The organism is Nitratireductor alexandrii (assembly GCF_004000215.1).
In the GTDB taxonomy this organism is placed as follows: Bacteria; Pseudomonadota; Alphaproteobacteria; order Rhizobiales; family Rhizobiaceae; genus Mangrovimarina; species Mangrovimarina alexandrii.
Genome location: NZ_RBVY01000012.1, coordinates 1 through 56,533, shown reverse-complemented (window position 1 = coordinate 56,533; position 56,533 = coordinate 1). Strand labels below are relative to the sequence as shown.

58 protein-coding genes (1 of these 58 cut by a window edge) are annotated in these 56,533 nt (G+C 62.8%); 35 read left to right on the top strand and 23 right to left on the bottom strand.

From position 1 onward, the window contains the following. Positions 1–591: the 3' portion of an enoyl-CoA hydratase-related protein gene (locus tag EP380_RS21365; RefSeq protein WP_127600664.1), read on the top strand. The gene continues 201 nt to the left of window position 1, outside the view; 591 of the gene's 792 nt are visible here — the last part of the coding sequence; the start codon falls outside the window, past its left edge; the stop codon is at positions 589–591. 21 nt (positions 592–612) lie between these two features. Here the strand turns inward: EP380_RS21365 and EP380_RS21360 are convergent, their stop codons facing one another. Next, positions 613–1,584, bottom strand: a complete 972-nt coding sequence (locus tag EP380_RS21360; RefSeq protein ID WP_164749944.1) for an NADPH:quinone oxidoreductase family protein — start codon at positions 1,582–1,584, stop codon at positions 613–615. 185 nt (positions 1,585–1,769) lie between these two features. On the opposite strand from EP380_RS21360, the gene dctP reads away from it, so the two are divergent. Next, positions 1,770–2,888: a TRAP transporter substrate-binding protein DctP gene (dctP, locus tag EP380_RS21355; RefSeq protein ID WP_127600660.1), complete on the top strand. Its 1,119-nt coding sequence runs from the start codon at positions 1,770–1,772 to the stop codon at positions 2,886–2,888. Positions 2,889–3,178: 290 nt separating this feature from the next. Here dctP and EP380_RS21350 read toward each other — a convergent pair whose 3' ends face one another. Then, positions 3,179–4,396 (bottom strand): Bcr/CflA family efflux MFS transporter, encoded by a 1,218-nt coding sequence (locus EP380_RS21350; RefSeq protein ID WP_127600658.1) that lies wholly within the window; start codon positions 4,394–4,396, stop codon positions 3,179–3,181. Between the two features lie 415 nt (positions 4,397–4,811). Here EP380_RS21350 and EP380_RS21345 point away from each other — a divergent pair, with 415 nt between their 5' ends. The 5 genes from EP380_RS21345 (at position 4,812) to EP380_RS21325 (ending at position 9,640) form a co-directional block, all read left to right on the top strand. Continuing rightward, a complete protein-coding gene (locus tag EP380_RS21345) occupies positions 4,812–5,537 on the top strand; it encodes a FadR/GntR family transcriptional regulator (RefSeq protein ID WP_127600656.1) in 726 nt (241 codons plus the stop codon). Between the two features lie 334 nt (positions 5,538–5,871). Continuing rightward, positions 5,872–6,648 carry an HpcH/HpaI aldolase family protein gene (locus EP380_RS21340; protein ID WP_164749942.1) on the top strand — a complete coding sequence of 259 codons (777 nt, stop codon included), beginning with the start codon at positions 5,872–5,874 and terminating at the stop codon, positions 6,646–6,648. Between the two features lie 26 nt (positions 6,649–6,674). Then, entirely contained in the window at positions 6,675–7,862 is a 1,188-nt protein-coding gene (locus EP380_RS21335; protein ID WP_127600653.1) for an alpha-hydroxy acid oxidase, read from the top strand. A gap of 671 nt (positions 7,863–8,533) precedes the next feature. After that, positions 8,534–8,782 (top strand): hypothetical protein, encoded by a 249-nt coding sequence (locus EP380_RS21330; RefSeq protein WP_127600651.1) that lies wholly within the window; start codon positions 8,534–8,536, stop codon positions 8,780–8,782. A 111-nt stretch (positions 8,783–8,893) separates the two neighbouring features. Next, a complete protein-coding gene (locus tag EP380_RS21325) occupies positions 8,894–9,640 on the top strand; it encodes a hypothetical protein (RefSeq protein WP_238719978.1) in 747 nt (248 codons plus the stop codon). A 240-nt stretch (positions 9,641–9,880) separates the two neighbouring features. Here EP380_RS21325 and EP380_RS21320 read toward each other — a convergent pair whose 3' ends face one another. Both EP380_RS21320 and EP380_RS21315 read right to left on the bottom strand, forming a co-directional pair. Next, the gene (locus EP380_RS21320) at positions 9,881–10,138 is read right to left on the bottom strand and encodes a helix-turn-helix domain-containing protein (RefSeq protein WP_127600649.1); all 258 of its coding nucleotides are present in this window, start codon (positions 10,136–10,138) and stop codon (positions 9,881–9,883) included. A gap of 157 nt (positions 10,139–10,295) precedes the next feature. Beyond that, entirely contained in the window at positions 10,296–10,616 is a 321-nt protein-coding gene (locus tag EP380_RS21315; protein ID WP_238719977.1) for a hypothetical protein, read from the bottom strand. A gap of 123 nt (positions 10,617–10,739) precedes the next feature. Between EP380_RS21315 and EP380_RS21310 the strand changes: the two genes are divergently transcribed. The 17 genes from EP380_RS21310 (at position 10,740) to EP380_RS21235 (ending at position 23,530) form a co-directional block, all read left to right on the top strand. Continuing rightward, positions 10,740–11,117: a hypothetical protein gene (locus tag EP380_RS21310; protein WP_238719976.1), complete on the top strand. Its 378-nt coding sequence runs from the start codon at positions 10,740–10,742 to the stop codon at positions 11,115–11,117. Positions 11,118–11,172: 55 nt separating this feature from the next. Beyond that, the gene (locus tag EP380_RS21305) at positions 11,173–11,772 is read left to right on the top strand and encodes a lytic transglycosylase domain-containing protein (protein WP_238719975.1); all 600 of its coding nucleotides are present in this window, start codon (positions 11,173–11,175) and stop codon (positions 11,770–11,772) included. A 5-nt stretch (positions 11,773–11,777) separates the two neighbouring features. Further along, positions 11,778–12,077, top strand: coding sequence for a TrbC/VirB2 family type IV secretion system protein (locus EP380_RS21300; protein ID WP_127600645.1), 300 nt, complete (start codon positions 11,778–11,780; stop codon positions 12,075–12,077). Positions 12,078–12,089: 12 nt separating this feature from the next. Continuing rightward, positions 12,090–12,368, top strand: a complete 279-nt coding sequence (locus tag EP380_RS21295) for a VirB3 family type IV secretion system protein (RefSeq protein ID WP_127600643.1) — start codon at positions 12,090–12,092, stop codon at positions 12,366–12,368. Continuing rightward, positions 12,358–14,733: a VirB4 family type IV secretion/conjugal transfer ATPase gene (locus EP380_RS21290; protein ID WP_127600641.1), complete on the top strand. Its 2,376-nt coding sequence runs from the start codon at positions 12,358–12,360 to the stop codon at positions 14,731–14,733. The genes EP380_RS21295 and EP380_RS21290 overlap by 11 nt, the downstream gene beginning before the upstream one ends. Beyond that, positions 14,730–14,897, top strand: a complete 168-nt coding sequence (locus tag EP380_RS23655; RefSeq protein ID WP_164749941.1) for a hypothetical protein — start codon at positions 14,730–14,732, stop codon at positions 14,895–14,897. The genes EP380_RS21290 and EP380_RS23655 overlap by 4 nt, the downstream gene beginning before the upstream one ends. Positions 14,898–14,952: 55 nt before the next feature. After that, positions 14,953–16,041 carry a lytic transglycosylase domain-containing protein gene (locus tag EP380_RS21285; RefSeq protein ID WP_127600639.1) on the top strand — a complete coding sequence of 363 codons (1,089 nt, stop codon included), beginning with the start codon at positions 14,953–14,955 and terminating at the stop codon, positions 16,039–16,041. Further along, entirely contained in the window at positions 16,041–16,868 is an 828-nt protein-coding gene (locus EP380_RS21280) for a type IV secretion system protein (RefSeq protein ID WP_127600637.1), read from the top strand. The genes EP380_RS21285 and EP380_RS21280 overlap by 1 nt, the downstream gene beginning before the upstream one ends. A gap of 10 nt (positions 16,869–16,878) precedes the next feature. Next, a complete protein-coding gene (locus EP380_RS21275) occupies positions 16,879–17,535 on the top strand; it encodes a VirB8 family type IV secretion system protein (protein WP_127600635.1) in 657 nt (218 codons plus the stop codon). Further along, positions 17,536–18,327: a TrbG/VirB9 family P-type conjugative transfer protein gene (locus EP380_RS21270; protein ID WP_238719974.1), complete on the top strand. Its 792-nt coding sequence runs from the start codon at positions 17,536–17,538 to the stop codon at positions 18,325–18,327. It abuts the gene before it with no gap. Then, positions 18,324–19,706 carry a TraB/TrbI/VirB10 family type IV secretion system protein gene (locus EP380_RS21265; protein ID WP_127600633.1) on the top strand — a complete coding sequence of 461 codons (1,383 nt, stop codon included), beginning with the start codon at positions 18,324–18,326 and terminating at the stop codon, positions 19,704–19,706. The genes EP380_RS21270 and EP380_RS21265 overlap by 4 nt, the downstream gene beginning before the upstream one ends. A 1-nt stretch (position 19,707) precedes the next feature. Continuing rightward, complete coding sequence (locus EP380_RS21260) at positions 19,708–20,697, top strand: ATPase, T2SS/T4P/T4SS family (RefSeq protein WP_127600631.1); 990 nt, start codon at positions 19,708–19,710, stop codon at positions 20,695–20,697. Beyond that, positions 20,694–20,885, top strand: a complete 192-nt coding sequence (locus tag EP380_RS21255; RefSeq protein ID WP_127600629.1) for a hypothetical protein — start codon at positions 20,694–20,696, stop codon at positions 20,883–20,885. Before EP380_RS21260 ends, EP380_RS21255 begins: the two co-directional genes overlap by 4 nt. Then, complete coding sequence (locus tag EP380_RS21250; RefSeq protein WP_127600627.1) at positions 20,882–21,286, top strand: hypothetical protein; 405 nt, start codon at positions 20,882–20,884, stop codon at positions 21,284–21,286. Before EP380_RS21255 ends, EP380_RS21250 begins: the two co-directional genes overlap by 4 nt. Positions 21,287–21,292: 6 nt before the next feature. Further along, a complete protein-coding gene (locus EP380_RS21245; protein WP_127600625.1) occupies positions 21,293–22,372 on the top strand; it encodes a TrbL/VirB6 family protein in 1,080 nt (359 codons plus the stop codon). 332 nt (positions 22,373–22,704) lie between these two features. Then, positions 22,705–22,974, top strand: a complete 270-nt coding sequence (locus EP380_RS21240) for a hypothetical protein (RefSeq protein ID WP_127600623.1) — start codon at positions 22,705–22,707, stop codon at positions 22,972–22,974. Continuing rightward, entirely contained in the window at positions 22,967–23,530 is a 564-nt protein-coding gene (locus EP380_RS21235) for a hypothetical protein (RefSeq protein ID WP_127600621.1), read from the top strand. The genes EP380_RS21240 and EP380_RS21235 overlap by 8 nt, the downstream gene beginning before the upstream one ends. A 70-nt stretch (positions 23,531–23,600) precedes the next feature. On the opposite strand, the gene EP380_RS21230 is transcribed toward EP380_RS21235, so the two are convergent. The 5 genes from EP380_RS21230 to EP380_RS21210 form a co-directional block, all read right to left on the bottom strand. Next, positions 23,601–25,625, bottom strand: coding sequence for a type IV secretory system conjugative DNA transfer family protein (locus tag EP380_RS21230; protein WP_238719973.1), 2,025 nt, complete (start codon positions 25,623–25,625; stop codon positions 23,601–23,603). Continuing rightward, on the bottom strand, positions 25,625–27,952 hold the full coding sequence (locus tag EP380_RS21225; RefSeq protein WP_127600619.1) for a relaxase/mobilization nuclease domain-containing protein: 2,328 nt from the start codon (positions 27,950–27,952) through the stop codon (positions 25,625–25,627). The genes EP380_RS21230 and EP380_RS21225 overlap by 1 nt, the downstream gene beginning before the upstream one ends. After that, positions 27,939–28,568 carry a helix-turn-helix domain-containing protein gene (locus EP380_RS21220; protein ID WP_238719972.1) on the bottom strand — a complete coding sequence of 210 codons (630 nt, stop codon included), beginning with the start codon at positions 28,566–28,568 and terminating at the stop codon, positions 27,939–27,941. Before EP380_RS21220 ends, EP380_RS21225 begins: the two co-directional genes overlap by 14 nt. A 527-nt stretch (positions 28,569–29,095) precedes the next feature. Then, positions 29,096–29,302 (bottom strand): hypothetical protein, encoded by a 207-nt coding sequence (locus EP380_RS21215; RefSeq protein ID WP_127600617.1) that lies wholly within the window; start codon positions 29,300–29,302, stop codon positions 29,096–29,098. Between the two features lie 504 nt (positions 29,303–29,806). Then, positions 29,807–30,736, bottom strand: a complete 930-nt coding sequence (locus EP380_RS21210) for a DUF2493 domain-containing protein (protein ID WP_127600615.1) — start codon at positions 30,734–30,736, stop codon at positions 29,807–29,809. 631 nt (positions 30,737–31,367) lie between these two features. Here EP380_RS21210 and EP380_RS21205 point away from each other — a divergent pair. After that, positions 31,368–31,757, top strand: a complete 390-nt coding sequence (locus EP380_RS21205) for a thermonuclease family protein (RefSeq protein ID WP_238719971.1) — start codon at positions 31,368–31,370, stop codon at positions 31,755–31,757. 128 nt (positions 31,758–31,885) lie between these two features. Here EP380_RS21205 and EP380_RS21200 read toward each other — a convergent pair whose 3' ends face one another. After that, the gene (locus tag EP380_RS21200; RefSeq protein ID WP_238719970.1) at positions 31,886–32,299 is read right to left on the bottom strand and encodes a MerR family transcriptional regulator; all 414 of its coding nucleotides are present in this window, start codon (positions 32,297–32,299) and stop codon (positions 31,886–31,888) included. 77 nt (positions 32,300–32,376) lie between these two features. Here EP380_RS21200 and EP380_RS21195 point away from each other — a divergent pair, with 77 nt between their 5' ends. The 8 genes from EP380_RS21195 to EP380_RS21165 are packed head-to-tail and all read left to right on the top strand — an operon-like array spanning position 32,377 to position 37,081. After that, entirely contained in the window at positions 32,377–32,784 is a 408-nt protein-coding gene (locus tag EP380_RS21195) for a mercuric transporter MerT family protein (RefSeq protein ID WP_127600744.1), read from the top strand. 15 nt (positions 32,785–32,799) lie between these two features. Continuing rightward, complete coding sequence (locus tag EP380_RS21190) at positions 32,800–33,105, top strand: heavy-metal-associated domain-containing protein (RefSeq protein ID WP_127600609.1); 306 nt, start codon at positions 32,800–32,802, stop codon at positions 33,103–33,105. 16 nt (positions 33,106–33,121) lie between these two features. Beyond that, positions 33,122–33,373, top strand: coding sequence for a hypothetical protein (locus tag EP380_RS21185; protein WP_127600607.1), 252 nt, complete (start codon positions 33,122–33,124; stop codon positions 33,371–33,373). Continuing rightward, positions 33,370–33,756 (top strand): mercury resistance system transport protein MerF, encoded by a 387-nt coding sequence (gene merF, locus EP380_RS21180; protein ID WP_127600605.1) that lies wholly within the window; start codon positions 33,370–33,372, stop codon positions 33,754–33,756. Before EP380_RS21185 ends, merF begins: the two co-directional genes overlap by 4 nt. Then, a complete protein-coding gene (locus EP380_RS23650) occupies positions 33,753–33,890 on the top strand; it encodes a hypothetical protein (RefSeq protein ID WP_164749940.1) in 138 nt (45 codons plus the stop codon). The genes merF and EP380_RS23650 overlap by 4 nt, the downstream gene beginning before the upstream one ends. Position 33,891: 1 nt before the next feature. Then, entirely contained in the window at positions 33,892–35,322 is a 1,431-nt protein-coding gene (merA, locus tag EP380_RS21175; RefSeq protein ID WP_127600603.1) for a mercury(II) reductase, read from the top strand. A 23-nt stretch (positions 35,323–35,345) separates the two neighbouring features. Further along, complete coding sequence (locus EP380_RS21170) at positions 35,346–36,698, top strand: dihydrolipoyl dehydrogenase family protein (protein ID WP_127600601.1); 1,353 nt, start codon at positions 35,346–35,348, stop codon at positions 36,696–36,698. Between the two features lie 56 nt (positions 36,699–36,754). Continuing rightward, a complete protein-coding gene (locus tag EP380_RS21165; protein ID WP_127600599.1) occupies positions 36,755–37,081 on the top strand; it encodes a YnfA family protein in 327 nt (108 codons plus the stop codon). A 308-nt stretch (positions 37,082–37,389) separates the two neighbouring features. On the opposite strand, the gene EP380_RS21160 is transcribed toward EP380_RS21165, so the two are convergent. From EP380_RS21160 to EP380_RS21100, 13 genes are all read right to left on the bottom strand, one after another. Continuing rightward, positions 37,390–38,118 carry a DUF736 family protein gene (locus tag EP380_RS21160; RefSeq protein WP_127600597.1) on the bottom strand — a complete coding sequence of 243 codons (729 nt, stop codon included), beginning with the start codon at positions 38,116–38,118 and terminating at the stop codon, positions 37,390–37,392. 108 nt (positions 38,119–38,226) lie between these two features. After that, positions 38,227–38,511: a hypothetical protein gene (locus tag EP380_RS21155; protein WP_127600595.1), complete on the bottom strand. Its 285-nt coding sequence runs from the start codon at positions 38,509–38,511 to the stop codon at positions 38,227–38,229. Continuing rightward, positions 38,498–38,992: a DUF6915 family protein gene (locus tag EP380_RS23950; protein ID WP_338036313.1), complete on the bottom strand. Its 495-nt coding sequence runs from the start codon at positions 38,990–38,992 to the stop codon at positions 38,498–38,500. Before EP380_RS23950 ends, EP380_RS21155 begins: the two co-directional genes overlap by 14 nt. A 1-nt stretch (position 38,993) precedes the next feature. Next, complete coding sequence (locus EP380_RS21145; protein WP_127600593.1) at positions 38,994–39,380, bottom strand: DUF6878 family protein; 387 nt, start codon at positions 39,378–39,380, stop codon at positions 38,994–38,996. Between the two features lie 125 nt (positions 39,381–39,505). Then, the gene (locus EP380_RS21140; protein WP_127600591.1) at positions 39,506–43,756 is read right to left on the bottom strand and encodes a bifunctional class I SAM-dependent methyltransferase/DEAD/DEAH box helicase; all 4,251 of its coding nucleotides are present in this window, start codon (positions 43,754–43,756) and stop codon (positions 39,506–39,508) included. 108 nt (positions 43,757–43,864) lie between these two features. Then, positions 43,865–44,140 carry a type II toxin-antitoxin system RelE/ParE family toxin gene (locus tag EP380_RS21135; RefSeq protein WP_127600589.1) on the bottom strand — a complete coding sequence of 92 codons (276 nt, stop codon included), beginning with the start codon at positions 44,138–44,140 and terminating at the stop codon, positions 43,865–43,867. Next, complete coding sequence (gene relB / locus EP380_RS21130) at positions 44,127–44,426, bottom strand: type II toxin-antitoxin system RelB family antitoxin (protein ID WP_127600587.1); 300 nt, start codon at positions 44,424–44,426, stop codon at positions 44,127–44,129. Before relB ends, EP380_RS21135 begins: the two co-directional genes overlap by 14 nt. A gap of 50 nt (positions 44,427–44,476) precedes the next feature. After that, positions 44,477–45,133 carry a DUF6927 domain-containing protein gene (locus EP380_RS21125; protein WP_127600585.1) on the bottom strand — a complete coding sequence of 219 codons (657 nt, stop codon included), beginning with the start codon at positions 45,131–45,133 and terminating at the stop codon, positions 44,477–44,479. 99 nt (positions 45,134–45,232) lie between these two features. Beyond that, the gene (locus EP380_RS21120; protein ID WP_127600583.1) at positions 45,233–45,826 is read right to left on the bottom strand and encodes a regulator; all 594 of its coding nucleotides are present in this window, start codon (positions 45,824–45,826) and stop codon (positions 45,233–45,235) included. Between the two features lie 64 nt (positions 45,827–45,890). Further along, positions 45,891–47,864: a ParB/RepB/Spo0J family partition protein gene (locus EP380_RS21115; RefSeq protein ID WP_127600581.1), complete on the bottom strand. Its 1,974-nt coding sequence runs from the start codon at positions 47,862–47,864 to the stop codon at positions 45,891–45,893. 462 nt (positions 47,865–48,326) lie between these two features. Continuing rightward, positions 48,327–49,358 carry an IS110 family RNA-guided transposase gene (locus tag EP380_RS21110; protein WP_127600579.1) on the bottom strand — a complete coding sequence of 344 codons (1,032 nt, stop codon included), beginning with the start codon at positions 49,356–49,358 and terminating at the stop codon, positions 48,327–48,329. 206 nt (positions 49,359–49,564) lie between these two features. Beyond that, positions 49,565–49,954, bottom strand: a complete 390-nt coding sequence (locus EP380_RS21105) for a DUF3768 domain-containing protein (protein ID WP_127600577.1) — start codon at positions 49,952–49,954, stop codon at positions 49,565–49,567. 89 nt (positions 49,955–50,043) lie between these two features. After that, on the bottom strand, positions 50,044–50,964 hold the full coding sequence (locus tag EP380_RS21100; RefSeq protein WP_127600575.1) for an ArdC family protein: 921 nt from the start codon (positions 50,962–50,964) through the stop codon (positions 50,044–50,046). 341 nt (positions 50,965–51,305) lie between these two features. Here EP380_RS21100 and EP380_RS21095 point away from each other — a divergent pair, with 341 nt between their 5' ends. Both EP380_RS21095 and EP380_RS21090 read left to right on the top strand, forming a co-directional pair. Further along, entirely contained in the window at positions 51,306–52,739 is a 1,434-nt protein-coding gene (locus EP380_RS21095; protein WP_127600573.1) for a DUF2235 domain-containing protein, read from the top strand. 272 nt (positions 52,740–53,011) lie between these two features. After that, a complete protein-coding gene (locus EP380_RS21090; protein WP_127600572.1) occupies positions 53,012–56,509 on the top strand; it encodes a PIN domain-containing protein in 3,498 nt (1,165 codons plus the stop codon). The last annotated feature ends 24 nt before the right edge of the window (positions 56,510–56,533 follow it).

The following is a 56,533-nucleotide window of genomic DNA, read 5'->3' as shown; positions in this document are numbered from 1 at the left end:
GGCAATGACGTTAAGGCCCATGCGGCGAGCGGCACGCGCCGGGTTATGCCGCGCTCCGGCTTTGGCGGGTTCAGCACCCGGTTTGACATATCCAAGCCCGTGATTGCGGCGGTGAACGGCTTTGCCGTCGGCGGCGGGTTCGAACTTGCCTTGGCCTCCGACATCGTGATCGCCGACGAGGCGCGCGCCTGGTTCGCCTTTACCGAGCCGCGTTTCGGCCTCGCGCCGCTCGCGGGAGGCGCGCAGTACCTGCCGCGGTTCATCGGGATGCAGCGCGCCATGGGGATCCTGCTGACAGGGCGTCGCGTCCCGGCGCAGGAGGGCTACGACCTTGGTTTCGTCACCGCGGTCGCACCCGAAGGCAAAACCCTGGAAGTTGCCCGCGAATGGGCCGAGATGATGATGCAATCCGCCCCGGCCTCCCTGCGCGCGACGAAGCAGACGGTGCGCAGGACGATGTTCGACGGCGAGTTCGTCAAGTCCTTCCCAATCGACATGCCCGAAGTCGAGGCGATGCGAAACAGCCCGGACTATCTCGAAGGTGTCCTCGCCTTTGCCGAGAAGCGGCCGCCGGTCTGGAGCGGCGGCTGAGAGGCCACGGGCGGGCCCCGCCTAAAAGGCGAGCACCACCTTCCCGGTGGTCTCGCGCCCTGCGATGCGAGCCAGAGCTGCCGGAAGCTCGGTGACGGCAACGGGCGGTTCGATCAGCGGACTGAGCTGACCGGCGGCCTGCATCGCCAGAATGTCCTTGCGGATCGCCGCCGGAATGGCCGGGTCGCGCCGGGCGGCAACGCCATAAAGGACACCGACCGCCGAGGCATTCTTGATCAGAAAGCGGTTCGCAGGAAAATCCGGAATATCGCCCGAAGTGAAGCCGATCACCAGGTAACGGCCGTTCCAACCCAGCAACCGCAGCGCCGCCAAAGCGATCTCACCGCCCACCGGGTCGTAGATGATGTCGATCGCGTCGCTGCCGAAATCCTTCTTGACCTCATTGGCCCAGTTCGAGTCGGTATAATCATACACCGCGTCGGCCCCGAGCCTGCGGCAACTCTCAAGTTTCCCGGTCCCCCGTGCCACCGCGATGACCCGGGCGCCCTTTGCCTTTGCGATCTCGACCGCGGCGCTGCCCACACCCCCGGCAGCGGCCAGCACAAGGACAGTTTCTCCTGCGGAAAGTCCGCCCTTGTCCATCAGAGCATAATGCGAGGTCATGTAATTGCCCCGCAGCACCATCGCACTGGCCGGATCGGTTCCCTCGGGCACTTCGTAAACCGAACCGGCGTCGAACACGGCTTTCTCGGCAAATGCGCCCGTCGAGGCAAACCCAGCAATCCGGGCACCGACGGGCAGGGGCACGCCCTCGCCTACAGCAATGACGGTGCCTGCCGCCTCGGCGCCCAGAACGAAGGGTAGCTCGGGCCGCACCTGGTAGCGCCCCTGGATCATCAGCGTGTCGAAGAAGTTAAGTCCCGCAACCTCAGTCTGGATCAGGTACTGACCGGGACCAGGCGTGGGGTCGGGCACGTCCTCGTAGCACAAACCATCGAGACCGGAATATTCCTTCATAACCCAGGCTTTCATTCTTTGTCTCTCCTCCAGATTCGGCATCTCAACAATGGTCCTACATTTAGCATTTCAATGGTATTGACAATAGGTTTTCCCCTATTGCATGATCTCGGGGCCGGTTGGGAGTCGCGCGCGCCATGAGGTGTGTGCAACGTCGATGATCGCGTGCCGCCGGAGAAATTTAGGGAGGAAGAATCCAAATGAAGGTAACGTTCAGCATGCTTGCAACCGTCGCCGCCCTGTCGGGGCTGGCAATGGTCACAGGCCCGGCGTCCGCGCGCGAATATCTCTACGGGTCATTTGCCCCAGCAACCTCCAATCTGAACATCCAGTTCGTCGAACCGTTTCTGAAGGAAATCACCGAAAAGACCAACGGCGAGGTCGCCTTCGAATTCGTGCCCGGCGGCGGGGTTGTGGACACCAAGACCGCGGTGGCCGGCCTGCGGGACGGCGTGGTCGATGGCGCGACCTATTCGAACGTCAGCTTCGCGACCGAGCTTCCGATCATGTTCATGTTCTCTGAACTGGTTGGCATCGGCGGCGTGGCCCAGGCCCGGGGCGGCGCGTTTATGGATTATTATGTGAACAATTGCGAAGCCTGTAACGAAGAGATGGAAGAGCTGAACCAGATCGTGCTCGCCCCGTTCGCGCTTGGCAACTACAACCTCTTCTGCACCAAGGAAGTCTCGGCCCCCGAGGATTTCAACAACCTGCGTGTTCGGGCCATCGCACCTTGGTCGCGGATGTTTGGCGCGCTGGGCGATATGGTGCCGGTGAATGTCAGCCTCAGCGAAGCCTATGAGGCGCTGCAACGCGGCGCTGCCGAGTGCCACTCCGGCCCGCCCAACACCTACCTCGCCTATTCGTTCATCGACGTGGCTCCCTGGTTCGTCGAAACCAATCATGGTGCCGTGGTGAACGCCGCCGCGATCGCGCTGAGCCGCGATGTGTGGGACGATTTCTCGTCGGAAACCAAGGCGATTGCCGCGCGTGCCGCCGCCAATGCCATGGCCAACGGCGTGCTTGCCTATGAATCGCAGGATGCTGCGGCCCGTCAGAAAGCCATCGACGAAGGCAAGAACCTGGGCATCCTCAACGAAGCGTCCATGGCGGTCCTGGACGAATGGACCAAGAACAACGTGGCCCAAGTGGTTGCGCGTGGCCAGGAACGCGGGATCGAGAACGCGCAGGAAATCGTGGATAACTATCTGACCTACCTCGAAAAATGGCAAGCGATGGATGTCGATTTCAACGATCAGGACGCGCTCGCCGAGATCTACTGGACGGAGATCTTCTCGAAGATGAAAGGCGTGAACTAACGCCTCCCACTCAAGGGAAATTGCACCGCCCGTTGCCGCAAGCGACGGGCGGTTTTCGTTTGGGCGGGGTCAGACGCGTCCCGGCCCATTCCAACTTCGGACGTCAGGGAAGCCACAGTTGATCCAGTGCCACACTCCTGCCGTGCACCGTCTTTTCTGTGTCTGAGAACCTCGCCAAGGCCCCCGGGATGAGTGATGCGAAACCCCGCGTCAATCGAGGCACGGACTTCACCGGGTCGCGTTGGCATATGGTGCGGCGGTCGCCCCCGCACAGACAGTCAGTTCAACCGTCATTCGCTCCCGCGAGATAGGTGCAGGACGCCCAATCCCACCGCCACCATGATGCACAGCGGATAGACCGTCCCGGCGGCAAACCGGGCGTCCGCCAGCAGGCTTGCCGCCGCCGTCACGATGAAGCCGGTCGAGAGCTGAAGGAAGTTCAGAACCGAGCTTGCCATTCCCGGGGCTGTCGGCGCGCCATAGATGGATTGCGAGGTGAACATGGGGAAGAACAGCCCGTTCCCGAACGAGATCAGCGCAATCGGAACCATGACGTTCAGCACGGTCAGCGTGTCATGCACATGCAAAAGCGCTAGCCCGATGGCGCCCGCCGCATCCAGTGCGATCCCTATCAGCGCAATGCGTCCCACGGACATCCGGCCAATCAGCACACGACAGATGACGGTCGCCAGTATGTAGACGGCGGCCTGCGCCATCAGGATGAGCCCGAAGCTGGAGGTCGAGACCCCGATCTCGACGATGAGAAGCAGCGGCGTGATGGCGGCAAAGGCATACATGGTGCCGGTCGGAATGGCCGCGACCAGCGCGGGGCGGATGAAACTCCCCGTGCGCAGCAAGAGTATCAGCGCGCCTATGACGGTGCCGAACCGCAATGGCTGCCGCTCGCCCCGGTTGGATTCCGGCAGGCCGAACACGGTCAGCAGCACGACGAGCAGGGCGAGAAGGCCAAGCACGAGCAGCGTGGCGCGCCATCCGAAGGCCACGACCAGAAGCGCGCCTGCAAAAGGCGCAATCGCGGGCCCCACGGCAATCGCCCCCGACATAAGCGCGTAAATCCGTGTGGCCCGTTCCGGCGGAAACAGGTCCCGAACGATGGCGCGCGAGGTGATCAGACCGGCCGACGCGCCGATCCCCTGAAAGAACCGAGCGGCGATCAGGTGGTCGATATCCTGAGCGACCGAAGCCCAGAAACTAGCGGCGATGAAGATTGCGAAGAACGCGCTCAGAACCGACTTCCTTCCGAAGCGGTCCGACAGCGCGCCGCAAAGCAGTTGCGCAATCGCGAGCCCGCCCAGAAGCGCTGAAATCGCAAGCTGCGCCTTCGCCTCCGTCGTGTTGAGCTCACCCACGACCGAGGGTAGGGCAGGCGCGAAAAGCGAGCTGGAGACGGGCCCAAGCGTCAGCATCGCCGCCCCGATCAGCGCGACACGGGTCTCGCTCACCTTCATGGATTGGCGGGGTCTTGCGATCGGAAATCGCCAGGTCATGCAATGGGCCTGCGGTCAACTGTCCTGACGCCCATCCCGCCGGTCGACTGCGCCAGGTTTGCGTTTAAAAACGGCAACGCTCGTTGTCGGTGCAGGGATCTGTGCCCTTTCACCCGGCCGCGCCCCGGGGACAGGCTCGTCGGAAGGGGCCGACAGACACCGCACGCGCCGGCACCCGAACCTGTGCGATGAATCTTCACTGCGCGATTTGACATCCTTGCTCCGGTGTTCTTTTGGCACTACCATTCTATCATACCTCCTTTAGTGCTTTCAGCAAGTGCCGTATGGTTGATACATTCAACAAATGGAGTTACTTCGCCATTGCCCCTTCCATTGAACCCCGGCTAATCTGGATGGTATCAAGCGGTACCCGGCGCCGTAGAACGTCGGTGAAAACAGGAGCCCGTGTGAAACCATGTTCAAGCCGGTAACGACCGCCCGCACGTTCGAAGTGATCAGTGAACAGATTCGCGAACAGATTGAAGCGCGTAGGTTGCGGCCAGGCGACAAGCTTCCCCCGGAACGGGAACTGTCGCTGCAATTCGGCGTAAGCCGCAACGCGGTTCGGGAAGCGTTGAGAAACCTCGAGAGTGCCGGTCTCATCGGGCTCCAGAAGGGCGCGCATGGCGGGGCTTTCGTGCGGGAGGGCAGCTTCGACGGTGTCACCCAGTCGATCCGCGACATGCTGGCGCTTGGCCGCATCTCGCTCGACAACCTCACCGAGGCCCGGCAGGAGATCATGAAAGTGGTCCTGCGCATGGCGGCGCAGCGGGCGACCGAAGACGATTTCAAGAAGCTGGACGAGAATCTCGTTCTGTCGCGCCAGGCCATCGAAAACCGCGAACACGAACAACAGATGAAGCTGACGGCGGCCTTCTATTCGCTGCTCGCAAAATCGACCCAGAACATGGTGCTCATGCTGCTGACCGAACCGCTGGCGGAAGTGGTACGGCGCTTCGTTCGGGCCGCCGACATCCGGGCGACGATCTCGGTCGTCGAATCCCGCGAACAGGTCGTCCAATGCCTGCGAAATCATGATGCAGACGGCGCGATCACCATCATGAACGATCATCTCTCGAAAGTGCATGAAGCCATTCTGCGCCGATACCCCGAGGGGTCGATCATGGCTGTGGACCAGTAGCGACCCCGCATTTCGCCGCGGGTCTGCCCGGACGAAATCCGGTCCGGGCGAAATCTCATTTTCTAAAAGTGGCGCATGGTCCCGCATCGTTCCGGCCCAGGGCGGTACGTCGGGCTTTCCCTTTTTCCGGACCAGCCGTCTTTCCTCATATATGCCTGCATATGAAGATTTTTACCAATGGATCGAACCGTGGAGCAGGTAACGGACTTGCCCGCAGCACATCTCGACTTCGGTTCTCGGATTGACAAGTTGATACATCAACGATCATAGTGAAATCCCGAAATATGAATACCCAGACGCCCTGCACGCCGGGGTCGCCCATGGAGTAAGAGATGTGACGCCGCTCAAGGATTGGCAGGAAACGGGTGTGACCTTCGGTGCCTGGCTCAGCGTGCCAAGCCCGGCCACGGCCGAGCTGTTCGCCGCCTCCGCCTTTGCGTGGTGCTGTCTGGACATGCAGCATGGCGCGATCCATGAGGGCAATCTCGAAGGGCTGCTACACGCGATGGCCGCGGCACAGACTCCCGCGATCGTCCGTGTCGGCTGGAACGAACCAAGGCTGATCATGTGGGCGCTGGACATGGGCGCCTCCGGCGTCATCGTGCCCATGGTGAACACCGTCGAAGACGCCGAAAACATCGCCGACGCGCTCTATTATCCGCCGAAGGGCACCCGATCCTTCGGTACGATCCGCAACGGCTACGACGCCGATCCGGGCGAGGTGTTCGGCCTTGCGATGATCGAAACACAGGAAGGTCTGGACCAGGTCGAACGCATCGCAAGCGTTGATGGGCTGGCCGGGATTTTCATCGGCCCCGTCGATCTGGCGCTGTCGATCGGATTGACCCGGCAGGATGCGCTCGACGGCCATGAAAAGCTCGACGCCGCCTATGCGCGCATAGTCGCCGCCGGCCAGGCAAACGGGAAGATTATCGGCTCGATCTGCATCCACCCATCCCATGCCGAAACCTTCCTGGACCTCGGCATAGGCCTCGTCGCGCTCAACAGCGACCGGGCCTATGTCACCCGCGGCCTCGCTGCCGATGCCGCCCGCATTCCCGCCCTGCGCACCCGCGCCCGGGCCGTCGGCGGCACCGGTGACGCTGGCTGACAACGCGCGGGGAGGAGCAGTGCGCCATGTTCAAAGGGTTCACATTCAAGGCGAGAAAGCCGAACCAGTTGTTGAATGTTGAAGACTACCGACGTCGCATGCACCGCTGCGTCCCGGCCGTTGTGCGAGACTATGTCGAAGGTGGTGCCGACGATCAGAAAACGCTGGCGGCCAACCGGACCGATTTCGGGGCCTGGACACTCCGGCAAAGAACGCTGGCCGGGGTCAGCGCCGTCAACCTCGCGACCTCCGTGGCTGGCTCCGATCTCGCAATCCCCGTCATGACATCGCCCACCGGCATGTCCGCCCTGACGAACTGGGTCGGGGATGTCGGCGTCGCGCGGGCAGCCGAGGCCGCAGGCACCCTCAGCGTGCTCAGCACCGCGTCGTCCTACAGCATCGAGGAAGTGGGACAGGCCACCGCGCGGAGCCATTGGTTCCAACTCTATCCTTTCGGCGATACCGAATTCGTCCAGCATATGTTCGACCGCGCCCGCACCGCCGGGTTCTCGACCCTGGTCGTGACGACCGATGTCCCGGTGCGCGGCAACCGCGAGGGCGAAACCCGCAATGGAATGGCGATGCCGCCGACCATCTTCCCTTCGACCGTGTTCGATGCGGTCCGCTATCCGGTCTGGTGGTACAATCTTCTCAAACACCAGCGCCTGGGGGCCGCGAACTATGAGAAAGGCGTCAGCAGCCGCATCAACACCACGGTAGAAACCCACACCAGGCAGGCGCGTTTCATGCAGTCCGACCTGGTCTGGGACGATATCCGCTGGATGCGCGACCTCTGGAAAGGCCCGATGCTCATCAAGGGCGTGCTCGACGTCGAGGATGCGGTGTCGGCCGTGTCCACGGTCGGCGTCGACGGGATCATCATCTCCAACCATGGCGGGCGGCAGCTCGACTGTGCCAGCTCCACCGTTGCCGCCCTGGACCGGATCGGCGCCGAACTGGGCGGCAAGACCCAGATCATCCTGGACGGTGGCGTGCGCCGCGGCACGGACGTAATCAGGGCTTTGTGCCTCGGCGCCCGGGTTGTGCAGATCGGCAGGCCCTATCTCTACGGTCTCGCTGTTGGCGGGGAAACCGGTGTGCGCAACATCCTGGGCATTTTCGAAGAGGAAATGCGGCGCGCGCTGATCCTGATGGGCTGCAGATCCGTGCACGATCTCGACCGCACTTGGATCAACCGGGTATCGCCCGTCTGACCGGAGACTGGTCAAAGATAGTACATAAGACAAATTATGCGATTTTTGGCTTGCCCCAAATTTCGCTGTAGAATTCGTCCTCTACAACCTCCCTGTGGACGACCGACTGGCGGCACCGGTATTGCCGGTGCCGCCCTTTTCCTACCCGTGCTCGGTAATGATCGCCCTCGTGGCCTGAACCGCCGAAGCCAGGGCCGCCCGGTCTACGTGCGCGATCCTATATCCCTAACTATCGAGCGAAAGCGCACTTTGGACACTGCCATCCTCAGCAGCACGAACCGCGCGGGCACGTGCCTTCGACAAAGTTATAGTATCGTCTTCGATACGGCACCCGAAGATGTACCCTGCCGACCTGAACGGCGCTTAGGAGTTCGCGACGTTCTCATGCCAGCGACAATTCGCCGACACGGCATTACCAAATGGACTCTCCTCGGGGTAGAATGTGAATGTTGTGCAAGGGCTTACAGGATGCCGGAGATCAGACATATCAGATATTTGAGTTAAGAGCTTCAAGACTCTCGCAAGAGATCTTGGCGACAGCATGTGGTGAATCAAAGCGGCGATAAAGGACCGCTTGTGATCGACAATTGGCATTTTATTTCAGCTGCGCGACCGCGGGATTTTTTGGCCCGCCTCACGGCCGCCCAAAGCCTGATGGAAAGGCGCTACTCATGAACACCAGACGGGACGAAGGCACGGCGATTGCCCGATTGATTGATGGCACGGCGAACCTGACGGTCGGCTGGATTTATCTCTGGAACACGCTCGAGCTTGGCGTCCTGTGGCTGCGACGCGATCTGGCGCCGGAGCGCATCGAGCCGCCCTTGGACCCTGAGGTTCTTGCCATGGCCAAATCCGTGACCACAGACGAGATCACGGCGCTTCTTGATAGACTCGCGGCAGGTGGGACACCCAAGTAGATTGAATGGGAGACGTCCGACAGGCTCGACCCATCATTGATATATTTAACGTGACATTCCTATATTATTGCTGAATGATGCGAGAAGCCTTCCTCCTGTTGGACCCCGCCGATGCTTCGCTCAATCACCCGCATTATTCTTGCAGCCCTGATCAGCACTCTCCCGATCCTGGGCGGCGCGAACCGCGCAGCTGCACAATCCTACCCGATCGATTGCGCGATCCTGCTGTGTCTGTCTGGCGGATGGCCAGCATCCGTCCCCTGCGCTCGCGCCCGCGCCGAGTTCATTCGGCGGATAACACCCTGGCCCGTCGAACCGCCGCTCCAGATCTGGCGCTGCCCGATGGGTGCGTCGTACCACCCAAGCGGTGATGGTGGCCACGGCGGGCGCCTCTACGACATTCTCTTCGACAATGCCCCCCTGCCCCAAAGTCTACCCGAGAGTCGGCCATCGATTGGATCGGAGGCAACACCGGCGATACTAACTCTGGACGCCGATCGACGCCGTAATCTGCCAAACGGGCTCGCGCTGCATCTGGCACAGGACCGGGCGGACATCGATATCAGTGGCCCCGAGTTCAATTTCGTGCGCTCGATCCGTGTCTATGACGTGCGATATGCGCGACAGCATGAATCCGGCCGGGATGGAGACTGCAATCGATCCGCGACGGTCCGCCTTGGGACATACGGGGTTCAGGGCGATTTCGCCTGGGCTCCGACCTCACTGACGGCCCTGCCCGAAGCGCATGTGGGCCTTGAACGTTGGGGAGAGCATTGCCCGGGCATCTTTCACCGGTCAGTCTTCGTCGACTGGCGCGATTACGAGGGCAATTACGGCTACGAACAGGTGAACTACTGACCGGCACTTCGTGCCTGCACGTCGCGCGGGAAGGTGCGAAGCATCCGTCGACATGACCCGGGGCCCTCAAAACTGGCGCGTCGGTGTGCTTGCGCTGCCAGTCACTGCAAGAACCCGCGCAATACTATAGGGATGTCTTCCCCGCGTTCCGCGAGTTCGCCGCCCTGACCACTACCAGCCTGTGATGACCGTGTCGCAAACCCTGGGCCAGCGTCCCATCGACTGACGCCGACTTCCCTTTCAGATCCTGTGATCTGGCTCCGTCGCGCCCTCGGCAACCGACAACAGTTCACCAGCCTCTATCCCCAGGGCACGCGCCAGCACGATCAGCTCGATGACGTCGATCCTGCGCTCCCCGCTCTCGACCCGGGCGACGAAGGACTGGTGGCATCTGAGCCTCTCCGCGAGTTCGGCCTGCGTCAGCGCAGCACGCTTCCTCGCCGCGATCAATGCATCGCGGAGCGCCTCATGTCCCGAACTCCTGATCGTCTTAGCCACGCGTCACAAACCTCTTGTGAACGGGCTAATCCAGTTTGTAGATTATCTAAAAAGTGGATATTGTGAGCGTATTATGGACTGCGCGGTCAAACCTGTTCTTTCGTATGCCTTCGTGGTCGCTGCCGATAGATCCGCGACGGGTTCGCGCTTCCAGACGTCACCGATCGATCGTCTCCAGGAACCGTCCATATTCCTCGCTCACCTCGCGCGCTTCCTCAAAGGCGCGCGCGCGTTCCGCTTCCAGGCAGCGGAAATAGCTCTGGATATCGCGAATATAGAGATCGAAGTCGCGCCGGATGAGATCGGCATAATCCCGCGCTGCTCGGGCGTCGCTCGGCACATAGGGGCGAACCGGGGCAAGGCAGGATTCGGCCGTGGCATTCCCCGTGGATAGCACGAGCAGAAGTATTGCCTGCGATGCGCGGGCTCGCCACAACCGGAGGTTACCCAAACCCCTATATTTCTTGATCAATCGCATGCGCTCGGTCTATCCATTGCGTGAGCGAGAATCCGCTTGTCGCGCGGTCAATATATCTTGTGCGTCAAAGCTATATCATTGTATGTCTGGGCTTCAACATCTTTGGCCCGGTCATTCGCCTATATGGAGAACGTGATCCGGGTGATGGACCTAGAAAAAGAAGCTCCGAATGTGGTCACCGAACCCAGATTCCGCGATCTGGTCGCCAGCGGCTATCGCGTCGAAATTGTCTGCAAGGAGGACGCCTTCAAGAAAGGCCCCAATTGGCACGGGGTGTGGATTCTGCGCGCGGTCAGCGACGAAGGCGTCGAAAAACTCCTCGTTACCGCCCGGACCCGGACATCGCGCAACGATATCAAGATCCGCGAGATCAGGACCGTCACCGGAGTCATATCTTTCCTGCAGGGCATCGGCTTCTCCCATGCCGACATCCCGCTCGAGGAAGGCAAGCGGACAGTCCAGAAGCTCTCCGGCGAGGAGATCGCCGCCAGCCGGGGTTAGCGCCCTTCTTCTCGCCGTCCTGAGCTTTCCGGCGTCGGCCGAGATGGTGCTGGTGATGGGGAGCGATGGATCGCTCTCCCCGTCGCGGGCGCAATCCAGCTTTGCCCGCAATTACAATGACGGGATCGGGCAAGGATCGGCCTCGGAGGGGCTGCGTATCTTTGGCGAGGATGGCGACGCCGACGAGGACGCGGCGTTGCGGATCGCGGCGGCGGCACCTCGAGCGCCGGTGCCCGGCCCCGACATTCTGGCCGCCATCGAGCAGACCGGGTTTCGCTACGCGAGCCATGGCGGTCTTCGAACAGCCGGCCTGACCGTCACGGACTGGCTCAACCTCTATCGGGCCAATATCGAGATCGAGAGCGCCTACGATCCGCGCGCCCGCTCCCGTGCCGGAGCGATCGGGCTCGGGCAGCTCATGCCGGACACGGCCCGCGCGCTCGGTGTCGATCCCCATGACTGGCGGCAGAACCTCGACGGATCGGCCCGCTATCTCGCGCTGATGCTGTCCGAGTTCGGCGACGTGCGCCTCGCCCTTGCTGCCTACAATGCCGGTCCCGACGCCGTGCGAGACCACGGCGGCATTCCCCCGTTTCAGGAAACCCATTCCCACGTCCAGCGGGTGCTGGCCGTCTTCACCCGGTTGGAAGGATAGATGTTTTGAAAAGCCCCGTCGCAACCCTTGTCACGCTTGCCACATTCCTTGTGGTCCTCGCCGAACCGGCACTCGCACAAAGCATAGACCTCTCGCCGATTCAGAGCCTGTTGCAGGGGATCGTCGACGCGCTGACCGGCCCCTTGGGCGTAGTCATCGCCACCCTCGCCGTCCTTGGCGTCTTCCTGAGCTGGTTCTTCAACATCATCGACCTGCGCCAGGCACTCTGGGTGCTGGTTGGCATTGCAGGCGTCGCAGCAGCGCCGACCATTGTTGCCGCCGTCTTTGGTGGTGGTACGCCGTAAGGGGTCGACCACGTGGCACAGCGATCCCCCCTCTTCATGGGCCTTGTGCGCCCGCCAAAACTCCTCGGGCTGCCGATCATGTATGCGATGGTCTGGCTCTTCGGCTCGGTGCTGCTCTTCGTCTGGGTGCAGCACATGGTGCTGCTCGGGATAGCAGCGGTGCTTTATCCGATCCTCTGGAAGGCGGCGGACTGGGACCCGCGCTTCATCGACGTGATGATGACGTCGCTCCAGGAGACCCCGCCGACGCGGAACCGCACCGTCCACGGGGGCGACAGCTATGCCCCATAAAGAAGCTCTGGACGAAAGCTACGATGAGCGCACCCTGCTGCCGGACTGGTATGCGCGGGAAAAACGCCTCGCGCAAATGCTTCCTTACGTCAGCCTCGTCAATGACCACACCGTCCGGACCCGGGTCAACGAGCTCTTCCAGTGCATCCGCCTCGGCGGCGTGAATAGCTACACCACCGACGACGTCTATCTCGACAAGGTGACCGCGCTCTTCGCCCGGATCATCGCGCAGCTTGGCCCCGAGTTCAGCTACTACGTGCACAAGGTCTCGAAGTCGATCACCCCGGACCTCCTCCCTGTCCGGGGTGACGGCTTCGCTCACGCCGTGGATGAGGCCTGGCGTCTGAGGCTGGGATCGGCGGGTCTCCGGGACAAGACCCTGACGCTGACCATCATCCACCGCCCGCCGCCAAAGAGTTTCCTGGGTTTCGTGAACCGTTCTGCGCCGGAGCAGTTCAAGGAGGAAACCGCGAAACGGGTGCGGCGTCTCAGGGAGGCGGTCGGGGTCTTCACCTCGGGCCTCGCCGAGCTCAAACCCCGCCTCCTCTCGGCCGCCTCCGGCGAGTTGGTCGGTTTCCTCGGAGCGCTCAATACGGGCCGCGAACTGCCGCTCTACCCGGCAAACCGCTACGGGTTCCTCGCTTACAATGTCGCCAATACCCGCGTGACGTTTCTGGAGGATCACTTCGAGCTCTCGGGTGGCGTGGTCGGTCACCGGTTCGGCAAGAGCTTCACCATCGGCGAATACTCTGAGGCCACCACCTGCACCATGTTCGACATGCTGAACCTGCCGGTCGACATGATCGTCACCCATTCCTTCACGCCGATCAATTCGAACCTGATGGCGGGCCGGATCAAACGCCAGAAACGCCAGATGCAGGCCTCCCAGGATGCCGCGCTCTCGCTCCTCGAAGCGCTCGACATCGCCCATGACGATCTCGAGGCCAAGCGCCAGAGCTTCGGCGAGCACCACATGGTGGTGACGGTCTTTTGCGACAGTCTTGACGAGCTCCAGTCCCTCGGGGCCGAGATCGTCAACGCCGCCGCGGCCGAGGGCGTGAAGATGATCGGCGAGCGCATGGCGGCCAAATCGCATTATTTCAGCCAGCATCCGGGCAACCAGCCGAAACGCGTCCGCGCCAGTGCGGTCACCAACCGCAATTTCGCGGATTTCGCGGCGCTGCATCGCACGCAGCTCGGGAAGGAAAAACACCAACTGCCCTGGGGCCAGGAGATCACGCTCTTCCCGACGCCGGAACAGAGCGCCTATCGTTTCTCTTATCACGAGCAAGGCTCGCCCGAGAAGGAGCCCACCAGCGGGCATACTCTCATTCTCGGCCGACCCGGTTCCGGCAAATCCGTCCTCTCGGCCTTCCTGATGACACAAGCCCGGCGCGTCGGCGCGCGCATCTTCGTCTTTGATTATCGGCTCGGCATGGAAATGGCAGTCCGCGCCAATGGCGGGCGCTACGCGTCGATCAAGGCGGGACAGGCGACCGGTCTCAACCCGCTCTGGACCGAGATCGATGAGCGCGGCACGGCCTGGCTCTCGGACTGGCTCGCCTCGCTCCTCTATCGCGCCGACAAGCCCCTGACCCCGGCCCAGGCCAACCGCATCCAGGAGGTGGTCCGCCAGAACGCCACTGCCAGCAACCCCGCCTTGCGCAACTGGAGGGATTTCGCCTCGCTCTTTGTCTCGACCGATGACAATGGCGACCTTCACCAGCGGCTCTTAGAGTGGACCGAGGACGGCCGGTACGGCTGGATCTTCGGCCAGAGCCTCGAGGACACCTTCTCCCTCGATGGCGATGTTGTGGGCTTCGACCTGACCGGCATTCTCGACAGCGAGAGCGAAAAGGAACGCATGGCCGTGCTCTCCTATCTCTTCCGCCGGATCGAGCGGGAGATCGAGGACCGGCGACCCACCATCATCGCGATCGACGAGGCCTGGAAGGCGCTCGACAACGAATATTTCGCCGAACGCCTTTCGAACTGGCTGGTGACGGCGCGAAAGCAAAACACCGTCGCCGTGATGATGACGCAATATGCGAGCCAGTTAGAGCGCACGCGGACGGGCAAGACCATCATCGAGGCGGTGCCCACGCAGATCCTGCTTCCGAACATCCGGGCGCATGCGTCCGACTACGCGATGCTGAACCTCTTCGAGAAGGAGCTCGACGTGCTCCTGAACACTGGCAGCGACAGCCGCCTCGCCCTCATCCGCGACGACAGAGGCTCGGTCGTGGTCGACGCCGACCTCTCGGCGCTCGGCCCCTATCTCACCATCCTCGGCGGCATGGAGAAGGGCGAGGCCCTCGCCGGGGCCGACTACCGCAACCGTCCTGATTTCTGGAGGCTCTCATGATCCGACCCCTCATCCTCCTCGCCGCACTCGGTGTTCTCTCTTCCTGCGCCGAATATCGCGAGCCCCAGGCCAACTGCTTCGCCTTCCACGCCTCGCTAGATCAGGTCGAGCCGGATTGCATCTTCACACCCATCGGAAACCCGGAAGACGGCATTGAGGTCTAGGGTCGCACATATCCTCCTGGCGGCTCTCCTTCCGGCGGCCGCGCTCGCCCAGGGCGTGCCCACCAACGATTCCGGGCTGACGGCCCGCGATATCGTCGAGACGGGCGACCGGGACGCCGACCTCGCCGTCCAGCGTGAGAAACTCACCGTCGAAGAGTTGCTGACCGAGATCGAACGGGAACAGCTCGCCACGCTGCGCGCCATCCTCGACGCGCAGACGAGCTTCGGCGGCCAGGGACTGCCGGACATGGTCGCAGACCTCGAGGGAGGCGGCAGCGATCCGGACCGGTCCGCAGAGGCGGTCTATGGCTCCGGCGATGTCGATCCCAATCCGGGCGGCGCGGGTATGTTCGGGGATACGGCAGAAAACATCGAACAGCTGATCATCCGGGTCGCCCGGGAGACCTCGGGCCTCGCGGGTGTCGGCCGGGCCGGTCTTTCCGTCGTGCAATGGCGCGCGCTGCTGCAGGCGCTGATATGGCAGGAGAGCCGCTTCTCCATCGGCGCACGCTCGCCCGTGGGCGCCTTCGGCCTGACGCAGATCATGCCCGACACCGCCAGCGATCTCGGGATCAATCCGGAATATTACGACAGCCCCTATCTGCAGGTGGCGGGCGGGGCGCGCTACCTCGCGGAGCAGCTCGCCACCTTCGATGGCAATATCATCAACGCGCTCGCGGCCTATAACGCGGGCCCGGGCCGGGTGTTCGAATATGGCGGCGTGCCGCCCTTCAAGGAGACCCGGCATTACGTCACGGTCATCCCCGAACGCTACAACCTCTATCTCGCGCGGATCGGCGGGATCGAGGCACTCGGCACGATCGATCCCGCGCTCTTCGCCAACGCCCATCTCTCGCTCAGCGGGTTCGGGGCCGCCTTCTACGGCAGCAATTCGCCCGCCGCCATCCGGCAGGCCGCCCTGCGCGTCCAGGACATCGTCACCCGGATCGGCACGACCCGGGACGTCCAGGAGAGCATGGCGCTCAACACCTATGCCCGCGCCGAGCTCGTCCGGCTGATGGCGGCCCGCATTCGCCTCAAAGCCGCACGGACCCGGCCGCTGAGCGCCGCCCAACTGGCCCAGGCCGCCGCCCGTCTGGCCGAGAACGAATTCATGGAGTTCACATTGGAGGACCTGGATTGATGCCCCATAGATTTGTCACAGCCGCCCCGCTCCGCGCTCTGGCCCTTGCCAGCGCCCTGACGCTCATCGGGCCGGTTCTGACCGTCACCCCGGCAAACGCGCAGGGCGTGCCCGTCGTCGACACCCAGAACATCGCCCAGAACATCCAGCAGCTCCGGCAGATGATCGAAGACGAGATCCTGCAGAACGAGCAGCTCGTGCAACTCCGCGAACAGCTTGCCACGCTCACGGATCAGCTCGCGGAGTTGCAACGGACCTATGAGGCGCTGACCCGCCTCGCCGAACTCCCGGAAATCATCCGCACCCAGATGGAAGACGAGCTGAACGGCCTGCTCGACCAGGAGTTCGGCGACATCATCGCCACCATCGAGGCGATCAAGACAGGGGATTTCTCCGGGCTCACCGGGTCCGGTGCCAGCGAGATCGAAACCCAGATGGACAGGGTGCTGGCCGATCTCGGCTTTGACGAGGACACACTCGCCGAAATGGCCCGCAGCGGCAATCCCGGCGCGGGCCGCGTGGCGACCATGGCCACGACCGGCGCGCTGGTTTCTGCTGCGGCCCAGAACAGCTACGAGGATGCCGGACAATCCCTCGAACGCGTCGACCGGCTCGTCGGGCTCATCGACGAGATGGACGAGCTGAAGGAGAGCGTCGATCTCAACACCCGTGTGACGGCGGAACTGGCCATCGCGCTCGTGGCCATGTGGCAGCTCGAAGCGATCCAGACCGTGGGCGACGGCACCGGCGGCGTCATCGATGCCGCGACCATCGCCGAGGAACAGCGGTTCATGGAGTTCACCCTCCCGGAACTGAACGCGGAATGAGGCGAAGGCATTGGACGAAGAAACCGCCATCATCGAGGAGGAACTGGTCTACGGCGCGCTGAGACGGGAACGGCTCTGGCAGCGCCTGGGACTCTTCGGCCTTGGCTTTGGCATCCTGGGCTGCCTCAGCGCGGCCGCCGTGGCCATCCTCGATGTCGATCCACCGCCCGTTGTTGTGCCTTACGACCCCGAGACCGGCTTCGCCTTGCCTGAAGCCTCCGTCGGGGCCACCACTGTCACCGAAAACCGCGCCATTATCGAGGCGGAGGTTTTCCGCTACGTGACCGACCGCGAGGTTTACAACCAGCTCGACAATGACGTGCGCATCCGCAGCGTGTTGCGCCGTTCGGACCGTGCAGCAGGGGCTTCGCTGCGCCAGATCTGGAACTCGGCCAATGCCGACTATCCCCCGACCGTCTATGGACCCAACGCCCGCCTCGACGTCGAGATCCTCAGCATCAACCTGATCGGAAACAACCGGGGCACGGTGCGGCTTCGCAAGCGCCTGACCTCGATTCAGGGGGTTCAGGCGGGCCTCTTCACCGCGACGCTCCTCTTCGAGTTCCGCCCCGAAGAGAGCCGCTCCATCGACCAGGTCTGGACCAACCCGTTTGGCTTCACGGTCGTCGAATACGCGATCCGCTCGGACAGATTGGAGAACCAGTAAGTGTGTTTCACGAAAAAGAACTCAGCGAACGCCTTGCCAGCGTCCCAAAAGCGCGAGACGGGCCAGGCTCTTTGCAATGCGAAACTCACCGGACACGCCCGGGCGTTCCTCGCGGCCTTTTTGATGGTCTCGCTGTTTGCGCCCCACGCGTCAGCCGAGGCGATCCCGCGCGGGGGACCCAACGACCACCGCGTACGGGTCGCCTCCTATCAGGAAGGTCAGGTCTACAGGTTGAACGTCTCCCTGACCCATGTCACGACCATCGAGTTCGGCGAGGGCGAGAGCATCCGGTCTATCATCGCCGGCGACACGGAAGGATTTGAGATCGACGGCGTGCCCGGCGGGCGGGCCTTTGCCATCAAACCCGTTGCCCGCGGCGTCCACACCAATGTGACCGTCTACACCAACAGGCGGAGCTACTATTTCAACGTGAACGAGGTCTCGAGCCCGACCTTCTATGTCGTGCAGTTCCGCTACCCCGAAGACAATCGCCGCCCTTCCAACGCCATCGCGCGCGCCGCACCGAACACCAATTACGGGGCCAGCGCACGGACGGAGTTCACGCCGACCCGGGTCTGGGACGACGGCACCTTCACCTACTTCGCCTTCCCACGGAACGCGCCCGTCCCGGCGATCTTCCGTTACACGAACGGGCGCGAGCGCACGGTGAACACAGGCGCGGTCGAAGACGGTGTGATCCGTGTCTCGGGCGTGGGGCGCCAATGGGTGCTGCGTCTGGGCGAGAACGTAGTCTGTATCGAGGCGACGCCGCCCGCGGAGGCCGCCTCATGAGTGACAATAACACCGATCTCGAACAGCGCCTCGCCGCGCTCGAACGGGGCAACCCGCGCCACGGACCCGCCCCAAAACGCCGCTCGCCGCTCCTCGCCCTCCTCCTCGCAGGACTGATCCTGGCGGGCGGCTTGGTCCTTTTGCTGTTTTCGGGCCCGGGGGAAGAGGTCGCCCTGCCGACGGCCACCCCGGACGAGTTCCAAACCGAAGGTGACGGGTTCGGAGAGATCGAACCCTTCGTGCCGCCGCCCGCCCCGGAACCCGAGATCGTTCTCGTCGAACCAGAACCCAACGCCGAACTTCTGGCGCAGATCGCCGCACTCCAAGCGCAGATCGCGGAGCTGCGCAACGCGCCGGACACCGACGCCGGGGCGGACAGCGCGGCAGCCGAGGCGATCGAGGCGCTGACCGCACGGATCGCAGCACTGCAGGCGGCGTCCGAGAGCGCCCAGGCGCTGTTCCAGGAAGAACTCGCCGCCCGAGATCGCGAACTCCAGCAACTACGCATGGACCTGGACCTTGCGCTCCTGGAGGTCAACAAGCCGTCGCCCGCCCCGCTCGGACCCAGTGATGAGGAGCTCCGCGCCCGCGAAGAAGAGCGGCTCCGGCGCGAGGAAGAGGCACGGCGGCTGGCGGAGCATCAGCGCCGGGCCGAGGAGGAGCGCGCGTTCCAGGAACGGCGGATCGCTTCGCCCGTCATCGCTTTCGGCGGCACAGGCGGCGCCAATGCAGGTGAGACAGAACTCACCGAGCGCAGATTTGGCGAGGTGACAGAATTCGTGCTGAACGGCGCGCTGCCGGTCACGGTCACGCAGGCCGAGGTCATCGCCAACCCCTCGAACACCGTCATCCAGGGCACGATGATCCAGGCCGTGATGGAGACCGCGCTCGACAGCGCTCTCCCCGGCCAGACCCGCGCCATCATCTCCGAAGACGTCTTCAGCTATGACGGCTCACGGCTCCTGATCCCGCGCGGCTCACGCCTCATCGGACGCTATCGTTCCGGTATCGAGATCGCCCAGAAGCGCGTCACCATCGCCTGGGACCGGATCGTCCTGCCAAACGATCAAACCGTCCAGATAAGCTCCTTCGGGGGAGACGAGTTGGGGCGTTCGGGTGTCACCGGCTTCGTCGATGCCCGCTTTGACGAGCGGTTCGGCTCCGCCGCGCTGATCTCCATCATCTCAGCCGCCCCGAGTGTGGCCGCCGCGCAGGTCGAGGATGAGACCACCGCGGACGTACTTGAAGATGTGGGCGATGACCTGGCCGAGGCCACCGACAGTGTGATCGGCGAATATCTCTCCATCGGCCCAGTCATCTATGTCGACCAGGGCGCGCGCGTCACCGTCATGGTCGACCGGGATCTGGAGATTTTCTGAGATGACGCTCTCCTATCTCCAGACCTCACTCGACAAGCTCGCGGACGCCGGACGCGACGACGTCATCGAGATATGCATCAACCCGGATGGCTCTTGCTGGGGTGAGTTCCAGGGGGATCACTTCATGCGGGCACTGGATCAGCGACTGTCGGTCACGGAGGTGCGCGATCTTGGCAACCAGATCGCCTCCTCAGCCAACACGACTATGAGCAAGGACAAGCCCATCGTCTCGGTCTCGATCACCTATCGCGACCGCCCGATCCGCGCCCAGGTCGTGACCCCGCCCGCGGTGCTCGCGGGCATGTCGATCTCGCTCCGGTTCTTCTCGAGCCTACCGCTGGACCATATCGAGCTTCGTTTCCTCTATGGCGAAGAGCGCAAGCTCGAGGAACTGCGCCAGGAGAAAAACTGCGCGCTGCGCGAGGTCGTGGCTTCGGGCGACATCTACGCGGCCATCCGCTTCTGCGTCGAGAACAAGCTCAACATGATCGTTTCCGGCGGCACCTCGACCGGTAAGACCGTCGCGGCCCGGAAAATCCTCTCCTACGTTCCCGATGAGGAACGGATCGTCACCATCGAGGAAGCCGCAGAATTGCTCCCGGCCCAGCCGAATGCGGTGACCCTGATCGCCAACCGCGACGCCGAGTTTCAATCCGCCGACGTGCTCCTGACCGCAACGCTGCGCATGAGGCCCGACCGGATCATCCTCGGCGAGGTCCGCGGCAAGGAGGCGATGACCTTCCTCGAGGCGATCAACACCGGCCATGGCGGTTCGATGACAACCCTCCATGCCGAAACCCCGCAGCTCGCCGTCCAGCGTCTCGCCATCGCCGCGCTCAAGACCGAGATCCCGATGACCTACAAAGACATGGTCCAATACATCGAAAGCTCGATCGACGTGATCATCCAGGCGGGCCGCGAGGACGGCCAACGCGGCATCACAGAATTCTATCTCCCCGGAACCGGATTGCTGGAAAGGCACAAGGCATGAAGCGGTTTGAATACGACATCCTGTTCTGCAAGGTGAAGAAGCAGAAGGATTATGAAGAGATGCGGCGCACCCTGAACGAACGGGGCGCCGAAGGCTGGGAGGTGATCTCCGCCGAGGCGGGCGACTATGGCTATACCGCGTTCCTCAAACGCGAGGCCGTGGACCGGCCGGAGGAGGCGGTGACATGACACGCGCGACCGCTCTCGTCTGCTCATTACTTCTTTTGTCGGGAACCATCGCATCGGCCGAGCGCGACCTGGTCCCGACACTCGACAATCAACCCGATGTCTGCCCCGACCAGCCGCCCGAGCCGGAGTGGATGCGAAACACTGAGGTGCGTGACGCCTACAAGCGCGTCTTGGTCCAGCAAATCTACCGGTTCCAGAGCATGGAACGCATCGTCGACGCGCAAAGCTGCACCTGCGCCACCCGGTATCCGTCCTGGGAGGCCGCGGGGACGGTCTATTTCGATCGCTATTCCTCGGCAGACTATTGGGAGGTGGTCGAGGCAACGTCAGACTTTCGGCGGCAGGCGAACGATCTCCGGAAGCAGGCCATGCCGATCTGCGAAGCGGCGGGCAACTGGTAGCGCGTCATGAGCGTCGTCGCGTATTTCGTTGAAACGGCCGAAGGCTATCTGGACTCCGCGGCCGAAACCCAGTTCGGCGCCGTGGCCGCCACGGTCGGAACGATTCTGGTCCTCGGAACGACGCTCGTGGTCATCCTCGTCTGTCTAAACATGATCTACCAATACCGGTCCATGGACGGCCGGACCGCCTTCTGGCTCGCCGTGAAAATCGGCCTGATCGGGATATTCGCGACCAACTGGGTCCAGTTCAACGCCCTCGCATCCGCCATCCTGAACGGGATAGACAGCATCGCCGGATCACTGGTCGCGTCGGTCGGCGGCGGGACGCCAGGGCCGTCGGGGACCTTCGCCGAGGAGTTCGATCAGCTCATCGCGGCGCTCGGAGACTACCTGAACGCCGCGGGGTCCGAACTGAACTGGATGGCCGGCGCGCTTCTCGACACGCTCGGCGTTCTCCTGCTCTCGATCCTCGGAGGGCTGGCGGCCTTCATCGTCGTCGCCTCCAGGCTCATGATCACGCTTCTTATCGGGATCGCGCCGGTGATGATCTTCCTGACGCTCTTCGAGGTGACCAAGGACTATTTCGCGCGCTGGCTCTCGGCGCTGATCTCCTTCGCGATCTACCCCATCGTCATCGCCGGCGTCTTCGCGACGATCACCGGGGTCTCGCGGGCGTTGCTCGCCGAGCTTGGTGATCCGGAGGGGGCTTCGAACATCGGCGCTCTCCTGCCCTTCTTCATGTTGGTGCTCATGGCCAAGGGGTTCATCATCGCTACGCCCTTCATCGTCCGGTCGGTCTCCGGAAACATCATGATGCCCGCGCTTTCGGCGGGCTTTGGCGGGAGCTATGCCTTCGCCCGGGGCCTGGCAGGAAGCCAGCAAGTCTATAACCGATACGCCATCGGAGGCGCGACAGGCGCCGAGTATGCCGCGCTTCGGGCGCGGCAGTTTCTCGGCGTCCAGGCGCTCCCGACCCGCCCGAACGCCGCGGGCGGCGGGCCGGCCGCACCTACCGGCGACTCATCTGGCAGCGGTGCCCGCATGCTTGCGCAACTGGCACGGCTGAGCAGGTTGGGCAGGCGGTAGCGCTGCCCAGAGGTGGCGCGACTGGCGGGAACAGGCTGTTCGCGGGCCGAACCTTTGCTGTCGGCAGGGTTCATGACAAACAGCATGAATGGTTTTGCGCTGGTGGCGTCGTGCCGCGTTTGGGGACGGCACACTGCTACAGGATCAGGCGCAACGATATCGGCGCCGGTGTTGCTGTCTCGGACGTCCGTCCTGTATCCCCTTCTCAGATCAATGAGCCCGCCGACCAGCCTCCTTAGGGAATGTGCAGCTAGCGGGCAGCAGATTGCAGCGATGTTTTCGTTGAATTTTTAACTTGTCGCTTGACAATTTAAGAGAGTGGAGTATCTAAGGTGCCAAGGAAGAAGCACACGTCAAAGGAAATCGAGGCCGTCATCCAGGAGCTCGAAGAGCTGGGATGGGACCTTATTGAGGGCAAGGGGCACGCGTGGGGGATCCTCCGATGCCCGGCCAACGATAAGGATTGCCGCTGTGGCGAGTTTTGTCAGATGTCTGTCTGGTCGACCCCGAAGAATCCACAGCAGTTCGCGAAAAGGATCCGACAGAAGGCCCTGGCCTGCGTGAAGCTTCAGAAGAACGACGAAGGTAAAGCCGATGGCTGAAGAATTCGAATTCGAACTGGTCTTTGCGCTCCCCGACGGAGAGCACGATGCGTTCGCGCTCTCTGACGCCGTCTTCGAAGCGGGTTTTGAAGATGCCCTCGTGGGCACCGGTCATGCCGGTCTGCTGGGTGTAGAACTGGAACTTGAAGGGGATGAGGCCGAGAGCGCGATCCTTGAAGCGGCGCGGGCGCTGATCAAGGCGCTGCCGGCGGGCACAGTTCTGCGCGAGGTCCGTCCCGACCTGGTGTCTCTTGCGGATGTCGCAGAGAAGCTCGAGGTGAAGCGACAGGCGCTCCAGCAGCGCAAGATGCCCCTCCCCGTTGCCGGTGGCCTCTACCGCATCGATGAGATGATCGAGGTTCTGATGGAAGCCTCAAAGCCGGCGAAGGGGCAGCGTCGTCCACGCTTTAACCTGGCTTCCGCCGCGAAGTGGTTTCGTGCGGGCCCCGCGGCCCGCAGGGTGAACGCCCAGTTGACGATGCGTGAGATTGATCCTGCGACGATTGAGCGAGCCCCTCGACCAGAGCGCGACGACCCTGGCTTTCTTCACCCGTGACAATGGTCGGCTCAAGGGCGCGGCCACAAGACGCCATCGCGGCATTCTTTCGTGTCACCCGCATGTCGGCTTAGCCAAGCCCGAATTTCTCGCCCGTCTCGCTGACGTTTGTATCCGAACCGGACATCTCCGCCTCCAACCGCTCCAGATCACTCACGGCGTCCTGTACCCGGACGACATCGTCTTCTGTCGCAGCCTCCACCTCCAGATCTGCTTGCCGCCCGAAATCCATCTCAAACTGCCGCTGATCGTCCACGAGGACTGCGGCACGACCACGCCGAGGCGTTTGAGCCGGACCGGGCTCAATGGGTGCAATGCTTCCGGATTCTGTTAGCCCCATCCTGGCCTCGAAATCGCGTTCCGTGAGACCTGACCCACGCGGAGCTGGAGGCATCGCCCGGACACTCAGGGGCAACCCCCCCATCGGAGGAACTGGGCCTTTCGGGAAGGGCAGATCCCCCTCCTGCGCCGCGTGGATGCCTTTGAAAAACGGATCCTCGTAGTAAACAACCCGCTTCGCCCGGACCGGCATCTGCGCGTCCACGACCACCACGATCTCATCAAGCGGCAGGCGTCGCGCCTCGTCCTCGGGCAGGAGCGCAACCTCCTCCGTCCGCTCGGACTGGCTGCGCCCCTCAAAAGGGTTCTTGCCGACCGCACGGGAGCGCGTGACGACGGTCTTGGTGGTCTTCCCGACCGCCTTGCTCAACTCCTCGACGGTCTTCTCGTCCGAAGGAGTCAGATAGAGCTTGAGCCCGGCGTTCCCCTGCAAGGCGCGCCGGGTATTTTCACCGTAGATCTCGTCGATGGCCGGGATGGTCTGGGTGACCACCGCGAGATGCCCGCGATAGGCGCGCAGCACCTCGATGCTCTCGGCCACGATCGGCATCTTTCCGAGCCGGTTGAACTCGTCGAGCATGATCATGACCGGCCAGGGCTCGTCCGGCCCCGGCTCCTTGTCCTGAAGCGCCGACAGCAGGTCTGAGAAGAAGAGCCGGATCAGCGGTGCCAGCGGCTTCACCATGAGGGGCTGGACCACCAGATAGACGCTGAAAGGTTTCTTGCGGATCGTCCGGAAGTCAAAGTCTGAGGTCGCTGTCGCGTCATCGATCGCCGGGTTCTGCCACTGATCGAGACCCGAGGTCATCAGGAGCGAGACATAGGAGGTCAGCGTGTCGTTGTTGGTCGAGGCCAGCCGCGTGAATATCAGCCGCGCCGCGGCGTTTTGGACCTCATGGGCGCGCGCGAGGTATTCCTTCTGCTTCTGCCCGCCCGAGGCGGCGATGCGGTAGATCTCCCCGAGCGTCGGCCTGCGGCGCTGGAAGGCCAAAAGCCCGGCCGCGACGAAGAGATCGATCCCGCCTTTGAGGAGGCCCTGCACCCGGTCGTTATCGTTCTGCAGGAAGAGCGTGGCCAGCAGCTGCAGTTCCATCTGCTGGCGGGCCGGGTCTTTGAGCTCATAGATGCGCAGAAGTGGGTTGTAGCGATGCGTTCGTTTGTCTTCCCATTCGGTCGGCGCGAAGCGGAACACCGCGTCGCCCTGCGCCGCCCGGTGGCGGGCCGAGGCCTCGAAGCACTCGCCCTTCACGTCCAGCACGACCGCCGAGCCCTGCCAGGTCAGAAGGTTCGGAATGACGAAGCCGGTGGTCTTGCCGCGCCCGGTCGGCGCCACGATGAGCGCGTGCGGGAAGGTCCGGGAGCAGAGGAACGGTGCACGGGATCCGGGCTTGCCCAGTTTCCCGATGACAAAGCCGGTGCCCGGCGCGCCGAAGAAGCCGTTCCGCTTCATCTCCCTCCGGGTCTGCCAATGGGTGTAGCCGAAGCGGGTGAGCGCCGACCCCGACATCGCAAGGCTCATCATGAGGCCCGCCACCCCGGCCCCGCCCATGATCAGGTTGATCAGGCGGAAGTCCTCGGGGCGGACGACCCCGATGGCGCGGTAGTTCTGCGCGACGTAGAAGAAGTCGATCTCCGCCCGGAAACCCAGGTCCCGGAACGTCACGACAGCCGAGGCGATGACATAGCCGATCGCGATAGCGACCAGTGTGACCAGCGCGACGCCGAGGACGAGGCGGCCCTTCCCCACCCCTCCCATCAGTGCGTCTCCCCGCGCTCGGTCTCGCCATCGACAAGATCGGCGCGGTGGAGCTCGAACTCGCGGTCTGCGATCTCCTCGACCACGGCGCGGGTCGCCTCGCTGTTGGCGGTGGCCGCGTCCGACTGCAGGTAGGTCTTCGCGGCGTAGAGCCGGTCGAGGCGGTCTCCGATCTGGGTCTTCAGCACGTCGACATCCCCGTCCCGCAGCCGGTCGATCTGCGCCGCGTCGAGCTCGCGCTCGACGGCGTCGCGGTAGGCCAGTCGCTGACCGTCGTCCTGGAACGGCGACTGCAGATTGCCGGCCCGTTCATGATCGACGACCCGCCGGATGTCCGGATCGGCGATCGGTGCCCCCTCGACAGCGTCCCCCTCGCGCGCGTCCGACAGCCGCCCGTCGCGCAGGTCGAGCGCCACCTCCCGGAGCTCGTTTTCGCGGCGGACCCGGTCGATGGCCTCGGTGTCGCGCAGCTCGGTGACGGCGGCATAGGTCGCGCCAAGCCCGCGGGCGAGATGCGAGGGCATGTCCGGGTGGCGATCGCGGAAATCCTCCGAGACAGCATCCGCAACGGATGTCCGCGCGTCGCGCCCCTCCATGATCCGGTCAACCTCGCGCGCGATTTCGCGGGCACGGGCCTCGTCGGTGATCCGCTCCCTGTAGGGTTCGGACCGGTCGATCACGTCTCCCGGGCGCGCGAGCAGGTCCGGATGCGCATCGAGGTAGCTCCGCTGCTCTTCCTCGATACGCCGCTCCGCCCGGGAGGCGATCTCCCACTCCCGCGCCTCGATCTGGTCCTCGGTCAGGCCTTCCGCGCGCATGTCCTGGCGGATCGTGCGCTCCATGGCATCAGTGGCGTCCGGATGATAGTGGAACCGGTCGGTCACGGTGCGATCTTCCACGACACCGTCTTCGCGCAGGACCCCCGCCCGCTCCAGTGCGACGCCGAGCTGGACATGGGCCCGGTTGAGGGTCTCGCGCGCCGTCTCCAGATCCGCGCGACGCTCGAGGTTGAGCCCATCCCTCCCGGCCACCCTTGCCAGGTCGTCGGCGATCCACTGCCGCTCCAGCGCGGCGTTCTGCGCGCCCGTCTCCATCCGCGCGACCACCACAGACGAACTGATCCCGATCCCGCGCAGCGCGGTGTCGACCTGCGCCCGCACCTCGGGGTCTCGCAACCGGTCGAGCCGGGCCGCATCGATATTGGTCTCGGAATAGACCCCGCCCTCCGAGGGCTTTTCGGTCAGTGTCACGGATCTGAGCCCTAGCGGCTGCATATGCGCGAGCCGCGACTGGATCTCGTTGAGGCTGCGCTCGAGCCTTGGCCGCTCGGCCTCGGGCTTCTCGGCGATCATGCCCTGAACGCGCGCGACCTGATCGGCATAGCGGGTGCGCAGATCCTCGAACGATTGCTCCTCTGCCATGTAGACGCCTCCTTCCAAATTCAGCTTGCCGCCCCTCGCCAGGAGCTCTCCGGACCGGAAGAGCGCGTTGGCGATATCCTCGCGATTGTCTGCGGAAGCTTCAGCAGCAAGGGAGTGATAGATGATCCGGGTGTTTGCGATCTCTTCCAGAGCGCGATCCAAGTCTGCCCCGACCCGTGGCCGCGGCTCCGTGGCCCGCCCCTCGTCCTTCGCCGCATAGACCTCGCGGGTGCGCGGCGGGTAGTGCACAACCCCGCGATCCAGCCGCCGCGTCGCCTCCAGACGCACGCCGAACCGTTCGGCCTCTTCCACCATGGCGAGGCGGAAATCGTCGTAGTTGAAGCGATGATCGCGCCCCAGAAAGAAGAACTCGCCCTCCTGCGACCGGCGGTTCAAGACTATATGCGCGTGGGGATGACCCCGGTCCTCATGGACCGCGATGATGTAGTCGAAATGCCCCTCCTCGGTCTGGAAGAACCGCTCCGCCACATTGGCGGTGATATCGCGCACGTCCTCGCCCCGGGTGCCGATCGGATAGGACATGAGCATATGCGTCGTCTGCCCGAGCTTGGGTTTGAACCCGGCACCCCAGCGCTTGGAGAAGCGGTCGGTGAGGTCCTTGATCTCGCGCGCCTCGAGCCTGGTCTTGCCGTCCAGGAACCCGCTCGAGTCGACGATATGGGAGGACTTCGTGGTGAGGTAGTCGAGCTGGTTCATCAGCTGGGATTTCGTATGCGTGCCCCCGCCCCGGATCGCCTTGAAGACCGCCGCCCGATGGCCGGCCGCGGCCCGCACGAGCTGCCTCTGCCGGGACGCCTGCAGCCCCTGCATCGAGCCGCGGATCCGGCTCCAGCCGTCCCGGAAGATCTCTCCGGTGACGTCATGGACGGCATCATTCAGCCGCATGGGCGAACTCCCTCAGAGCGGCGGTCGCCGATAGCTGCATCCCGTCCCGGCGGCGACGCAAAAGCAGGTCGATCTCGTCAGCGCTGTCGAGGATGAACCGTGCCAGCCCGCGCATCTGCGCGAGGCGCAATTCGGACAGTTCGGCGCTGGCGCCAGCACCTTCCCCCTGCTCCGCGCGGTTGGCCTTCACCATCTGCTTCGCGATCTGCACGACGCCGTTGCCGACCTCGTGCAGCGAGGCCCGGTAACGCGCCATCTCAGCCGCCAGCTGCGCATCCGGAACGAAGGTTCCGCCCGCCGCCTGGATCAGCCGCCGGACCCCCTCCGTGCGGGTCTCGATCCCCGCCGCGGCCAGGACCTCATCCAGCGCCTCGAGCTCTTCCGGGGTCAGCTTCACCGTCACCGCGGCCGTTGCTACGGCCGCATCCCGCTGGCGATCCGCGTCCGCTTTCAGGGTGTAGCGCACCGCCCGCGCCGTGACGCCGAACCGTTCCGCCAGCTCCGACGTCGAGACCCCATCCGCGGCCTCACGGACGATCTCCGCTCTCTCGGTCTCGGTCAGTCTCTTGGTCCGGGTCATGCGGAAGAAAGCCCCCCTATTTCCTGCCACCTTCATTCAAGGTCGCCCTCATCATACGAAACTATATGTAACGGTCAATGCAATATTATCGTAGACTGCCTCCAGGCGACCTTGAATTCCGCTTCTGGCCGAGCACCGCAGGTGCGAGGCCCGACACACAGGGCCCAAGAAAACCGACCATCTCCAACCGCACACCGGCCGCCTTTTGTCATGCCCGCGCCCGAGGTTCAGGCCGAACACGCATGTGTTCGGACGGAAGCGAGGGGCGGCGCATCTCTGCACCGACGGGGCTGACGGACAGGGTCAAGGGCGGCCAGATTTGGCTCGGCCCAAATCTCTGCCGGAAAAACCGGCGGGCGCAGCCCGACTGTTATTCCGGATGGCCCCCTTGAGGCTGGCCGGCAGACCTGTTCCAGGCGATCTCTCATATCCCCCGTCAGGACCGCTCGCGGTCCTGACACCTTCCCGGGGACACCGGCCGAAGGCAGGGGTCCCCGGTCTTGGCGCAGCCTTCCCTGGAACAGGGAAAGGGCCGCCCGGGGGCGGCCCATCTTTGAGGCGGACTATTCCTGCGGTTCCTTCGCGCTCGGCGGGAACATCACCAGCTCCTGGACCGCGACCGGGAAGTCGAGCTTGAGGCTGAAGAACTCCGAGCCGTCGCCGTTGCGGGTGTTGCGGAACATCGCGCCGACGCGTTGGAAGCGGGTGCGCTCCTGGCCTTCGCCGTCGGTAAACTTGACGGGAACGGTGGCAACGTAGTGGTTGGTCATCTGGGTCTCTCCTTTTTTGCGATGGGGATCGTCCGGCACGGGGGAGAAGGACCGGCCGCAAGCGCAAATGCGGAGGGTCCGCGGCCAAGGGCCGTGGAAGCCGTATTTGTGCTTGCCGGAGCGACAGCGGAGGGAACGGTCGGGCCGACCCCGTGCGATCCCAATCGATGAGCAAGAAGGAGGGATCCGAATGGGCATCCTCCAATGCCAGCTGCCACCAGTCGTGTCCGGATCGTGTGGCATCGCATGTGCCTCACCGCTTCACGGTCTCGGCGCTATGGGTTGCCCTGACCCGCTCGATTATGCCTTGGAGTTCCGCCTTGGGCTGACGATCTGTCGTCGCGGTCCCCGATGGTGATTCCGCCGTTTCTCGAAGGTCGGATGATCGATCCGGGGTGGCTACCGTCGCGTGACGTGGGCGGAAGGGGCATGCGACGGGCACCGCGCAAACCACTGCCCATCGGACACGACGAAAGGGCCGCGCCATGCGCGACCCTCTCTCATTCATTCTCCAGCGGTCTTCTTCGCGGGGTCCGCGACCCGCATCACCGTCATCCCCTTCGCCTCGGCCTTCTGCCCGAGGTTCAGCGCCACCCCGTTGCCGCCGAAGAGCACGACCCCCGTCGCGGCGAACCGGTCGTCGAGCATCTCGTCGTTGCACTTGAAGGGGGCAGCCCGCCCGTGCGCCGACCAGCGGGGATCGAAGCGGGCCTGCGGAACGCCCCGCGCCCGCGCCCACCGGGCCGCGATCATCTCGGCGCCGTGCCGTCCGCCCTTGTGGCAGAGGAAGATCTCCTGGTTGCGGGTCTGCCTGATCCGCTCCCGGACCTTGTCCAGGGTGGTGAAAATCAGGTCGACATCGGTCCAGTCGGTCGCGCCCGAGACGATCAGGGGCACGCCCTCGACCGTCGACTTCGCCGCCGTTTCCCGGTCGTGCTGTTCGAGGAGCTGCTTCGCCTCGAAGACGGCGCCCGTCTCCTGGGCGCGGAGGCTCGCCCGCGATCCGGATGCCGGGATGAAGGCATGCCCCGTTTCCACCTCGTAGCACTCCGCCGCGGCCTCGCTCATCGTCTCGATGGCGCCTACGATCTCGCGGAGCTGGAGGAAGCGTCCCTGCGCCTCTTCGAGCGCGGTCTCGGCGATCTCCGATCCGTCGTGGCTCTTCGCCAGCGCGCCGATCTTGTCGGCGGTCCGGTCGAGCTCCTTTCCGATGGCGATCTTGCGGCGCTGCAGGATCGTTGCCAGCCCGTGCGCGAGCGGTTCGATCTCGGCCTCGAGACCGGTGTTCCGCAATTGCCCGAGGAGGGCCTCGAAGGTTTCCCGGACGATGTGGTCGGTCAGGATGTGGTCCTCCGGGATCGGGAGCGCCGCGCCCTTCTCCGTCAGGCCGTAAAGTTCGATGATCTCGTAGGCGTTCGCCTGGTCGTAAGCCATGGTGTCTCTCCAGATGTTCGGTGACCACCACGGGAGTGTGGTGGCATGGCCGGACGTCTGGTTTCCGAAGCTGACCGGGTCAGGGACGGCGGAGCCGCCGGCTGGCCGGGCGCAAAAGTTTTCAAGGCGCCTGACTAACCACAGACGCGGCGCCGCGCACGGGACCGACGCTCCCTCACCCACCGCCCTCACCGAAAAGTTTTGCGATCCTTGACGCGGGCGGATTCGGGAGCCATCCGGAGGATATGCTTCCGCACTCATGTGTGTGTGGTTTGACGCCAGGTTTGACCGACGCGAGCAGGCAAGCGGCGCGACCGGATGCAGAGCGCGACGGATGGAGCGGCGGGATCGTTTTGGCTCCCGGCCAAAACAGACCAGAGCGCAATCCGTCGCGGCGGCCGGGGAGTGCCGCGCTCGCGAGACGGGCAAACCGGGATGCCGGGTGCTTCGCCGCGGTGAGGCCGCATGGCCGAATGCGCGATCGGCCAGGGGCCGATATCTCGCCCGCGACTTGGCGAACGAGCGGGCGAGGCCGTCAGGCAATCGTGCGGGATGGGCCAACTCATGCCACAAAGGTCTGGCAGGGATAGGCAGGAAAGTGAAAGGAACTGGCCGAGGAATGACCCGGGGCTTGAGATACCTCATCGTGATCGCCCTGGCCCTGGTGACCTCGCCGGCCATGGCCCAGGTCAAGGTCCGGGATGCCGACACGATTGTCGTCTCCGGAACGCCCGTGCGGCTGAACGGGGTCGACGCGCCGGAGCTCGGTACCCGCGCCGGACGAGACGCGCGGCGCTGGATGGTCAATCATCTCGCTGGACGCCGGGTCGAGTGCGAGCTCAACGGAGAGCGGACCCATGACCGGTGGGTCGGTATCTGCTTCGTCGAGGGCGAGGATATCGGCGCGGCACTCATCGCCGCCGGTCACGCACTCGACTGCCGCCGGTATTCCGGGGGTCGGTATGCTCATCTCGAGACGCCGGCGGCGCGGTCGCGGCTCAGGCGGGCGAACTACTGCTAGACTATTCGCTCGGAACTAGCTGCAGCCGCACATTGGGCCGCTTGGAGCCCAAACTACTAAACTTCTGTGATGCAACGAACGGCTGCTTTTGCGCGGGTTTGCCGATCTGGGATGATCCTGTAGTGCAACTACGCCCCAAGAAGTGCGTCGATCACCGCACATTCGGGTGCGGCATCGCCTGTGCATCGGGCGACAGTTTCAGACAGGACTCGCTCAATACGCTCAAGATCAGCAATTTTTGCCTTCACATCTTCAAGGTGCGCTTCGGCGACAGTCTGGACCTGAGCGCACGTCTGGGTGCGGTCGTCCACCAATCCGAGCAGCCCCCGAATTTCTTCCAACGAGAACCCGAGATCGCGTGACCGCATCACGAACTTCAACCGTCTGACATGGGTGTCGTCATAGCTGCGATAGCCCTTCGGGGTGCGCGGCGGGTCCGGCATTATCCCCACTGTCTCGTAGTACCGGATGGTTTCCAGGTTGCAGCCCGTGGCCCGGGCGAGATCGACACGCCGAAGTGCATTCACGCCTATGTTATCCATTTTCCATGAAAACTCCCTTGAGCCTGTATCAACTACAGACATTAGGAAGATCAAAACAGCCGATCAAGGACGATTCGATGAACCAGAGCGTGAGCGCGGAGATTTCAGGCCAAGATGGCCCAGGAAGTAATGATACAGCCAAGGGCTGGGGTGCGACCGGGTTTGGCGTACTGGGCGCTTTGGCGATGACGTCCTGCTGCATCCTGCCGCTTGTGCTGGTGAGTTTCGGCGTGACGGGTGTCTTCATCGCGCAGCTCGGCGCGCTTTACGCCTACAAATGGTACACCTTCGCGCTGAGCGCGGCGTTCCTCGGCTACGGGTTCTACAAGGCCTACAAGCCGGTGCCTGTTGAGTCCTGCGCGGATGGCACCTGTTCCCATCCGATCAATCGCAAGGTCATGCGTGCGACCCTTTGGGGCGCAACGGCTGTCGTCGCCGTGGCGATGGCCTTTCCGTACATCACGCCCTTCATCTTGAAATTCTGAGCAAGGATCAAACCTATGAAACACATTTTGCTATCATCAGTGCTGGCAGTCGCCGCGCTTTCCTCACAGGCGTTCGCGGAAGAACAGACGGTTGAGATTGCGGTCAGCGAACTCACCTGTCCGTCCTGCTCGTTCATCGTTGCAAGTTCGATGCGCGGTGTTCCGTCTGTCGAGATCAACGACTTCGTGGAGGGTCCCGAATACGGTCATGGCGTTTACAACGTCACCTTTGACGATGCCGAGGCCAGCGTGGAACGGATCATCGAGGCGGTGATGGCGAATGGCTATCCGGCTGAAGTCCTGTCGGACCCTGCGTCCTGACGATCGGGGCATTTCTATGCGTGACAACCTGATGGGCGGCCTTATGGCCTTCGGTGTTGCGGCACCGATCATGATCGTCTGTTGCGGAGGCGGAACGGCTCTGCTCGCCGCAGTGTTCGGCGGCGTTGGAGCCTGGCTTTCGGGCTTGGGCGGCATTGCTATCGCCTTGGTGGCCGCGCTCGCATTTCTGGTCGTTCGCGAAGTCCGGCGCGCCAGCAGACGACCGGCAGAAACCAATCGCTCTCCAGACAGAAAGAACGCGCCTTGACCCAAACAACTGAAAACCCTGACCGCTTGCTGAAATGGGGGCTGGGCGGCGCGTTGTTCGCGGCCCTGTGCTGCTTCACGCCCCTGTTGGTCGTCGTCATCGCCGGAGTCGGCCTTTCGGCGTTCACCGGCTGGCTCGACTACGCGCTGTTTCCGCTCATGTTCTTCAGCCTCGCCGTGGTGGCACAGGCGCTCTGGTTGCGGGCTGGTCGTCCAGGGCCGAGCCCAAAACTCTGGGCGACGGCCCTCGCAGCCTTGCTGTCGATCCTGATCATCTGGTTCGAGTTCCGCTTTGCCCTCCGCATCACCATCGGTGCTTTTGCGGCTGTCGGCCTCTACGCCATTTTTCTCAAACGAACGAAATCCAAAGGAGTAGCACAATGATGATGGGAGCCTGCACGGGCCTCGGCATGTTCTTCGGAATGCTTGGTATGCTGACACCGCTGATCGCCATCGGCGCGATCCTCTATCTGGTCTTTGCAAAGCGGCAAGACACCGACCTGCGGGAAGCGCACTGACATGAAAGACTTGGGCAAGAATGACGACGGAAACGGCGGCTATGACCTGATCGTTATCGGGGCGGGATCGGCGGGGTTTTCCGCCGCGATCACCGCTGCTGACGCAGGCAAGCGGGTGGCCCTGGTCGGCCACGGCACCATCGGCGGCACCTGCGTGAACGTTGGTTGTGTGCCGTCCAAGGCGATGATCCGTGCAGCCGAGGCGATCCATGGTGCACATGCAGCCAAGCGGTTTCCCGGCCTGTCGGGTGACGCAAAAGTCGATGATTGGAAAACGCTGATCCAGTCGAAAGACGATCTGGTGGCAAACCTGCGACAGAAGAAGTACGCGGACCTGCTGCCGGAATATGCCGGGGTCGATTATATCGACGCCGGTCCAGCGCAACTGACTGAGGGGGGTATCATTGTTGGCGGTCGCACCCTGACCGCGCCCAAGGTGGTGATCGCCACCGGCGGGCATCCGGTTCTGCCGACCATTGACGGGATCGAGGAGATCGGCGCACTCGACAGCACCAGCCTGCTGGAGCTTGAAACCCTGCCGGAAAGCCTGATCTTCATCGGCGCGGGTTACATCGGGGCGGAACTGGCCCAGATGATGAGCCGAATGGGCGTGAAGGTTACTCTGGTCGCCCGGTCGCACCTCTTGCCGGGCGCGGAACCGGAGGTTTCGGAAGCACTTGCGGCGGCGTTCACGGCCGAGGGCATCACGCTTCTGACGGGTTTGAGTTATGACAGCGTGCGCCGCGATGAGACCGGCGTGACCCTGCGAGTCATCCGGGACGGTGAACCCGTTGAGGTTACGGCAGATCATCTGGTTTCCACCGCAGGACGGCGGGCCAATACGGATGGTATGGGCTTGTCAGAAATCGGCGTGGAGACCAACGCGGGCGGGTCCATCGTTATCGGCGACGACATGCAGACTACGGTGCCGGGCATCTATGCGGCAGGCGACGTGACCGACCGTGACCAGTTCGTTTACATGGCAGCCTATGGCGCGAAACTCGCCGTGAGAAACGCGGTTCTTGGCGAGAACCAGCGCTATGACAATGCTGTCATGCCTTGGGTCGTGTTCTCCGATCCGCAGGTGGCCGGGGTTGGACTGGGCGAGCAACAGGCGCGGGACGCCGGGTTCGACTTGAAAACCTCCATCGTGCCGCTCGACCAGGTGCCGCGCGCGCTGGCCGCCCGTGACACGCGCGGATTGATCAAGCTGGTGGCAGACAGGAAGACCGACAGGCTGCTGGGTGGCCAGATCATCGCGCCCGAGGGGTCCGATACGATCCAGACACTGGTTATGGCGCTGAAGTTCGGCATGACGACCAAGGCACTTGGGGAGACGATCTTTCCCTATCTGACTACCGTGGAAGGTCTGAAACTGGCGGCGCAGACCTTCGATATGGACGTGGCCAAGCTCAGCTGCTGCGCCGGATAAAAGATCGAACCAAGGACCGGAATATGAATGAGAAGTATGACCTGATCGTCATCGGGGCGGGCATGGCCGGGGTTGCGGCCGCAAATAAATGCGGCGCGGCCGGGTGGCGCGTCGCCATTGTCGATGCTCTGCCTTATGGCGGCACCTGCGCCCTGCGCGGTTGCGATCCCAAGAAGATCCTCCGGGGCGGCGCGGAAATCGTCGATGCGGCGCGGCTGCTGGACGGCAAGGGGATCGACCCGGCCGGGCTGGCGGTCAACTGGTCCGATCTGATGGCCCACAAGCGCGGCTTTACCGATCCAGTGCCGGGCAAGATGGAGAAAGGCCTGAAGGGCAACGGCGTTGAAACACTACATGGTGCCGCCAGGTTCACCGGCCCCGATACGCTCGAAGTTGACGGGAAGGCCTATGAGGCGCGTAGGTTTCTCATCGCCACCGGCGCGATCCCGAGACCCGTCAGCTTTGCCGGTGCCGATCTGATGATCGACAGCACGGATTTTCTCAATCTTGAGGCTTTGCCCAAGCGTATCCTGTTCGTCGGGGGCGGGTTCGTGTCTTTCGAATTTGCCCACATCGCGGCACGGGCCGGTGCCGCGCCGATCATCGTGGATCGCGGCGCGAGACCGCTAAAAGGCTTTGATCCCGATCTGGTCGAAATGCTGATCGCCCGCGGTGCTGATGTCGGTGTAGAGGTGCAGCGCAAAACCGAGATCGTCTCGATTGAAGCATCGGGTGCCGTCTTCTCAGTAGCAGTCAATTCAGGTGGCGAGACGAGGGTCATCGAGACCGATCTTGTCGTGCACGGAGCTGGCCGTGTTGCGGCGCTCGCCGATCTGGACCTCGATGCTGCTGGTGTCGCATTTGGCGACAAGGGCATCATCGTGGCCCCGCATCTGCAAAGTACGTCCAACAGCGTGGTCTTTGCTGCGGGAGATTCCGCCGATACCGAGGGGATGCCTCTGACACCCGTCGCCGTCATCGAGGGCAAGGTCGCAGCCTCCAACATGCTCAAGGACGCCGAGATCGCGCCGGATTACTCCGGTATCCCGACTGCGGTGTTCACGGTGCCGGAGCTGACCCGCGTCGGCATGTTGGAGACCGAGGCTCGCGAGGCCGGGCACGATGTAGACGTTCGCTTCACAGACACGGGCAACTGGTATTCCAACTACCGGATCGGCGAAAATTCTGCCGCCGCGAAGATTTTGATCAACAAGTCGGACGATAGGATTCTCGGGGCGCATCTTTTCGGCCCGGAGTACGGCGAGCTGATCAACTTCTTCGGGTTGGCGATCAAGCTGGGTCTGACCTCGAAACAGCTCAAGTCGATGACCGCAGCCTATCCAAGCGTCGGTTCGGATTTGGGGTCGCTTCTTTGAGTTCAGGTGATTTCCTCCGATAGACCTGATCATACTCGGTAGGTTAGCCTCATCGGATGAACACAGCTGTCATCTACGTCACCGCTGCGCTGGCTGAAATTGCCGGATGCTTCGCGTTCTGGGCATGGCTTCGGCTGGACAAGAGCGTGTACTGGCTGGCGCCGGGAATGCTCTGTCTTGCCGCGTTTGCCTGGCTGCTTGCGCTGAGCCCGGCCGATCACGCGGGTCGCGCCTATGCGGCCTACGGAGGCGTCTACATCCTATCGTCCCTTCTATGGCTCTGGGCAGTGGAGGGCCATCGCCCGGATCAATGGGATGTTATCGGAGCGGTTGCTTGTCTTGTCGGCGCGGGCATTATTCTCTGGGCGCCGAGGGGTGTTTGAGAGGCGGCTGCATATGTAGTGCAGCGCTAGCGCGTCGAATTGATTACATCGCCTTTTCGCTCTCACGCTCCGATATACCTGCTGCTCTTCTACAACTCGCCGTAATTGTAGAGCCGTTTCATTTATTGACCGTTCCTGCCAACCAACAAGTCTGAAAGCAATCCAATTGCAATCAAAGCCCACTTCGGCCCGCACAACCGACCTTAGGGTTCTGCTCTGATACGACCAACAAACACGAAAAGGAGCCACGTTCCCGTGGCTCCCTTCGGCGACCGGCGCTCTGACCAGTCATTCCGCTCGAAAGGTGATCACGCGACCAGCGACAGCCCGGCCCCGCCTTCCCGCTCCCGCTCGCCGCTGTCGACGAACGGGATGATCGAGAAGGTCTTGCCGCCCCGCTGCTCCTCGTTCTGCACGGCGTTCACCCGCAGATCGCCGTCGGGCGTGTTGATGAGGAGCGAGACGTACTCGTTGCCGGTCCGGGCGCTCTTGGCCATCCAGGCCGAGCCGACGCGGATCGGCTTGCCCTTGGGCGAGCTGACCTCGATCCGGTAGTCGGGGTGGGTCTGCTCCGTCTTGTAGTCGTTCTCGATCAGCATGAAGTCGAGGTCGAACATCATGTTGGCGATGTAACCGGCGAAGGCGTTGTCGGCATCCATGGCGGTCAGCTCGCCCGAGATCGAGCCGGACTTCATGGTGCCGGCCGACACGAGCGGGATGATCTCGAACGCGCCGGTTCCGGCCTCGCGGGCTTCCTTGGTCTGCACCGCGTTGACGCGGAACGGGCCGAGACCGACATCGATCTGCATCGAGATGTAGGGATTGCCGGTGGTGTTGCCGGTCTCGTTCCAGGCCGTGCCGATGCGCACCTTGCGTCCGGACTTGTTGACGGCTGTCACATCGTAGTCCGGGCTCTTCTCGGACATTTTTGTCCGTGCCTCGAGCGCGATCGCGATGTCGAACCGGCTGGAGTGGATCATCCCGGTGTACTCGGCGGCGGCGGTCTCAACGTTCTTCGTCAGGGTTCCTGCGAACATGGGTCTTCTCCTTCTGCTTGCCGGCCAGGCTCCAGGCCTGCGACCGGCGGGTTGCTCTCCGACCCCTCACGGGATCGCAAACCCCGAACGCCTTCTTTCCTTTCCCACCTACCTCCAACCTGACCTGGCGCCGGAAGGTGTGTCCGACGTTGCCTCTCGCACCTTCCTCCCCTTCTCTTCCGCGGCACCATGGTCCGGCTCCGATATGAAGAAGTCGGCCTTGGCCCCGTTCAGGTGTCGGCCGCTCCGGTCGGTCAGACCGATGGTGCTGCCGTTCCGGTCAAAGATGACGAGGTATTGGCCAAGGCCATCCCGGTGAACCCGGTAGCCTTCGTTCGCCCAGCGAACGGGTTTGCCCGCATCCACGGCGGCCCTTATCTCATCGATGGTCATGGGTGGCTCCACGCGGATTGGTTTCACGAGTGATGGAGGCCACCGCACCGCGGGCGGCCATCCAGTCCCTGAGGCCGAGGATCGTCTGTCCGGCAGCAACCGCGGCCAGCCACTCCGGTCGCGGATCACCGACCTGCTGATCCGCCAGCCCGACGATGTGCCCGTTGGCCATCCAGGGCGCGGGCTGAATCCTCGTGAACCAGTCGGCGATGCTCGGGATGCGTCCCCGGCAGTCTTCCCGGACATGCTGCTCGCCGATCCAGCGGATCGGAATCTCGCGCCCTGCCCCGTTGGTGAGAGAGTTCCCGAAGACCCGTTCGGCCTCGAAGATGCCTTGCGTGTGGTGGCGCAGGGCGCGGTGGGTGAAGAGCGCGAGATGCTCCTTCGAGGCGTCGAACCAGTCGTGCACCGCCTGGTAGTCGGACGGCACGCCGCCGAACTTCCTGGCGGAGCTCTCGGCGTGATGCAGGGGATGGGCCACGTCAGAGCCCCTCGTCGCAGGTGTGGGTGCACTCGACGTATCGGTCGGCATGATCGAGGGTGATGCTGTCGGCTGTGACATCCCAGGTCAGCGTGCCGTAACCGCCCTCGTTGTTCTCGAAGCCGGGATGATGGTGATAGGCGAAGGACCAGGCAAAATCCTCGAGCTTCATGCAGAGATCGCCGGGGAGCTCGATGCCCGTGGGTTGCACAGACACGTCCTCGACATTGCCGGAATCGCCGTAGCCTTCGTATTCGGCGATCACCTCCGTGATGCCGAGCGCACGCAACTGCGGGAGCAGTTCGCTGCGGGCGGCCCTGTTCGCGGCGTCGCGCTCGGCCTGCCATTTCGCCATTGTCTCGGCGAAGTTGATCTGGGGATCTGTCATTGGTCTGGTCCTTTTCTCTGGGATGGGGGACAGCGCCGACAGGTCCGGAGACCCGCAACGGCACCGGAACGCTGGCGTGCAAAACCGCGCCTGCGTTCTCCCCGACATGAAGCGGACTTTTCCTTTCAGGCGGCCTGCTCGGCCGCCGTCGGAGACCCGTCCCCCAAGATTCGTCCCAGGATGGCGGCGGTTTCGACGCCCTCCCCATGGGGCAAGAAAACCCGAAGCTGGAAGGCAATGATCTCGGTGAAACACCCCATGGCTTTCAGACCCTCGATGGCGCCCCTGTCCGCGCCGTCGATCTCGAGGCGCACCGCGCCCGCGACGCGGCGGCGGGTCAGGCGCAGCCCGCGGCCGAGATCGACCGGCGCGCTCGATCCGATGGCGGCGGTGAGCATCTCCTGCGGCGTCTTCGGTGTTCCCATCATGAACCGGGCGCGCAAGGCCGCGGCCCCGTCCTCGCTGACCGTTCGGCCGATCATGCTCGCCTGCCCGTCGGGCGTAACGCGGTAGATGCGTTCGTTTCCCGAGGGGATGTCCTTCCAGATTGGCAGCAGCAGGCCGGTCAGCAAATATAGCTTCGTCGTGCTGACTTTCGGCAGGCCGTCGGCCTCCTCGTCCCAGAGGCGGAGGAACTCGCGCGGCTTGATCTTCTCCCAGGCGGAGGCCTGGAATTTGTCTTCCTCGACATAGCTCGATCCGGTCGGCCGGGTCACCTTGCGCATGAGCGTGACGCTCTCCTCGTCATACATCTGCATCGGATGGGCGGAAATGAGCGCCGCGCGACCAGACGCGCGGTTGATCATCGGCAGTTTGTCAGGGTTCCGATCCAAAGCCTCCTCGGCCGAGAGGACATGGACAGGGTCTGTGACCTCGAGCCCGACGATCCGCGTCACTGCCCCGGAGCGTGGACAGGTCCAGAGATCCTCCGTCGAGACCTGTTCGATCCGCTCGCCGCGCAGCGTCTCAACCCCGAGATCGAGCGTGCCGGCAGCGCGGGCGCGTTCGGTCTGATCGGCGATCCGGGCCATGAACTCGGCGAAGAGCGCGTTCTGCATGGCGATCGGCAGCGCCAGGACCCGGTTCAGGAACCGCTGGATCGGCGGAAGCTCTTCGAGGAGCACGCCGTCTTGCTCGATCAGCCGCAGAGCGGTCCAGTCCGTGAAGCGCTCATAGGTCATCGCCGTGGCGCGTCCGGCGGCGAGATCGGCGTAGTAGCCCCGGAGCGCGGCCCGCGCGACTGGGCTCTCGAGATTGTCCTCGGGTCGGAACATCCCCTGCGAGCCGGTTTCGCGCTGGCCTTTGGTGAGGGCGCCGAGCTGGTCGAGCCGCCGGGCGATCGTCGAGGTGAACCGCTTCTCGCCGTGTACGTCCGAGGTGCAGACCCGGAAGAATGGCGCGGACACTTGGGCCGAGCGATGCGTGCGGCCGAGCCCCTGGATCGCGGCATCGGCGCGCCAACCGGGCTCCAGCAGATAGTGCCGCCGCCGTTTGCGGTTCCTCGCGGTCTCGGCGGCATGGTAGGACCGTCCCGTCCCGCCGGCATCGGAGAAGATGAGGATATCCTTCTCGCCATCCATGAAGGCGCGTGTTTCCGAAGAATTGCTGCCGGCGGACCGCTTCTCGATGAAGAGCGCACCATCGCCGGATTTCAGCGGCCGGATGGAGCGTCCCGTCACTTCGGCCACGGCATCGTCGCCGAAGGTCCAGAGGATCTGGTCGAGCGCAGATGGGATCGGCGCGAGCGTCATCAACTCCAACATCGCGGCATCGCGCAAGGCCAGCGCCTCGCGCGAGACGACCAGTTCGCCATTCGCGTCGCGCAAGGGCTCGGCCACGACGTTGCCCTCGATCTCCACGAGCTTCTGGGCATGGATCGGGAAGGCCTGTTCGAGGTAACTGAGAACGTAATCGCGAGGCGTCAGGGCACCCTCGACCAGCTCGTCTTCCGGGTCCATTGCCTCGAGCCGGCGCTTCAACAGGCGTTCCCCGGTCGAGACCACCTGGACGACGCAGGCGTAGCCATCCGCCACATCCTGCTCGATGGCGCGGATGACGGTCGGCGCCTTCATCCCCATCAGGAGGTGGTTGAAGAACCGCTGCTTGGTGCTCTCGAACCGGGATTTGGCCGAGACCTTGGCGGCCGAGGCGTTCGTCTGGCCGGAAGCGTCGTTGACGCCGGTCGCGGTGAGCGCCGCCTCGAGATTCTGGTGAATGGTGCGGAAGGCTCCGGCATAGGCGTCGTAGATCTCGATCTGTGCGAGCGTGAGCGCATGTTCGAGCACATCGTATTCGACGCCGTCGAAGCTGAGGGCGCGCGCGGTGTAGAAGCCGAGGGTCTTCAGATCCCGCGCCACCACCTCCATCGCCGCCACCCCGCCGGCCTCCATCGCCGAGACGAAACTCTCCCGGCTCGGAAAAGGATGCTCCGGACCCGGACCCCAGAGCCCGAGGCGGGAGGCGTAGGCGAGGTTCGAGACACTCGTCGCACCGGTCGCCGAGATGTAGAGGACGCGGGCGCGGGGTGCGGCAAGCTGCAGCCGCAGACCGGCGAGGCCCTGCTGGGAGGGTTTGATCCCCATGCCCTCGTCAGAGCCGGCGGCGTTCTGCATGGCATGGGCCTCGTCGAAGGCCAGCACGCCGTCGAACCCCTCGCCCATCCAGTCGAGTATCTGCGCGAGGCGTGTGCGTCCGCATTTGCCGGCAGACCGCAGCGTCGCATAGGTCACGAAGAGGATGCCGTCGCCCATCGGGATGTCCTGGTCGGGTTTCCATTTCGAGAGCGGCTGGATGTCGGCGGGCGAGCCCCCGAGGTCGGTCCAGTCGCGGATCGCGTCTTCGATGAGCGTGGCGGATTTGGAGATCCAGACCGCCTTGCGACGGCCGGCGAGCCAGTTCACCAGGATCAGACCGGCGCATTCCCGGCCCTTGCCGCAGCCGGTGCCGTCGCCGAGGAAATAACCGAGGCGATAGGCGCGCGCCTCCGGATCATCGTCCGCACGGGTCATGCGGGTCTGATCCTCGTCGATGGTGAATCTCCCCGGCAGGTCGCGCGCGTGGGCATCGTTCGCCATGAGGATGGTCTCGAGCTGGGCTTCCGAGAGATGGCCCTCCTCGATGAGGCGGGCGGGGAGGCGCAGGTCGCGGGCAGTGTCGACCGACGGCATCGGCGGGGCGACCGAGGCCATGGCGATGCTTTCGACCAGCGGCGTGGGGTGTTCCCGGGCACCCGCGATCTCGATCCGCTGCGGACGATAGCGGGCATAGATGTCGGACACGGGCACGTTCTCGCGCAGGGTCGCGAGGCTCGTGAACGCCAGCGGGATCGCGGCCTGGGACCTGGATTTGGCGGATGGGGCGGTCGCGACCGGGGACGTGCGCTCGGGGGATGCGGCGCGCCGCGGGCCAGGCTGTGCCGGCCGACCGGACCGGACGACGGTCGCCGCCGGTCGCGGTGCGGCGATCTCGTCGATGTAATGCCCCGCAACCTCCAGGTCGTCGACGGCCATACGGACGAATTCGACCTCATCCTTGACCTTGTCGAAGACCAGGAGTTGGGTGTCCACTGTGGTGCCGAGCCGGGCGTAGACATGTCCCGGAATCATGAGCGCCAGACGGGGCCTTGCGATCGCCGAGGCCCGCGCCCAATGCGCCGCGTCCCGGTCCGGGGTGAAGCCCGTCGGCATGATCGCGACGAGACGCCCGCCAGGCGCGAGGCGCTTCGCCGCCGAGATGAGGTGCTTGGCCGCGATGTGCCGGTCCCGGGACCGGTCGACCGAGGAGGCGAAGGGCGGATTCATCAGGACGACGCTTGGCCGATCGGTCGTTGGCAGCAGATCGTCGATATGTTCGGCGTCAAAGCCGGTGACGGCCGTCTCGAAGACGGCCTCGAGCAGCGACCGGCGGAAGGGGTCGATCTCGTTGAGAATGGGCCTGGCGCCTGCGTGAACGGCAAAGGCGGCGAGCGTGCCGGTGCCCGCCGACGGTTCCAGGACCGTGTCGCCCGGGCCAATGGCGGCCGCGCGGGCAACCAGCGCCGCATAGGGCAGCGGAGTCGAGAACTGTTGCAGCCGGATTTGTTGCTCGGAGCGTCGCGTCTCGGTCAGGAGCCGCGTGGCGAGGAGGCGCGCTTGCGAGGCCGCATCCTCTGCCCCCGCGCGCGCAACGCGCATCGCGGCGGCCGCCTGCGTCGTGTCGTAGGCCATCCGCCACGACCATGCCCCGGTCGCGTCACTGCCGCCGAAGCTCTCACGCATGATCCGGGCCAGGGAGGACGTCCGGAGCGCTCGATCGTCGATCTCTCGGCCGATCTGCGACAGCGCGTCTCGGAGGTGCGCGCGGGATGGAAGAGTGGGGTGGGGCTTCGGCGTGGCCATGTCGTCTGTCCTTTCAAGTCAGAGTGCGGGTCTGACAGGACAGGAAGCCCCCTTTTCGCTTTGAAAGCGCAAAAGGAGGCAGACGCCAAAGGGGCTACATCAACTCGCTCAGGGCCATTGCTGCGCTGCGTGCAAGACACGCAGGATCGCCACGAGGTCCGGGGTCTCGGCATAGACCACGATGTAGTTCGGGCGCACGACCATCTCGCGGGTGCCTTCGACGCGGCCCGCGCGGTACATCTGAGGATGCGCCGGAAGGCGGGCGACCTTGTCCTCGATTTCGTCCTTCAGGGCCTGCGCGGCGTCCGGGTTGTCGTCAGCGATATAGTCGATAATCGCAAGCAGGTCCGCAATGGCTGTGGCCTTCCATTCAAGACCCGGCACGTCGCTTCCCGTCGATCAGCGCCTGGGCGTCCTGCATGACCTGCGCATGGGGCGTTGCCGGGCGTGGATCGTCGAGGGCCTCCTGCACCTTGGCACGGAACCAGGCGTCATAGGCGTCGGGATCGGCGGTCAGACCCGCCGGCAATCCGCCTTCGGCGGCCACGCGCGTCAGCAGAATGCGCACGGCATCCGACAAGGTGAGACCGACGCCGGCGAGCGCATCGGAGGCCTGGGCCTTCAGCTGGTCGTCGACACGGACATGTAGCATGGATGTCTGGGCGGGCATGGTTCGGTCTCCTTTTGCAGATATATATGTATCTCAAATGAGATACGCTATCAAGACCCCCGCCCTTCGTAGAACTCGGCCAGCACGGGACTCGCCGCACCCTTCGCGGAGCCGAGCAATTCTGATCCGGCAAGCGATGCCTTCGAGAGTCGCACCAGTCCGCCCGTTTCCTCGATGCGGTAGCACCGGCGCTTTTGGCGTCCGCGCCGGTAGTGGGTGGCGGTCACGATCTGGCAGGTGCTGCCATCGGTCAGCGTGACGGACGCGGCCAGCTTGATCCTGTCGCCCTCGTCGTAGTCCGGGATCGCCGCCCAGTCCCGGCAGCGCTGGCGCCAGGCATGGGCATAGCTGCCCGGATCCTTCAGCTCAGAGAGGAGGTTGAGAAGACCGAGCGGCGCGCGCGATTCCACGGGCCCGGCGCTCTCCTCCATGTCCTTGTAGCCCCAGCAGCCCTCGTCGTAGCGCGTGAGGAAAACGGCCCCGAACGTGATCGACCCGTCGTCGTCGGTCACGTATGTCGCGTCTTCGACCGGCGAGCCGTCGAGGCTCGAGACCCTGGCAGCGGCGTACCAGGTCGACCCGACCTTGCAGGCCTTGAGCGGTACGGTCTTGCGGGTATCGCTCTGGAACGTGCAGAGCCGCGTGATCTCGGCCTTTTCATCGGCGTAAGTTTTGACGCGCCGGTCGGTGTAGAAGAGCCAACCCATCTCAGTGTCCTTTCTCTCAGAGGAAATGGTTTGTCGCCAATGTCCCGAGAGCGCGAAGCGCGGCAGGGTATTGGCGATGCGATCTTGAGAAAGGGCAGCTCAAGCTGCCCTCCGGTCGTCGAGTTCGATGAGCGCATCGAGCGGCACCCGGTAAGGCAGCATCTCGTCGAAATCCTCGCAGTTGCCTTGGTTCTGGACGATCGCCTCGGTGTCGGTGGCATCCTTGAGGATCACCCGGAAGGTCCCGCCGAGACCTGAGGGCACGTCGTAAACACCGCCGATCAGGTAGTCGGCGGCCCTGCGCGGGAAGACGCGGATGGTATGACCGTCCGTTGCCAGCCGGATGGTGTCGTGACCGCGGTCGATCAGCATCTGCACGTCGTCGAGAATGTCGGTGTAGAACTGACCGGTCAGATCGCGGAAGGCCGCCTGCCGGGCCGCCATCCAGTCCGGGTCACGGAACGGGTTGATGCCGTCGGCGAAGACGAAGGACGGATCGGCTTGCGCCGTCGTGACGATCCGTGTCGTCGTGCCGTCAATGCCGTTCGAGCGGAGATGAACGCCGGTGCCGACGATCAGGATCAGGGCGGGCTTGCCGACCGGTCCGTTCCAGTTCGGGAGGAAGGTCGAACAGCCGCGCGCATGCGCGATCTGGGCCGCGACGCGCGCGGCTGAAAAGGTGAGAAGGGACATGGGAGGATCCTCGTGTGGGGGGATGCGACCCGCACCGTCACTGCGGTGCGGGTCGGCTCAAGGGTCAGGCCGCGTTCGCGACCGCGGTTACGCCTTCGGGCGTCTCGGCCTCGGGCGCCTCGACCGGTTCGACGCCCGCCGTCTGCATCATCGGCGGACACCAGGACGCGACCGCCGTGCGTTGCGCCTCGGTGAGCGTGGCGAAGGGCTCGGCGAAGAGCTTGTCGCAGAAGGCGACGATCTCCTTCTTGCTCGACGAGGCGAGCGTCACGGCCTCCTGCGCGAGCCCGAGCTCCTCGCCGAGGATCTTCAGGAGCCAGGCCTTCTTGAAGCGGCCCCAGAGCGCCGCGTTCGGCGTCCAGTGCGCGCGGATGTCGGGCATCACCTCGATCTCGAAGGCATGCATGAGACTGTCGCTTCGCGGATCCCTGGCAAAGCACGACTGTGTCGTCGCCGCCGTCGCATAGGCGACCAGTTTCGCTTTCTCTCCTGCGTCGAGCTTGCGGAAGGCCGCGAACTGGTCGGCTGGCGACTTGGCCTCGTCCGCCCAGGAGAGATCGAGCGCGTCGTGGACTTCCGCCACCTGCTCGAGCGAGGTGCTGTCGATCTCGTCCATCTTGGCATGGCTGCGATATTCCTTCCGGGCATCGACCTTGATCGCGTGCGTCGCGCTCATGCCGTGACCCAGAACATCGGTGATGAGCTTGAAGAGCGTCAGGTCGAGCGTGGCCTCGGGATGCATCGCCATGGCGGCCCCGAGCGCCATCGCCCGTTCGATCTTGAGATCGTCGGTCAGGGAGGCCGGGTAGACGATCTCGTCGCAATCCTTCTCCTGTTTGTCGCCCGATGCGCCCGGCGCCTTGCCGGAAAGCTCAGATCTGTCCTCCGGACGCACGAGGCCGACATGCAGGGTCACCTGCCCGTTCGACCAGGACGCGATCACGCCGGAGCGCGCGAGATCCTCGGCGCTGTAGGCCTCCTGCAGGTCGCGGGCCTCGTCTTCGAGTTCGTCGACCCGCGCGTAGAGTGCCTCGTAGGCGTCTTCCTCGAGGCTCTCGTCCTCCATCTCGCGCTCGAGTTTTTCGAGCTCGCTTGTGATCTTGTCGAGGCGCTTCCGGCCCTTGGCATCCGGCTCGACCGGCCCCGGATAGACCCGGCCGTAGTCGGCCATTGCCGCGTAGTCGTAGCGGACCACCGCCTCGGCCCAGGCGAAGCCCGCCCTGGCCCGCTCGTCTTCGGCGGCGGCGGTCAGTTTCTCGAGCAGGATCGTCTCGACGAGGCCCGCGTCTTCCAGGACCGAATGCTCTTCCAGAAGATCGGCCGCGATCGTGCCACCGCGCGCCTTGTACTCTTCGCAGACGAAGGCGCCGATGTCGTCGCTGATCTGCACGCCGCGGGACTTCAGAGCCTGACGCACCGTATAGGCCTGCAGGTAAATGTCGTCCTTGGTGAGCGCCTCGAAAACCTCCTTCTGGACCGCCTGGCTCGGGTGATCGGCGAAGGCCTTCATCACATCGAGCGTGATCTGCTTTGCCCGCGCTGCAGCCCGGATGTCGGGATGGATGAGACCGTAGCGGAGACGGCCCTTTACGGCCGCCACGGTCGTGCCGAAGGTCCTGGCGATCGTCTCGGGCGTCTGCCCGTCAACTTCCATCATCCGGGCGAAGGCTTCGAACTCGTCGATCGCGCCCATGGGCTCCTGGGTGATGTTTTCGGCGAGCGAGAGCGCGGTGGTCACGTCGCAATCGTCCGGCACGAGCCGGCAGTCGATCTTCGTGCTCCTGGTGAACCCCTTGGCGCTCTTGTCGGAGACGAGTTCCTGAAGCGCCGCATGGCGCCGGCCGCCGGCGAGGACACCGAACCCGGTCGAGAGCTTCTGGACCAGGAGCGGCTGCAGGAGGCCGAGCACGGCGATGCTGGCCTTGAGATGGGCGATGTTCTCGGAGGCGTAGCTCTCCGGCGATTTCGCGCGCACGTTGGCCGGATGGGCCACGAGATCGCCGATGGCGACGGAAACGGGTTTGAGGGCTTGGGTCATGGTCTGTCCTTCTCTTGAGGGTCAGGTCTCCACGGGCGAGCCGCGGGACCGATCCCCGAGGTCGGGGACCAACCCGACAAAAGGCCCGCTTCCGTAATGGGGCGGGCCTCTGTCAAGGGTATCGGGCAAGTCAAGAACTCCGGCGAAGAACTCATTCTTCACCGGTTGTAAGACACAGATTCAAAAGCCTACTTTTTCTTTTTCACTGCAACCGCACGTCAGTACTTAAGGGTACCCCCTGTCCGGGCTTCGCTCTTCCGTCCGTAGTCAGCCATCGGCCGCCACTCTATGCCTGGTTCAATTCTGGTCCCTGGGTGCCCATCTTTCCCGCGTATTCAGCGCTAGCTGATAACCAGCGGGCCTGCGGCATCTCCAGGAACCTCGTCCCGGCAAGGGACCTCGACGTACCTGTAGTCAGGTGCAGCTCATACCTCCGTCTCGAAAAGCCTTGGAACGTCTCGCTCAGGCTATTGCGCCGGAGCTCTGCGTGTAGCGAAACGGCGTTCCGTCGATCCACATGCGGTGCAATACAACTCCAATTCGTCGAGCGAGAGCAATCAGGGCTCTCTTCGATCCGCGCCTGTGTGCGACTCTACGTCCCCAGGCCTGGAGCCAGTTCGGAGCGCCTCGATGCATCAGGATCATCGCCGCCTGATACAGAGCCGTGCGTAGGCCGCGATCGCCGGTTTTGGTGATCTGTCCTACGATATCCATTTCCCCCGATTGAGTGCGCCTCGGCGTCAAACCCGCCCACGGACCAACGTCTTTCGATCGCGCGAAGCGGGTCGGGTCATCGATCGCGGATCTTACGGTCAGAGCAACGATTGGGCCGACACCCGGCATCGTCGTCATCAGGCGGCATACATCGTCGTGCTTTGCCAACCCAGTGATCATCGTGTCCAACGCCGCCAGCTCGGCCCACAACTGCTCCCGGGCACGCAGAAGCGTCGACGCCGAGGCGGACAGGATTTTGTTCTCGGCAACCAGTTCTCTCACCCGGTCATCGTATCTGATGCGGGTGACGTGTCCGAGCTTCAGGCCAAAGTTCCTGAGAACACCTCTCATTGAGAGTTCGATGTTGATAATCGCCTGCTGAAGAGACTTTCGCGCCGTCAGCAAAGCGCGGATTTCCTGGGAGGACACGGATTTGCGGTGCACCGGCCGGTACCAACCCATTTGCAGCAGTCGCGCAATCCCCTGGGCATCGCGTCTGTCGGTCTTGATAGGCATTGCTTTCAAGGCGGCTTTTACCAAACGGGTTTCCATCAAGACGACGTCAAATCCGTCCTCTTCCATCCCCTTGCTCAGCCATTGGGATAGCGGTCCGGCTTCGAGCCCAATCGCCTCAATCTCATACGGCAGTGAGCCGATCGCGTGCACCAGGGCCTCAGGCTCGCTGGCCGCCTGCAATTCGTCGACAACCCTCCCCTGCGGCCCCAGCACACAAATCGCAGTGCTTGCCAGTGAAACGTCCAATCCGATAAATACATTCATGTCGTTGCCCTTCTATTCTCAGGAATTGAGGCGCATGGAGACATACGACCTCGTAGACGCGCTGCAGGCGCATCAAGGGCAACGGCACTTCAAGTCATCCTGACAGACAAGCGAAACGTGTTCGATTCGCCGACAGCCCCATTACGGCATCTTTCCCTCTTCCAGGGTCAGCGGGCCTCTCACTGCTCGGCAGGCGTCTCCTGCCCTTACCAGTCGTGCGCCATCATGATCGTCAGCACGCGGATGGTGGTCTCGGGATTGTCGGGTGCTTCCGCCCCGTAGCGGAAATCGGAGTCCGTTTCGTACAAGTCGATTTTCCAGAACACGGTCTCGCTCCGGATCGTCACCGCCCCGAAATCGTGCCAGCCCGCGGGATCGTTCTCGGGCGCGAAGGTGTCGAAGTCGCCCGTGGCCTTTACTGCCTCGGCCATGAAACCGTCACCGGCCTCCATGAGCGATCGGGTGACATGGAGGCGGCCCTGGATCGGCTGATCTGGCGCAATGCCGAGGCAGGCAAACCTGCGGAACGCGTCGTTCTGGGCGGCGATGACGCCGGCGTCGGGCGTGGGAGGCTCTGCGGGATCGGTGTGGTGCATGTGTCTGTCCTTTCCGGATGTGGGGAAACCACCCGACCCAGGGCCCTCTTTCTCTTTCGGCGCCGGGTCCGCCGAAACGGCTCACCGCTTCACGCGGCCCGCTCCCCCTGCCCCGCCTCCGAGGCAGCGACGAGGTAGTCGCAGGCGCGCTGCGCGTCCGCCGCATGCTTGAAGATCGCCCGCTTGTCGGAGCGGAGCACGTGGAGCCAGCTGTCGAGATAGGCCGCGCTCAGTTCCAGCGTATACGCGGAGAACCCGAGCTTCTGCCCGAGAAACACCGTGCAGAGCTCGGCCACGATCTCCTCGCGGGCATAGGCGGTGTTGCCGAACCGCGCGTCGCCGTAACTCCGGTTCAGACGATGCCGGGGTTTCGTCCAATGACCAAGTTCATGGCCCCAGACCGCGTAGAAGTTCCGCGGATCCTCGAAAAGTTCGATCGGCGGCATGTAGATCTTGTCGAGGGCCGGGACATAGCAAGCCTCGCGCCCCGAGAAACTGACCACGGCACCGATGGCCTCGAAGAAGGTCTGCATGTGCGGGATCGCCGCGCGTTCGGGATACACTTGTGCTTCTGGCGGGTCGGGATGGAATTTCGCATCGAGGCCCTCGATCTGGTCCGCGTTGAAGACCCGGTAGGATTTCATGAAGGGGATGGATTTGGCATCGTCGGCGTCCGCCTCGTCGTCGTGGGCATTGTTGTCACGCCCGCGCTCGGCGGTGCCGTAGTAGACGACGACGGAGGATTTCGAGCCCTTGATGACCTTGGCCTCCAAGGCATTCGCCTGCCTGAGCGTCATCCAGTAGGGCGAGGTGTACCCCGCCATCTGCGTGCGCATGGTCAGGAGAAAATTGTTGATACCCTGGTAGGGCTCACCGGTCTGCCGGAGCGGCACCGAACTGCCGCCGACGGTCCAGGGCTTGCGCCAGGGCAGCACGCCCCGGTCGATAATGCGGACGAGTTCGTCGGTGATCGATGCCGCGGCATCGAACCTGAATTTGGACTTGGCCATGAGTGGTCTCCAATGTCTGAGGGAGCGCGCGGGTCCCCGCGCGCAGATCGGAGAACGTTCACGTGAGGCCATACCTAAGCGGACAGCAGGCTCCGGCCGGAACCCCGCCCGACCCTTTCCCGCCTTCCCCGGATCCGACAGGACCGAGGGCCAGCTTTCACTTTCATCGACCGACGCCAATTTCTCGGTCGAATTGCTGATATTCCGGCTCATGGAGAGCGATGAACCCTCTTGCCTGAATCCATGAACGCACGGTGCAGAACAGGTTTTGGGCGGAAGCGTTGACGCATTGGACCGACTCTACGATACTAGAACAAATAATGAACAACAGGCCCGCGAGCATGCCCAAAAACATCCTCATCTTTTCCGACGGAACCGGCCAGGTCGGAGGGTTGCGACCCGACCAGCGACTCTCGAACGTCTACAAGATATACCGCGCGATGCGTCCCGGACCTTCCTCACCGATCGACCCGAAGGAACAGGTCTGCTTCTACGACGCCGGTCTTGGTGCGGGAGAGGTGGGCGGTTTCACGCTCCGGCGGATCAGGAACATCCTGTCGGCCGCTGTCGGGACCGGGATCGACGAAAATGTCATCGATTGCTACGAAAAGATCATCTCCTACTACGAGCCAGGTGACCGTATCCTGCTCTTCGGGTTTTCGAGAGGCGCCTACACTGTTCGTGCCGTTGCCAACGTGATGAACCTCTGCGGTGTCCCCACAAAGATGCCGGACGGATCGCCAGTTCCGCGCTTCGGTCCGAGACTCAGGAAGATCGCGAGTGACGCCGTAAACTTCGTCTACAATCATGGCAACGGTTACCCCCGTGGCCGGAAGCCCTACTATGAACGTCGCGAGGAACTGGGCCGCCGCTTCCGGCAAAAGTACGGAAGCTTCGTGCCGGGTGCGGACGAGGACGTTCAAGGCAATGTACAGCCTACGTTCATTGGCGTCTTCGACACGGTCGCCGCACTCGGGAACGCACAGGTAAGTCTTCTGGCCGGTGTCGTCGTGTTCGCGCTTTGCGCAGCCTTCGGCGCGGCACTCTGGTTCTCCTGGCCCTGGTATGTCTGGTTGCCGCTCCTCGGCCTTCTAGGTCTCATCGGATTCTGGTACGCGAAGCTGAAGTGGTCGCAGTGGAAGTACTTCTCACCAGACGAGATGAAGCCCCTCAAGCTGTCCCGTCTCTCCGATTGGCCCTCGATCTGGAAATACGGTCACTACGCCAAGTGGAACCTGGAGAACTATGATCAGTGGCTCGATTCCGATGTCGGCCACGCTCGTCATGCCCTCGCAATAGACGAGCAGCGCAAGAACTTTCCCCGTGTGAAATGGGCGATGGCGGCAGAAGCGAAGAAGACTGAAGGCCGCAACCCGCCGTGGTTGAAACAGGTCTGGTTCGCCGGTTGCCACAGCGACGTTGGCGGCAGCTACCCGGAACCGGAGTCCCGTCTCAGCGACATCGCGCTAGGATGGATGCTTGAAGAACTGAAGGAATGCGTGCCTGACGTCCAGATTAACGACAACAAGCTCTATGTCATGTCGGATCCGACAGGCATGCAGCACGAGGAGACATTCATGTTCGCGTATGGTCCAATCCGGCGCCGGTGGCCGGTTGCGCCGCGCGAAGTGAGCGCCGCTTTCCCTCTCCATCCATCAGTCATCGAGCGCCTCGAAGCTGCGCTGGTTTCGCATGTCGGAGAAATGAGGCCTTACAGGCCCGATCAACTCCGTGACCATCCATCCGCGAAGTCTTACTTCGATGATGGAGAGTGAGCAGAATCTCGGTGTGATCGGTGTTGATAGGGTGGGCCATTATCGTTACTGCTTGGGCAGCACACCCCGCCGGTTCGTGCTAGAGACGGCGCAAGCTCGAGCGCGCCGATGTTCCTGATGTGCTATTGCACTGACACTCCGCGGCAGCCATCAGTCAGCTGATCAATGTGTGTCATTCACCAATATCTGGAATTCACGCCGTGGTTGTGTAGTTGCTATGAGACTTCGCGCACCATATATTGTGGCCTCTAAAGCAAAACACCGCATGATACGTGAGAAACATCGGTTTTGAGGCTACCGTGACTTTATCTAATCGTTCGCTTCCAAAACCAGAGACATGGCAAGAATTCGAGCATCACGCATGGCTCCTGTTCCGCTCCGAACTCAAAGACCCAGCGACCGAGAAAAACGGTCGGCAAGGACAGTCACAGCATGGCGTCGATGTGTATGGGCAACGAGACGGGGAGCATTGGGTGGGGGTCCAGTGCAAACAGAAGATGGACGAAGGGGTTTCCGAAACTGAACTTCGAGAGGAGGTTGAGAAAGCGAAGTCGTTCGAACCAAAAATTTCTGAGTACATACTGGTCACTACCGCGAGACGCGACGCGAACATCCAGAAAGTCGCAAGAACGATAACAGACGAACTCAAAAAAACTGACCACGCATTTTCGGTATCGGTCTGGGGATGGGACCAATTTCAAGAGCACGCTTCGCAGCACTCAGATGTTTGGGAAAAGATCGACCCAACATGGGACCCCTACACCAAGACCGAACTTGAAAAAATCAGAGTTTCCATCGAAGAACTCCGACAAGAAAGAGCTTCTGCATCTCTACCTGACCCGCGAAGTGAGGTTCGGGCGCCCGCCTTTGATGCTCGGTTGGAAAACGAAAGCTCCCCTCTGCACACGAAAATCACCATCTTTGTTGAGATGGTTGAAAGTGGAGAAGTGGACGCTGGTCGGAATCGATTGGCCAATCTGCGAGAAAGTGAATGGGAAACCGCGTCTCCTTCCGAGAAGTACAGAATTCTCATCGGGCTCGCGTCGTCGGCGCTCAAGGTCGGTGATGATACTGAAGCGTTTTCTCTAATCGACCACGCCTTTGATATTTGTCCTGACCACAAATCGGCCAAACGTAATCTCGCAACTTCGAAGCTTCTGAGAGGTGATTACGGGAGAGCTGCTGAACTGGCGCAAGAAGCATTTGACACTGATACAACTGATGAGGTTGCGGCTACCGTCTTGATCCAAGCTCGCAGCTTCGACCCGAGCGCAGAACTCTTGGCCGGACTGCCTGACGACCTTTTGGCGCGCCCTTCTGTCAAAGCTGCGCACTGTCAGGCCATGCGGAATCGTGACGACCCGACGTGGACTAAGCTAGCAATCGAGGCGTACGATCTCGACCCGTCAGACGAACAGACTCGATTGAACTGGGCAGACGCGGTGCTAGAACTTGAGATCCGTGGCAATGCGGCCAGTGCGCAGGGCGGAAACACCGACTTTCCCAAGTTCGCAGATCTAAATTTGGCGGCGGACTATCTCGCGCAGGCCTGCATATCGAGACGCTCCAGATTTTCGATGGCAACCATACACAATGCAGGGGTCGCATCGAGACTTGTCGACAAGATTGACCAGGCAAAACAGGTTCTGGAAATTGGGCTTGAGAAGCATCCGCAGGATAGCGCACTTGGGTTGCAGTTGGCCATCATTGCTCATGAAGAACGAGATTTTGGTCGGATCTTAGAACTTCTCGATCCGGCGAGTGACCAGCCGGAAATAATTTCGCTGCGGATCGAGGCCTGCGCTCGAACCACTGGGCCAGAAGAAGCCTTGGAAAAGGTTGAAGCAGTAGATTCTTCGAAATGGAGTGAAGAGCACAGGTTAATGCTCTTATCCGCCGAGCTGTCCGCACTCTCTATTTCCGGAGATTGGGCAACGGCCGTCCAAAGATGCGAGCGCGCGGCAGAAGAGTTTCCCAACTCAATACGCGTTAAGATATTGCAGGCGCGGGTTCTGCGGATCAGTGGAAATGAGGAGCTGGCAAAGGCCAAGGTCACAGAAATTATTGGCGACCTTCCATCTGCTGTGACGATGGCGGAGCGAATAGAGCTGGCGACCGAATGCAGATTCCTTGAGTGCTTCGATCAAATCTCAGAGCTTCTTGACGGTTACGTTTCTTCGCAGCACGACAGCGAGGCACTTCGCTTGCTTTTATCCGCGCTGGTGACAAGTCAAAGGCATAGAAAAGCAGTAACTCTGATGGAGGAGTTTCCTCCGGAACTCTCGGAGAATGTTTGGTTTCTGAGGGCTCGTGCTATTCTTGCGGTCAACTCCGGCGCGTCTGACGTCGAGAAGCACCTTGATGCGTATTTGCGTGCAGAATCCGACGATCTGGAGATGCAGATAACCAGAATGGGACTGTGGCAACTCCAAAACCGCTTGAAGGAGATTCGAAACAAACTCCGTGCTTTCGAGAAAAAGATCCCCGATGGGAACAGTCTCGAGCGCATGCGACTTTGTCATTTGGCGGTACAGTACGGAAACAAGAAGTGGGGAGTAGAAACTGGTTATCAGGAGCTTATCGCAAACTGGGACGATCCAGCGGTACATCTTGCCTACCAAGGGTTGATATTGATGTACGATGGCCTTGAAGATGCCATCCCCGAAACAGAGACGATCCAAGAGAACTGCGTTTTCGAAACCAAGTCGCACGACGGTCTGCGTCGCGCACGAATTGAAGAGAAGAACGCCCACAATTTCGAGGCTGAACGGCACTCACCTTCAAGCGACTTTGCCAAGGCATGCCTTGGTAAATCTGTCGGCGAAAAGTTCACGGTCACAACTCAGTACGAGAGCATCGAATTCGAAGTTCTTTGGATCAAACCAAGGGCGGTCGATTTGTTGCATCGCTCAATGGAGGAGTTCAACAAGCGGTTCCCGATGAACTCGGGCATGCAGCGTGTCTCAATTGATTTCGAAAGTGACCGTCCTCTTGAAGGAATGGAACGCATCGCAAAGGCAGCACATGATCGCGACCAATCCATCCTTGATAAGTACGCGAAGAACGCGCTTCCGTTCTGCTTCATTGCGGAAGCACTAGGTAAAGACCCCATTGATGGCTGGGCTGGCCTTCCAGGCGTTGGGATACAGCCCCGGGTGTGCATTGGCAGCCTTGAGGAACGAAACTCGGCAATCACCCAGATTCAGTCCAAGTCGTTGAAAGGGTGCGTGCTCGATCCGATAACTGCCTCGCTAGCATCAGACTTCCATCTGTGGACGGTTCTTGCGGAGATTTGCGGGCCAGTTCATGTTACCCAATCAACGTTGGAATTACTGGCAAAGCGGGAGATAGAGGCCCAAAACAACATTGACCGACAAACGGGGATGTCAACCTGGCAAGGCGGGCGTTTGGCGATTATCGAGATAACCCCCGAGCAAAACAGGGCTGCATATGAGGACAAGAAGCGACAACGCGAAGACATACTAGCCAACTGTAAGGTGGCCACCGCAGTTCCACCTGTCGATCTGGAGGGACGAAATTTTGAAGTCTCTCAAATGCTCGGTGCATCGGCGAGAGACACAGTGTTCGCCGCAGCAGGAAGCGATCTTTTGCTTGTGTCAGAGGACCAAGGCTTGCGGCAATGGGCTGGGACTTCATTCGAAGTTTCTGCGACTTGGCTTCAACCAATCATGCTTCTGGCCAAGGATCGTGGGCTGGTATCGATCGAGGATTACACGAAGTTTATCGTAGATTGTGTTGATTGCCACTGAGAACTGACCCGGCGTGGCCTGATA

Coding starts and splice junctions, on each gene's coding strand:
- EP380_RS21230 (WP_238719973.1), bottom strand. CDS start 25,625: ATGGGAGGGGTGGGGAAGGGCCGCCTCGTCCTCGGCGTCGCGCTGGTC.
- EP380_RS21315 (WP_238719977.1), bottom strand. CDS start 10,616: ATGCGATTGATCAAGAAATATAGGGGTTTGGGTAACCTCCGGTTGTGG.
- EP380_RS21265 (WP_127600633.1), top strand. CDS start 18,324: ATGAGTGACAATAACACCGATCTCGAACAGCGCCTCGCCGCGCTCGAA.
- relB (WP_127600587.1), bottom strand. CDS start 44,426: ATGCCCGCCCAGACATCCATGCTACATGTCCGTGTCGACGACCAGCTG.
- EP380_RS21170 (WP_127600601.1), top strand. CDS start 35,346: ATGAATGAGAAGTATGACCTGATCGTCATCGGGGCGGGCATGGCCGGG.
- EP380_RS21220 (WP_238719972.1), bottom strand. CDS start 28,568: ATGAAGGTGGCAGGAAATAGGGGGGCTTTCTTCCGCATGACCCGGACC.
- EP380_RS21345 (WP_127600656.1), top strand. CDS start 4,812: ATGTTCAAGCCGGTAACGACCGCCCGCACGTTCGAAGTGATCAGTGAA.
- EP380_RS21120 (WP_127600583.1), bottom strand. CDS start 45,826: ATGTCCCTTCTCACCTTTTCAGCCGCGCGCGTCGCGGCCCAGATCGCG.
- EP380_RS21260 (WP_127600631.1), top strand. CDS start 19,708: ATGACGCTCTCCTATCTCCAGACCTCACTCGACAAGCTCGCGGACGCC.
- EP380_RS21185 (WP_127600607.1), top strand. CDS start 33,122: ATGCGTGACAACCTGATGGGCGGCCTTATGGCCTTCGGTGTTGCGGCA.
- EP380_RS21105 (WP_127600577.1), bottom strand. CDS start 49,954: ATGCACCACACCGATCCCGCAGAGCCTCCCACGCCCGACGCCGGCGTC.
- EP380_RS21335 (WP_127600653.1), top strand. CDS start 6,675: ATGTTCAAAGGGTTCACATTCAAGGCGAGAAAGCCGAACCAGTTGTTG.
- EP380_RS21125 (WP_127600585.1), bottom strand. CDS start 45,133: ATGGGTTGGCTCTTCTACACCGACCGGCGCGTCAAAACTTACGCCGAT.
- EP380_RS21165 (WP_127600599.1), top strand. CDS start 36,755: ATGAACACAGCTGTCATCTACGTCACCGCTGCGCTGGCTGAAATTGCC.
- dctP (WP_127600660.1), top strand. CDS start 1,770: ATGAAGGTAACGTTCAGCATGCTTGCAACCGTCGCCGCCCTGTCGGGG.
- EP380_RS21095 (WP_127600573.1), top strand. CDS start 51,306: ATGCCCAAAAACATCCTCATCTTTTCCGACGGAACCGGCCAGGTCGGA.
- EP380_RS21155 (WP_127600595.1), bottom strand. CDS start 38,511: ATGACCATCGATGAGATAAGGGCCGCCGTGGATGCGGGCAAACCCGTT.
- EP380_RS21235 (WP_127600621.1), top strand. CDS start 22,967: ATGGCTGAAGAATTCGAATTCGAACTGGTCTTTGCGCTCCCCGACGGA.
- EP380_RS21160 (WP_127600597.1), bottom strand. CDS start 38,118: ATGTTCGCAGGAACCCTGACGAAGAACGTTGAGACCGCCGCCGCCGAG.
- EP380_RS21350 (WP_127600658.1), bottom strand. CDS start 4,396: ATGACCTGGCGATTTCCGATCGCAAGACCCCGCCAATCCATGAAGGTG.
- EP380_RS23655 (WP_164749941.1), top strand. CDS start 14,730: ATGATCCGACCCCTCATCCTCCTCGCCGCACTCGGTGTTCTCTCTTCC.
- EP380_RS21115 (WP_127600581.1), bottom strand. CDS start 47,864: ATGACCCAAGCCCTCAAACCCGTTTCCGTCGCCATCGGCGATCTCGTG.
- EP380_RS21310 (WP_238719976.1), top strand. CDS start 10,740: ATGGAGAACGTGATCCGGGTGATGGACCTAGAAAAAGAAGCTCCGAAT.
- EP380_RS21280 (WP_127600637.1), top strand. CDS start 16,041: ATGCCCCATAGATTTGTCACAGCCGCCCCGCTCCGCGCTCTGGCCCTT.
- EP380_RS21290 (WP_127600641.1), top strand. CDS start 12,358: ATGCCCCATAAAGAAGCTCTGGACGAAAGCTACGATGAGCGCACCCTG.
- EP380_RS21210 (WP_127600615.1), bottom strand. CDS start 30,736: ATGGCTTACGACCAGGCGAACGCCTACGAGATCATCGAACTTTACGGC.
- EP380_RS21225 (WP_127600619.1), bottom strand. CDS start 27,952: ATGCGGCTGAATGATGCCGTCCATGACGTCACCGGAGAGATCTTCCGG.
- EP380_RS21255 (WP_127600629.1), top strand. CDS start 20,694: ATGAAGCGGTTTGAATACGACATCCTGTTCTGCAAGGTGAAGAAGCAG.
- EP380_RS21145 (WP_127600593.1), bottom strand. CDS start 39,380: ATGACAGATCCCCAGATCAACTTCGCCGAGACAATGGCGAAATGGCAG.
- EP380_RS21250 (WP_127600627.1), top strand. CDS start 20,882: ATGACACGCGCGACCGCTCTCGTCTGCTCATTACTTCTTTTGTCGGGA.
- merA (WP_127600603.1), top strand. CDS start 33,892: ATGAAAGACTTGGGCAAGAATGACGACGGAAACGGCGGCTATGACCTG.
- EP380_RS21190 (WP_127600609.1), top strand. CDS start 32,800: ATGAAACACATTTTGCTATCATCAGTGCTGGCAGTCGCCGCGCTTTCC.
- EP380_RS21360 (WP_164749944.1), bottom strand. CDS start 1,584: ATGAAAGCCTGGGTTATGAAGGAATATTCCGGTCTCGATGGTTTGTGC.
- EP380_RS23650 (WP_164749940.1), top strand. CDS start 33,753: ATGATGATGGGAGCCTGCACGGGCCTCGGCATGTTCTTCGGAATGCTT.
- EP380_RS21325 (WP_238719978.1), top strand. CDS start 8,894: ATGCTTCGCTCAATCACCCGCATTATTCTTGCAGCCCTGATCAGCACT.
- EP380_RS21195 (WP_127600744.1), top strand. CDS start 32,377: ATGAACCAGAGCGTGAGCGCGGAGATTTCAGGCCAAGATGGCCCAGGA.
- EP380_RS21245 (WP_127600625.1), top strand. CDS start 21,293: ATGAGCGTCGTCGCGTATTTCGTTGAAACGGCCGAAGGCTATCTGGAC.
- EP380_RS21330 (WP_127600651.1), top strand. CDS start 8,534: ATGAACACCAGACGGGACGAAGGCACGGCGATTGCCCGATTGATTGAT.
- EP380_RS21110 (WP_127600579.1), bottom strand. CDS start 49,358: ATGAATGTATTTATCGGATTGGACGTTTCACTGGCAAGCACTGCGATT.
- EP380_RS21200 (WP_238719970.1), bottom strand. CDS start 32,299: ATGGATAACATAGGCGTGAATGCACTTCGGCGTGTCGATCTCGCCCGG.
- EP380_RS21215 (WP_127600617.1), bottom strand. CDS start 29,302: ATGACCAACCACTACGTTGCCACCGTTCCCGTCAAGTTTACCGACGGC.
- EP380_RS21100 (WP_127600575.1), bottom strand. CDS start 50,964: ATGGCCAAGTCCAAATTCAGGTTCGATGCCGCGGCATCGATCACCGAC.
- EP380_RS21305 (WP_238719975.1), top strand. CDS start 11,173: ATGGGGAGCGATGGATCGCTCTCCCCGTCGCGGGCGCAATCCAGCTTT.
- EP380_RS21140 (WP_127600591.1), bottom strand. CDS start 43,756: ATGGCCACGCCGAAGCCCCACCCCACTCTTCCATCCCGCGCGCACCTC.